This window comes from Erythrobacter sp., assembly GCF_023653175.1.
GTDB lineage: Bacteria > Pseudomonadota > Alphaproteobacteria > Sphingomonadales > Sphingomonadaceae > Erythrobacter.
On the sequence record NZ_JAMNXL010000003.1, the window covers coordinates 1 to 56,715 of the forward strand.

General features: G+C 66.5%; 52 protein-coding genes and 1 pseudogene (1 of these 53 only partly in view). 28 read left to right on the top strand and 25 right to left on the bottom strand.

Translation table 11 applies throughout. The features are described from left to right. From NBV68_RS00635 to NBV68_RS00645, 3 genes and pseudogenes are all read right to left on the bottom strand, one after another. A pseudogene (locus NBV68_RS00635) lies at positions 1-182 on the bottom strand (SAM-dependent methyltransferase); the annotation flags it as partial. After that, positions 182-1,396, bottom strand: coding sequence for a DUF3419 family protein (locus tag NBV68_RS00640; RefSeq protein WP_296306403.1), 1,215 nt, complete (start codon positions 1,394-1,396; stop codon positions 182-184). The pseudogene NBV68_RS00635 and the gene NBV68_RS00640, both read right to left, overlap by 1 nt. An 81-nt stretch (positions 1,397-1,477) precedes the next feature. After that, positions 1,478-2,452, bottom strand: coding sequence for a pyridoxal-phosphate dependent enzyme (locus NBV68_RS00645; RefSeq protein ID WP_296306404.1), 975 nt, complete (start codon positions 2,450-2,452; stop codon positions 1,478-1,480). A 123-nt stretch (positions 2,453-2,575) separates the two neighbouring features. Here NBV68_RS00645 and NBV68_RS00650 point away from each other — a divergent pair, with 123 nt between their 5' ends. The 5 genes from NBV68_RS00650 (at position 2,576) to NBV68_RS00670 (ending at position 7,140) form a co-directional block, all read left to right on the top strand. Continuing rightward, complete coding sequence (locus NBV68_RS00650) at positions 2,576-3,802, top strand: saccharopine dehydrogenase family protein (RefSeq protein WP_296306406.1); 1,227 nt, start codon at positions 2,576-2,578, stop codon at positions 3,800-3,802. Between the two features lie 31 nt (positions 3,803-3,833). Beyond that, a complete protein-coding gene (locus NBV68_RS00655) occupies positions 3,834-4,319 on the top strand; it encodes a hypothetical protein (RefSeq protein WP_296306408.1) in 486 nt (161 codons plus the stop codon). Between the two features lie 162 nt (positions 4,320-4,481). Further along, positions 4,482-5,408: a peptidyl-alpha-hydroxyglycine alpha-amidating lyase family protein gene (locus NBV68_RS00660; protein ID WP_296306409.1), complete on the top strand. Its 927-nt coding sequence runs from the start codon at positions 4,482-4,484 to the stop codon at positions 5,406-5,408. A 2-nt stretch (positions 5,409-5,410) separates the two neighbouring features. Next, a complete protein-coding gene (locus NBV68_RS00665; protein WP_296306410.1) occupies positions 5,411-6,604 on the top strand; it encodes a carboxynorspermidine decarboxylase in 1,194 nt (397 codons plus the stop codon). Positions 6,605-6,630: 26 nt separating this feature from the next. Continuing rightward, on the top strand, positions 6,631-7,140 hold the full coding sequence (locus NBV68_RS00670; RefSeq protein WP_296306412.1) for a hypothetical protein: 510 nt from the start codon (positions 6,631-6,633) through the stop codon (positions 7,138-7,140). A 99-nt stretch (positions 7,141-7,239) separates the two neighbouring features. Here the strand turns inward: NBV68_RS00670 and NBV68_RS00675 are convergent, their stop codons facing one another. Beyond that, on the bottom strand, positions 7,240-8,232 hold the full coding sequence (locus tag NBV68_RS00675) for a DUF3137 domain-containing protein (protein WP_296306415.1): 993 nt from the start codon (positions 8,230-8,232) through the stop codon (positions 7,240-7,242). Positions 8,233-8,305: 73 nt separating this feature from the next. Between NBV68_RS00675 and NBV68_RS00680 the strand changes: the two genes are divergently transcribed. The 3 genes from NBV68_RS00680 to NBV68_RS00690 all read left to right on the top strand — a co-directional run bounded on the left by NBV68_RS00680 (position 8,306) and on the right by NBV68_RS00690 (position 13,071). Further along, positions 8,306-8,878 (top strand): LemA family protein, encoded by a 573-nt coding sequence (locus NBV68_RS00680; RefSeq protein ID WP_296306416.1) that lies wholly within the window; start codon positions 8,306-8,308, stop codon positions 8,876-8,878. A 237-nt stretch (positions 8,879-9,115) separates the two neighbouring features. After that, positions 9,116-10,321 carry a type III PLP-dependent enzyme gene (locus NBV68_RS00685; protein WP_066531660.1) on the top strand — a complete coding sequence of 402 codons (1,206 nt, stop codon included), beginning with the start codon at positions 9,116-9,118 and terminating at the stop codon, positions 10,319-10,321. 176 nt (positions 10,322-10,497) lie between these two features. Continuing rightward, complete coding sequence (locus tag NBV68_RS00690) at positions 10,498-13,071, top strand: TonB-dependent receptor (protein WP_296306419.1); 2,574 nt, start codon at positions 10,498-10,500, stop codon at positions 13,069-13,071. Positions 13,072-13,122: 51 nt separating this feature from the next. On the opposite strand, the gene NBV68_RS00695 is transcribed toward NBV68_RS00690, so the two are convergent. From NBV68_RS00695 to NBV68_RS00720, 6 genes are all read right to left on the bottom strand, one after another. Further along, positions 13,123-13,641, bottom strand: coding sequence for a pyridoxamine 5'-phosphate oxidase family protein (locus NBV68_RS00695; RefSeq protein ID WP_296306421.1), 519 nt, complete (start codon positions 13,639-13,641; stop codon positions 13,123-13,125). A gap of 56 nt (positions 13,642-13,697) precedes the next feature. Then, positions 13,698-14,879: an acetyl-CoA C-acyltransferase gene (locus NBV68_RS00700; RefSeq protein WP_296306422.1), complete on the bottom strand. Its 1,182-nt coding sequence runs from the start codon at positions 14,877-14,879 to the stop codon at positions 13,698-13,700. A 26-nt stretch (positions 14,880-14,905) separates the two neighbouring features. Further along, positions 14,906-15,445: a carboxymuconolactone decarboxylase family protein gene (locus NBV68_RS00705; RefSeq protein ID WP_296306423.1), complete on the bottom strand. Its 540-nt coding sequence runs from the start codon at positions 15,443-15,445 to the stop codon at positions 14,906-14,908. 5 nt (positions 15,446-15,450) lie between these two features. Next, positions 15,451-15,900: a MaoC family dehydratase gene (locus tag NBV68_RS00710; RefSeq protein WP_296306425.1), complete on the bottom strand. Its 450-nt coding sequence runs from the start codon at positions 15,898-15,900 to the stop codon at positions 15,451-15,453. Between the two features lie 103 nt (positions 15,901-16,003). Then, on the bottom strand, positions 16,004-17,386 hold the full coding sequence (locus tag NBV68_RS00715; RefSeq protein WP_296306427.1) for a DUF5935 domain-containing protein: 1,383 nt from the start codon (positions 17,384-17,386) through the stop codon (positions 16,004-16,006). Continuing rightward, positions 17,383-17,598 (bottom strand): hypothetical protein, encoded by a 216-nt coding sequence (locus NBV68_RS00720; protein ID WP_296306428.1) that lies wholly within the window; start codon positions 17,596-17,598, stop codon positions 17,383-17,385. Before NBV68_RS00720 ends, NBV68_RS00715 begins: the two co-directional genes overlap by 4 nt. 91 nt (positions 17,599-17,689) lie before the next feature. Between NBV68_RS00720 and NBV68_RS00725 the strand changes: the two genes are divergently transcribed. From NBV68_RS00725 to NBV68_RS00740, 4 genes are all read left to right on the top strand, one after another. Next, positions 17,690-18,943, top strand: a complete 1,254-nt coding sequence (locus tag NBV68_RS00725) for a TIGR04063 family PEP-CTERM/XrtA system glycosyltransferase (protein ID WP_296306429.1) — start codon at positions 17,690-17,692, stop codon at positions 18,941-18,943. 7 nt (positions 18,944-18,950) lie between these two features. After that, on the top strand, positions 18,951-19,925 hold the full coding sequence (locus NBV68_RS00730) for a hypothetical protein (RefSeq protein ID WP_296306431.1): 975 nt from the start codon (positions 18,951-18,953) through the stop codon (positions 19,923-19,925). A 289-nt stretch (positions 19,926-20,214) separates the two neighbouring features. After that, the gene (gene gltB, locus NBV68_RS00735; RefSeq protein ID WP_296306433.1) at positions 20,215-24,855 is read left to right on the top strand and encodes a glutamate synthase large subunit; all 4,641 of its coding nucleotides are present in this window, start codon (positions 20,215-20,217) and stop codon (positions 24,853-24,855) included. A 22-nt stretch (positions 24,856-24,877) separates the two neighbouring features. Beyond that, the gene (locus tag NBV68_RS00740) at positions 24,878-26,314 is read left to right on the top strand and encodes a glutamate synthase subunit beta (RefSeq protein ID WP_296306435.1); all 1,437 of its coding nucleotides are present in this window, start codon (positions 24,878-24,880) and stop codon (positions 26,312-26,314) included. Between the two features lie 53 nt (positions 26,315-26,367). Here NBV68_RS00740 and NBV68_RS00745 read toward each other — a convergent pair whose 3' ends face one another. Together NBV68_RS00745 and NBV68_RS00750 are read right to left on the bottom strand one after the other, a co-directional pair. Next, positions 26,368-28,146, bottom strand: a complete 1,779-nt coding sequence (locus NBV68_RS00745; protein ID WP_296306436.1) for a DEAD/DEAH box helicase — start codon at positions 28,144-28,146, stop codon at positions 26,368-26,370. 230 nt (positions 28,147-28,376) lie between these two features. Then, positions 28,377-28,682 carry a hypothetical protein gene (locus NBV68_RS00750; protein ID WP_296306437.1) on the bottom strand — a complete coding sequence of 102 codons (306 nt, stop codon included), beginning with the start codon at positions 28,680-28,682 and terminating at the stop codon, positions 28,377-28,379. A 191-nt stretch (positions 28,683-28,873) separates the two neighbouring features. Between NBV68_RS00750 and NBV68_RS00755 the strand changes: the two genes are divergently transcribed. After that, positions 28,874-29,707 carry a DUF5694 domain-containing protein gene (locus NBV68_RS00755; protein ID WP_296306438.1) on the top strand — a complete coding sequence of 278 codons (834 nt, stop codon included), beginning with the start codon at positions 28,874-28,876 and terminating at the stop codon, positions 29,705-29,707. On the opposite strand, the gene NBV68_RS00760 is transcribed toward NBV68_RS00755, so the two are convergent. The 6 genes from NBV68_RS00760 to NBV68_RS00785 all read right to left on the bottom strand — a co-directional run bounded on the left by NBV68_RS00760 (position 29,704) and on the right by NBV68_RS00785 (position 35,268). Beyond that, positions 29,704-30,402, bottom strand: a complete 699-nt coding sequence (locus tag NBV68_RS00760) for a nitroreductase (protein WP_296306439.1) — start codon at positions 30,400-30,402, stop codon at positions 29,704-29,706. The genes NBV68_RS00755 and NBV68_RS00760 overlap by 4 nt on opposite strands. Positions 30,403-30,464: 62 nt before the next feature. After that, entirely contained in the window at positions 30,465-31,502 is a 1,038-nt protein-coding gene (locus tag NBV68_RS00765; RefSeq protein ID WP_296306440.1) for a hypothetical protein, read from the bottom strand. 310 nt (positions 31,503-31,812) lie between these two features. Further along, positions 31,813-32,262 (bottom strand): DUF695 domain-containing protein, encoded by a 450-nt coding sequence (locus NBV68_RS00770; RefSeq protein WP_296306441.1) that lies wholly within the window; start codon positions 32,260-32,262, stop codon positions 31,813-31,815. Beyond that, complete coding sequence (gene hemA / locus NBV68_RS00775; protein ID WP_296306442.1) at positions 32,259-33,479, bottom strand: 5-aminolevulinate synthase; 1,221 nt, start codon at positions 33,477-33,479, stop codon at positions 32,259-32,261. The genes NBV68_RS00770 and hemA overlap by 4 nt, the downstream gene beginning before the upstream one ends. A 180-nt stretch (positions 33,480-33,659) precedes the next feature. Beyond that, the gene (murI, locus tag NBV68_RS00780) at positions 33,660-34,472 is read right to left on the bottom strand and encodes a glutamate racemase (RefSeq protein WP_296306443.1); all 813 of its coding nucleotides are present in this window, start codon (positions 34,470-34,472) and stop codon (positions 33,660-33,662) included. A gap of 34 nt (positions 34,473-34,506) precedes the next feature. Further along, a complete protein-coding gene (locus NBV68_RS00785; RefSeq protein WP_296306444.1) occupies positions 34,507-35,268 on the bottom strand; it encodes a LuxR C-terminal-related transcriptional regulator in 762 nt (253 codons plus the stop codon). A gap of 121 nt (positions 35,269-35,389) precedes the next feature. Between NBV68_RS00785 and plsY the strand changes: the two genes are divergently transcribed. Genes plsY through NBV68_RS00800 form a run of 3 tightly spaced genes read left to right on the top strand, consistent with a single transcriptional unit; the run spans position 35,390 to position 37,345 of the window. Beyond that, a complete protein-coding gene (gene plsY / locus NBV68_RS00790; protein WP_296306445.1) occupies positions 35,390-35,980 on the top strand; it encodes a glycerol-3-phosphate 1-O-acyltransferase PlsY in 591 nt (196 codons plus the stop codon). A gap of 16 nt (positions 35,981-35,996) precedes the next feature. After that, positions 35,997-37,130 (top strand): DNA-processing protein DprA, encoded by a 1,134-nt coding sequence (gene dprA, locus NBV68_RS00795; RefSeq protein WP_296306448.1) that lies wholly within the window; start codon positions 35,997-35,999, stop codon positions 37,128-37,130. Then, the gene (locus NBV68_RS00800; RefSeq protein ID WP_296306450.1) at positions 37,127-37,345 is read left to right on the top strand and encodes a hypothetical protein; all 219 of its coding nucleotides are present in this window, start codon (positions 37,127-37,129) and stop codon (positions 37,343-37,345) included. The genes dprA and NBV68_RS00800 overlap by 4 nt, the downstream gene beginning before the upstream one ends. Before the next feature lie 70 nt (positions 37,346-37,415). Here NBV68_RS00800 and NBV68_RS00805 read toward each other — a convergent pair whose 3' ends face one another. Then, positions 37,416-37,976, bottom strand: a complete 561-nt coding sequence (locus tag NBV68_RS00805; RefSeq protein WP_296306451.1) for a superoxide dismutase family protein — start codon at positions 37,974-37,976, stop codon at positions 37,416-37,418. Positions 37,977-38,196: 220 nt separating this feature from the next. Between NBV68_RS00805 and topA the strand changes: the two genes are divergently transcribed. From topA to NBV68_RS19025, 3 genes are all read left to right on the top strand, one after another. Further along, positions 38,197-40,800, top strand: coding sequence for a type I DNA topoisomerase (gene topA / locus NBV68_RS00810; protein WP_296306452.1), 2,604 nt, complete (start codon positions 38,197-38,199; stop codon positions 40,798-40,800). Between the two features lie 97 nt (positions 40,801-40,897). After that, entirely contained in the window at positions 40,898-41,200 is a 303-nt protein-coding gene (locus NBV68_RS00815; protein ID WP_296306454.1) for a hypothetical protein, read from the top strand. A gap of 1 nt (position 41,201) precedes the next feature. Next, positions 41,202-41,906 (top strand): response regulator, encoded by a 705-nt coding sequence (locus NBV68_RS19025; RefSeq protein WP_366067210.1) that lies wholly within the window; start codon positions 41,202-41,204, stop codon positions 41,904-41,906. Positions 41,907-41,915: 9 nt separating this feature from the next. On the opposite strand, the gene NBV68_RS00825 is transcribed toward NBV68_RS19025, so the two are convergent. Then, positions 41,916-42,176 (bottom strand): GlsB/YeaQ/YmgE family stress response membrane protein, encoded by a 261-nt coding sequence (locus tag NBV68_RS00825; protein WP_296306456.1) that lies wholly within the window; start codon positions 42,174-42,176, stop codon positions 41,916-41,918. A 112-nt stretch (positions 42,177-42,288) separates the two neighbouring features. Continuing rightward, positions 42,289-43,014, bottom strand: coding sequence for a Crp/Fnr family transcriptional regulator (locus NBV68_RS00830; protein WP_296306457.1), 726 nt, complete (start codon positions 43,012-43,014; stop codon positions 42,289-42,291). Between the two features lie 160 nt (positions 43,015-43,174). Here NBV68_RS00830 and NBV68_RS00835 point away from each other — a divergent pair, with 160 nt between their 5' ends. Both NBV68_RS00835 and NBV68_RS00840 read left to right on the top strand, forming a co-directional pair. Beyond that, the gene (locus tag NBV68_RS00835) at positions 43,175-43,447 is read left to right on the top strand and encodes a hypothetical protein (RefSeq protein WP_296306459.1); all 273 of its coding nucleotides are present in this window, start codon (positions 43,175-43,177) and stop codon (positions 43,445-43,447) included. 145 nt (positions 43,448-43,592) lie between these two features. Continuing rightward, positions 43,593-44,336, top strand: coding sequence for a Crp/Fnr family transcriptional regulator (locus tag NBV68_RS00840; protein ID WP_296306460.1), 744 nt, complete (start codon positions 43,593-43,595; stop codon positions 44,334-44,336). Positions 44,337-44,344: 8 nt separating this feature from the next. On the opposite strand, the gene era is transcribed toward NBV68_RS00840, so the two are convergent. The 3 genes from era to lepB all read right to left on the bottom strand — a co-directional run bounded on the left by era (position 44,345) and on the right by lepB (position 46,978). After that, positions 44,345-45,280 carry a GTPase Era gene (era, locus tag NBV68_RS00845; protein ID WP_296306461.1) on the bottom strand — a complete coding sequence of 312 codons (936 nt, stop codon included), beginning with the start codon at positions 45,278-45,280 and terminating at the stop codon, positions 44,345-44,347. A gap of 166 nt (positions 45,281-45,446) precedes the next feature. Then, positions 45,447-46,142, bottom strand: a complete 696-nt coding sequence (rnc, locus tag NBV68_RS00850) for a ribonuclease III (RefSeq protein ID WP_296306462.1) — start codon at positions 46,140-46,142, stop codon at positions 45,447-45,449. Further along, the gene (gene lepB / locus NBV68_RS00855; RefSeq protein WP_296306463.1) at positions 46,139-46,978 is read right to left on the bottom strand and encodes a signal peptidase I; all 840 of its coding nucleotides are present in this window, start codon (positions 46,976-46,978) and stop codon (positions 46,139-46,141) included. The genes rnc and lepB overlap by 4 nt, the downstream gene beginning before the upstream one ends. Positions 46,979-47,027: 49 nt before the next feature. Between lepB and pgi the strand changes: the two genes are divergently transcribed. From pgi to NBV68_RS00875, 4 genes are all read left to right on the top strand, one after another. After that, on the top strand, positions 47,028-48,581 hold the full coding sequence (gene pgi / locus NBV68_RS00860; RefSeq protein WP_296306464.1) for a glucose-6-phosphate isomerase: 1,554 nt from the start codon (positions 47,028-47,030) through the stop codon (positions 48,579-48,581). Between the two features lie 246 nt (positions 48,582-48,827). Next, complete coding sequence (locus NBV68_RS00865; RefSeq protein WP_296306465.1) at positions 48,828-50,435, top strand: DEAD/DEAH box helicase; 1,608 nt, start codon at positions 48,828-48,830, stop codon at positions 50,433-50,435. Positions 50,436-50,544: 109 nt separating this feature from the next. Then, positions 50,545-51,897 carry a glutathione-disulfide reductase gene (gene gorA / locus NBV68_RS00870; RefSeq protein ID WP_296306466.1) on the top strand — a complete coding sequence of 451 codons (1,353 nt, stop codon included), beginning with the start codon at positions 50,545-50,547 and terminating at the stop codon, positions 51,895-51,897. A 24-nt stretch (positions 51,898-51,921) separates the two neighbouring features. Then, positions 51,922-52,644: an SDR family NAD(P)-dependent oxidoreductase gene (locus NBV68_RS00875; protein ID WP_296306467.1), complete on the top strand. Its 723-nt coding sequence runs from the start codon at positions 51,922-51,924 to the stop codon at positions 52,642-52,644. On the opposite strand, the gene NBV68_RS00880 is transcribed toward NBV68_RS00875, so the two are convergent. Then, entirely contained in the window at positions 52,641-53,744 is a 1,104-nt protein-coding gene (locus tag NBV68_RS00880) for an FAD-dependent oxidoreductase (RefSeq protein ID WP_296306468.1), read from the bottom strand. The genes NBV68_RS00875 and NBV68_RS00880 overlap by 4 nt on opposite strands. Positions 53,745-53,837: 93 nt before the next feature. Here NBV68_RS00880 and NBV68_RS00885 point away from each other — a divergent pair, with 93 nt between their 5' ends. From NBV68_RS00885 to NBV68_RS00895, 3 genes are all read left to right on the top strand, one after another. Beyond that, positions 53,838-55,370, top strand: a complete 1,533-nt coding sequence (locus tag NBV68_RS00885) for an acyl-CoA carboxylase subunit beta (protein ID WP_296306469.1) — start codon at positions 53,838-53,840, stop codon at positions 55,368-55,370. A 253-nt stretch (positions 55,371-55,623) separates the two neighbouring features. Then, the gene (mce, locus tag NBV68_RS00890; RefSeq protein WP_296306471.1) at positions 55,624-56,076 is read left to right on the top strand and encodes a methylmalonyl-CoA epimerase; all 453 of its coding nucleotides are present in this window, start codon (positions 55,624-55,626) and stop codon (positions 56,074-56,076) included. A gap of 115 nt (positions 56,077-56,191) precedes the next feature. Then, positions 56,192-56,715, top strand: partial view of an enoyl-CoA hydratase-related protein gene (locus tag NBV68_RS00895; RefSeq protein ID WP_296306472.1) — the 5' portion only. It continues 262 nt past the right edge of the window; the window shows 524 of its 786 coding nt (coding positions 1-524); its start codon is at positions 56,192-56,194; the stop codon falls past the right edge of the window.

The window sequence follows — 56,715 nt, forward strand, 5'->3', positions numbered from 1 at the left end:
AGGTTGCGCCCGGTGCCGCAGGCGACCTCGAGCACCCGCATTCCGGGCCGCGCCGCCAGCCCCGCGATCAGCGTGTCGCGCCCGAACAGGTAATACTTGCGCGTGAAGTCATAGATGTGGCGCTGGCCGCGATAGACCTCGTCCATCAGCGCGGCGTGCGAGGGGCGGGGAGCGGAAGCCATCACGCCAGCTCGTAGACATGGACGCCGCCATAGATCGACGAACGATCGCGGCGGGTGAGGTCGGCGGAGACCTCTTCAAGGTAGCGCCACTGCGACAGGATCGCATCGTCCAGGCGGCCGGGCAGCAGGCTCGGCTCGGCAGCGGTGCGGAACAGCACCCGCGCGCCGGGGCGGCTGGCGCGGGTGATGCGGCTCCACAGGCCATCGAGCTGCTGGTTGTTCATCCAGTCCTGCGCATCGAGCAGCACGAAGCGGTCCATGCTCGCCTCCTCGCGAGCCTCGATCCAGCCCACCATGTTGGCGCGGGTCACGTCGAGCCGCCCGATCCGCTCGCGCATCGCCTCCCAGTTGGCGCGCTGGAGATAGGGCGGCAGGGCGGCGCTTTCCGAACGGTTGTAGCCGCGCCCGAAGGCCTGCCAGGCGAAGTAGTTGTCCTTGACCTCGAAATCGCAGGCGAGCTTTTCGAGCCGGCGGCGCAACACTTCTGCCATGCGCTCGTCGCCCGCAAGGTGCTCGAACTGCGCAGGGGGGATGCCGAGGCCAAACAGCGAGGCGGGCTGATCGGTCAGCCAGCGGATGAACTTCTTCTCGAACACGGGCGCCAGCTCCTGCTCGAACACCGCGCGCTGTTCCTCGAGCGTCTGGGCCTCGAGCAGCTTGCCGAGATCGATCTTGTAGAGCTTGGCAAAGACGTGGGCCAGGCCGATGAAATTGCCGAGCAATCCCTGCCGGTAGATGCCGCGCGTGAAGTAGCTGATGCGCTTGCGCCCGCGGATGTCGCGCTTTTCCCAATAGGCGCGGCTTTCCTCGTCGAGATGGGGCGCGATCATGGTCTTGTAGACCGCCGCGTTCTCCTTGTGGTCGGCGTGCGCGAAGAAGCGGTGGAAGCGCTCGTAATTGGGCAGGTGGCGGATAGCCGCGATCTTGAGACGCCCGAGCGCCACATGCGCATGGTTCAAGTCGACCGCGGTCACGCTCTCCGGGTTCGCAGTGAGGTAGGACAGCGCGTTGCAGCTCCCGCTGGCGATGCACATGACGCGGCTGTCGGGCTGGATGTCGAGGCCCTCCATGTCGACCACCGGGTCTTCCCAGATCTGGGCATAGACCAGCCCCTTGAAGGCGAGCGCAAACGCCTTGTCGAGCAGCTTGTCGCCGACCTTTGCATCCTTGCGGATCACCGCGTCTTCGATGATCCGCTTTGCCTGAGTAGCCATAGGGGGAGGGGGTCCTTGCCGTTACGTCAAGCGGTTGTCGTATTCGCGATGCGTTTCGTCAATGTGACGGTTTCCACAGGCTTATGCGCCAGAAGCGATGGGCCCCGCAATCGTCGCCGCATAGGCCGCCGGATCGGCATTGCCGCCGGTGAGCATGATGACGGTGTCCGCGTCGACCGGCACCTTGCCCGCGAGAGCCGCCGCCAGCGCCGCCGCGCCGCCCGGTTCGACCACCAGCCGCAGCTCGGCAAAGGCAAAGCGCTGCGCCGCGCGCACCTCGTCGTCGGTGACGGTGACGCCGGGTTCGGCGCGGCCGCGCAGCAGGCCGAGGTTCAATGGCTTGGTGACGTTGGGCTGGAGCGCGTCGCAGATCGTCTTGGGCGCATCCGGCGCGGCATGGACCAGCTCGCCCTTCGCGATCGCCTGCCCGACCATGTCCCAGCCGACCGGCTCCACCGGATGCACCGCGCTGCCGGGCGCGCCGAGCGCCAGCCCGGCGGTCAGCCCCCCGCCGCCGCAGCACGCCACGATCCGCGACGGCGCATGACCGAGCTGCGCGGCGATCTCGATCGCGGCCGAGCCTTGCCCCTCGATCACCCATGGATCGCCGAAGGCATGGACCAGCGAGCCGCCGCGCTCTTCGATCAGCCGCGCGGCCACCGCATCGCGGTCCTCGCCGGGGCGCTGGTAGAGCACCACCTCGGCGCCCAGCGCCTTGGTGTTGGCGAGCTTCACTTGCGGCGCATCATGCGGCATGACGATGGCCGCGCGGATGCCAAGCCGCCGCGCTGACCACGCAACGCCCTGCGCATGATTGCCCGACGACACGGCGACGACCCCCGCACGACGTTCCTCCTCCGTGAGGTTGGAAAGCCGCCACCACGCACCCCTGATCTTGAACGAACCGATCGGTTGCAGCGTCTCGGCCTTCACCCAGGCGCGCACGCCCCTGATCTTGACCGGCAGCAGCGGGGTGGGTGGGAGGATCGCTGCAACCGATGCGGCGGCGGCGATCACGCCTTCCTGGGTTGGCATTCTGACATCGGCTTGGATCATTTGTCCCCTCGGCTGCGTTGGACTAACTGGTTGCCGCATTGCTTCTGTCCGAAAACCGGTTCCCACTTTTCGGAGCAATGCTTTAAGGCGCGCGCAAGATTCGCATCACGAAAGGTTCCTATCATGTCGGCAGCTAAGTCCAGCACTGTTCTCGTCATCGGTGCGGGCGGGGTGAGTTCGGTCTGCGTCCACAAGATGGCGTTCAACCCCGAGATATTCCCCGAGATCCACCTCGCCAGCCGCACCAAGTCCAAGTGCGACGCGATCGCCGCGAGCGTCAAGGAGCGCTGCGGGCGCGATATCGCCACCTACGAGATCGACGCGGAGGAAGTCCCGGCGATGGTGCGCCTGATCCGCGAGACCGGCGCAGGGCTGGTGGTGAACCTCGCGCTGCCCTATCAGGATCTGCCGATCATGGACGCCTGCCTCGAAGCGGGAGTCGATTACCTCGACACCGCCAATTACGAGCCCAAGGACGAGGCCAAGTTCGAATATCACTGGCAGTGGGCCTATCAGGAGCGGTTCAAGGACGCGGGGCTGATGGCGCTGCTGGGGTCGGGCTTCGATCCGGGCGTCACCAGCGTGTTCACCATGTGGCTCAAGAAGCACAAGCTCAAGACCATCCGCCAACTCGACATCCTGGATTGCAACGGCGGTGATCACGGCCAGCATTTCGCGACCAACTTCAACCCGGAAATCAACATCCGCGAAGTGACCGCTCCGGCGCGCCACTGGGAGAACGGCGAGTGGGTCGAGACCCCGGCCATGTCCACCAAGGTCGGCTTCGATTTCGAGGCGGTCGGCCCCAAGAACATGTACCTGATGTATCACGAGGAGCTGGAAAGCCTCGCGAAGTTCGTCCCCGAACTCGAGCGCGCGCGCTTCTGGATGACCTTCGGCGATCAGTACATCACCCACCTCACCGTGCTCCAGAACGTCGGCATGACCAGCATCGAGCCGGTGCGCTATCAGGGCAAGGACATCATCCCGCTGCAATTCCTCGCCGCGGTGCTGCCCAAGCCCGAAACGCTGGGCGAGACCACCAAGGGCAACACCAATATCGGCGTGATCGCGACCGGCGAGGCGCTCGACGGTTCGGGCGAGAAGACGTTCTACATCAAGAACATCTGCTCGCACGAGGCGGCCTATGAGGAGACCGGCAATCAGGCGGTCAGCTACACCACCGGCGTACCGGCGATGATCGGCGCGGCCATGATGGTGCGCGGGGATTGGCGCGGGGAGGGCGTGTTCAACATCGAACAGCTCGATCCCGATCCCTTCATGGACATGCTCAACGCTCACGGGCTGCCGTGGACGGTCGAGGAGATGGACGGGCCGGTCGGGTTCTAGTATCGTCGGCCCTCTGATCGGGGGGCATCGGATGGCAGTCGGGTGGCGCGATAATGCCTTTCAGCCGGGCAAGGCGCTTGCCGGGGCGATTGCCGACAGGTGGTCCTGGCTGACCAAGCGCGGCGACCTTGAGCCGTTCCTGTGCTCGATGCTTGGCGATGTCTTCGCCGCCGACGGGGACGGGCAGGTGCACTGGCTGTGCTGCTCGGCCGCCGATGTGCGGCAGGTCGCCGCAAGCCGCGCCGCGTTCGATGCGATTTGCGCGCGAGGCGGCGACGAGGTGGATGAGTGGTTTGGCCCAAAGCTCATCGCGCGGTTGCACGCGGCGGGCAAGGTCGCCGGGCCCGGTGAGGCCTATATGTTCCTCACGCTGCCGATTTTCGCCGAATGCAGCTTCGAGCCCGAGAATTTCAAGGTCATGTCGGTCAACGACGTTTTCATCGGGCTGGCAGAGATACATCAGCTCTATCTCGGGATTCCCGACGGCACCAAGGTGCGACACTGGATTGTCGACTAGCAGGAGGCGCGCTGCGCGACTATGGGCGCTGCCATGCAAACCAAAGCCGGTGATCCGGGCGCCCCTGCCCATTTCGACCTGTCGCGTGTCGATGGAACCGCCTTTGGGTTCAACGTGGTGTCGCTTTTCCGATCGCCAAGGCTGTCGGCGGGATTGGCTTTCTTGTCCATCGCCGCCTGCAGCGCGCCTCCTCCGCCGCGCGAAGAGTTGCCGACGCTCGCCGTCGACACCGGCTGGCCGACCATTCCCGCAGGCACCAAGTTCGGCGAGGTCAGCGGGGTTGATGTCGATGCGCAGGGCAATGTCTGGGTGCTCCACCGCGCCGGGCGCAAGTGGGAGGAACCCTTCCCGAAGGAGCCGATCCCCGAACCCACCGTCTTCAAGTTCTCGCCCGATGGCACGCTGCTCGCCCAGTGGGGCGCGGGTGTGTTCGTCATGCCGCATGGCATCTCGATCGACGCCGAGGGCAAGGTCTGGATCACCGATGTGGCCCGCGAGCAGGTGTTCCGCTTCAGCGCAGAGGGCCGCCAAGAGCTGACCCTCGGCGAGCAGGGCGTCACCGCGCAGGACGCCGCCCATTTCGGACGCCCGGCGGACGTCGCCTTCCTGCTGGGCCGCGTCCTCATCGCCGATGGCTACGTGAACACCCGCGTCGCGGAAGTCTCGCCCGAGGGGGCGTTCATCCGCGACTGGGGCGACTTCAAGGTCGCCCACGCGGTCGCTGTCGACGAGACCCGCATCTATGTCGCCGACCGCGAGAATGCGCGCATTCAGATCTATGACCACGGCGGCAAACTGGTCGCCAGCTGGGCCTCGCCCGCCGGCAATCACACCTACGCCCTCAAGCCTTTGGGCGACGGGCGCGTGCTGGCGTTGGAGGGCCGCGACGGCGCCGACCGCAATGGCGCAGTGCTGCGCATCTATGCCGCGGGCGGCACCGCCGAGGCCGCTTACGACATCGGCCTGCCGGGCGACGACGCGAGCCTCGGGCATGATCTTGCGATCGGCCCGGACGGACATATCTACGCCACCGACGTCAATGGCGGACGTGTCGTGCGCCTTTCTCTTCCCTCCCGATCGGACAAATAGCCATGCAGACCAAGGCCGGTGATCCCGGGGCCTTCGCCCAATTCGATCTGTCGCGTGTCGACAGCCCCGCCTTCGTGGTCGACGCCGCGCGGCTGCGCGCCAATTGCCGCGTTCTGGCGGGCGTGCGCGATGCCGCCGCCGCAGACGGCGCGGACATCAAGGTCTTCGCCGCATTGAAGGCGTTCTCGATGTGGTCGGCAGCGCCGATCATCGGCGAATATCTCGACGGGGTCTCGACCTCGGGCCTGTGGGAAGCGCGCCTCGCGTCGGAGTTCTACGACGGCGAGATCGCGACCTACTCCGCCGCCTTCAAGCCCGAGGAGCTGGAGGAGATCTGCCGGCTGTCCGACCACGTGATCTTCAACTCGCCCTTCCAGCACCAACGGGCGCGCCTGATCCTCGACAACGCCGCAGCCAACGGCGCGCCGGTCAGCGTCGGCCTCAGGATCAACCCGCAGGTAGCAACCGGCGAGGTCGCCAAGTATGACCCCAGCGCCCCCGGATCGCGATTGGGCTTCCCGCTCGATCAGCTTACCGAGGAGCACATGGAGGGCGTCGAGGGCATCCACTTCCACAACCTGTGCGAACAGGATTTCGAGCCCTTGAAGGCCACGTGGGACCGGGTGTTCGACGTGATCGAGCCCTTCTTCGAGCAGCTCAAATGGATCAACATGGGCGGTGGCCACCACATCACCCGCGCCGATTACCAGCGCGAGGAGCTGGTGGAGTTCTTGCGTGACGCAGCCGCCGACACCGGCTGCCAGATCATCCTCGAACCCGGCGAGGCGGTCGCGCTCGACGCGGGCATTCTGGTCGGCACGCTGCTCGACACCCATTTCAACGAGATGCCGGTGGGGATCACCGACATCTCGGCGACCTGCCACATGCCCGACGTGCTCGAAGCGCCCTATCGGCCAGCGATGCTCGGCGAGATCGTCGATGAGGGGCTTATCCCGATCCGTCTCGGCGGCCCCTCATGCCTCGCGGGCGACGTGATCGGCGACTACCGCCTGCCGGTCCCCGCCGAGCCCGGCGCGCGTTTCGCCTTCCTCGACCAGGCGCATTATTCGATGGTGAAGACCAACACCTTCAACGGGGTCGCGCTGCCGAGCATCTGGATGTGGGACAGCGAAACCGACGCGCTCGACTGCATCAAACGCTTCGACTACGCCGATTTCCGCGACCGGCTGAGCTGAGCTGGCGGGCGAGGGGGGACAGATAGATGACCAGACTTCGGGCATTCGCGGCGGCGCTCGCCGTCGCCGGGGCAGCCGCGCCCGCGGCGGCGCAGGATTACGATGCGAAGCGCATCGTCATGTCGGTCACCCAGGCCGATCTGGCTGCGACGGTCACCGCGCTCGGGCACAAGGTGAGGGAGACCGGCAAGCCCGGCGAGACCTATCTTGCCGCCGAAAGCGAGGACGGGATCGTCTACCTCCTGTTCGGCACCGCCTGCGACGTGAGCGGTGTGCCCGGCTGCCAGGGGGTGATGATCCAGGCGCGCTTCGACCTTCCCGAGGGCACCAGTTTCGAGACCCTCGCCAAGGCCAACGACGCCCAGGCCGCGATCAGCGTCACCGCCGATTTCGAGGAGAAGTCGCTGGTCTTCACCCGCTATCACGTTCTCGATCAGGGGGTGACGATGGCCAATATCCGCGAGAACATCAACGTGCTGCTGAGCATCATCGGCGATGCCTATCCGGTGGCAGCGGGCGAGGATGCGGGCGGCTAGAGCGTTTTCGAGCCGGGTGAAATCACCCGGCGGCTCGAAAAACGCGGTAAAACAATAGCCTAGAGCGGCCGGTCCGATGCAATCGGATCGGAAACCGCCCTAGAGCTCGCCCGAGCCTGCCGGGTTCTGCTCCAGCACCCGTCCGCGCTCGTTCTGGTTGATCGCCAGCGCCAGCCCCGCCAGCGCCCCGAACTGGCGGGCGGCGCGCGCGGCGTTCTCGTGGTCCTTTGCGGCGTCCATCCCGCCGCTTTCGAACAGATTGCCCGCCTCGATGGCGATGATCACCTCGCCGCGGGCGAACAACGCGCGAAGCTCGCGCGCCTCGAAGGCGCTTTCGAGCCGCAGCAGATGCTCGACATAGCTCGGATGCACCAGCACCCGCGCCTCGACCTGATCGTCGGAATAGAGCGCGAAGGTCTCGCCGAAAGCGGGGTGGACCTGGTCGACGCGGTCGAGGCGGTGCCCCTCGAAGCGGACATGATCGCTCGCGCCGCCGAGGCCCAGCCACTTGCGGTGCTTGCCCGCGCGTTCGAGCAGCGTCGTCGAATGGAACCGGCGGCCGAAGCTCATGCGGATGATCGGCCCCCTGAACACCGTCACCCAGCGCCGGTTCTTGCCCGAACCGCGCTGCTCTTCGAGATGACATTCGTAGAGGTCGAAATCATGCCCCTCGAGCGTGCCATGCCAGCGATCCTCGAAGCTGGAGCGGTCGAAGCCGGGCAAGAGGCCATAGTTGCGCGCCGCCTCGAATTCGGGGCCGGGCTCGACCTCGGCGGCATAGGACAGGCCATGGCTGGCCGCGATTGCGCTGTTGATACCGGTCTTGATCGCCAGCTTTGCCGCGGCAATCGGGCGGTATCCCCACCAGGCCGCACCCGCGACGCCGGCGAAAGTTAGGATGCCTGACAGCTGCGTCGGCAGGGGGCTGAACCAGATGAAGGCGATCACCGGCATGAGGATCACCGCGCCCCACACCCAGCGGTTCGTCGCCTGCTTCTTCGCGCTTTCGCGCATGCCGTTCTGCCCGGCAAGCCAATCCGCCAGGCCGCCCTGCATCAGGGCGTTGATATCCGATCCCACTGGTCCCGCCATTATTTGCCGGTTAGCACCTCTCCCTTAACGAATATGCGCTAAGGAACGCGCAGAATTCAAGGAGGGCTTGCGCGTGATCGAGATTTTCGGCTGGCTGTGGACTTCGGCCATTCTGGTGATGGTGGTAGCGCTCGTCCTGCTCGCGATTGCCGCCTACAACAATCTCGTCGGCCTCAGGCAGAGCGTGCGGCAGGGGGTGGCCGATATCGATGCCCAGCTGCGCCAGCGGCATGATCTTATCCCCAATCTTGTCGAGACCGTGAAGGGCTATGCCGGGCACGAGGTGGCGACGCTCGAAGCGGTGATCGCGGCGCGCAATGCCGCCGCCAGCGGCGCACCGTCCTCGGGGGGCGAGCAGCAGCTGAAGAGCGCGCTCGGCAATCTACTGGCGCTGGGCGAGGCCTATCCCGACCTCAAGGCTTCCGCGAATTTCCAGTCGCTCCAGGGCGAGCTCGCCGATGTCGAGGACAAGCTGGCTGCCGCCCGCCGCGCCCTCAACGCCGCGACCGCGCGCTTCAACGCCGCGCGCGAATCCTTCCCGGCGGTGCTGTTTGCCGGAATGTTCGGATTCGCCGAGGCGGACTTCCACCGCCTCGACGCGAGCGAGCAGGGGACGGTCGACCAGGTGCCGCGGATCAGCTTCTGATTCGGCTCCAGAACGGGGCCAAACAGCGGATTTCCGGTCACATTCCGGTCGCGTTCGGGCTGTGGGCCGGATGATGTCTTCAAAAAGTAACATTTCCTCCCGGCGGGGTGCATTTTTCATTTGCATTTCCCCCCCCAGGCCCTAGATGCGCCCTTCCGCTGCCCCAAGGGGACTTCCAAACCGCAAGGCAGCTTGTCGTTTTATGGTTTTCACAAACCGTTTTGGGGGTCCCTTGAGTTGCACATCTATCCTGACGCACTGGCTGTAGTCCGCGACCTCCGTCCGGACGAACCCGTCATCCTCAATCGCCCGCACGCCGCGCGGCGCGCCGCCCGTTTCTTCGTCGAGAAGTTTCCGGGCAAGGTGCTCTATGCGGTCAAGGCCAACCCGGCGCCCGATCTGATCGAGGTGCTGTGGAGCGCCGGTGTCACCCACTATGACGTCGCCTCGATCACCGAGGTGCGGCTGGTGCGCGGCATCCTGCCTGACGCGGTGCTGTGCTTCATGCACCCGGTGAAGACCCCGGCGGCAATCCGCGAGGCCTATTTCGAGCACGGCGTGCGTACCTTCAGCCTCGACACATACGAGGAGCTGGAGAAGATCGTGGCCGCCTGCACCGATCCCGCGACCGGCGAGGCGCCGCGCGACCTGCGTCTGTGCGTGCGGCTGCGCGTATCTTCGGAATATTCCGAGCTCAGCCTCGCGTCGAAGTTCGGCTGCGACCTCATCGAAGCGCCCCAGCTGCTCCAGCAGGCCCGCCAGCATTGCGACTGGCTGGGCGTGTGCTTCCATGTCGGCAGCCAGGCGATGACGCCCTTCGCTTTCGTGCAGGCATTGGACCGCACCCGTGCGGCGATTGCCGAGGCGTCGGTCGTGATCGACATGATCGATGTCGGCGGGGGCTTCCCGAGCGCCTATCCGGGGCTCGAACCGCCGCCGATGGAAGATTACTTCGCGATCATCGCCAAGCACTTCGAAAGCCTGCCGATCGCCTACAACGCCGAGCTGTGGTGCGAACCCGGCCGCGCGCTGTCGGCCGAGTATTCGTCGATGATCGTGCAGGTGAACAAGCGCCGTGACGAGGAGCTTTACATCAACGACGGTGCCTATGGCGCCCTTTACGATGCCGCTCACGTTGCCTGGCGCTTCCCGGTGCGAGCGCTCGAGGACGACCTGATCGAGGAAGACGAGGATTTCGCCTTCTACGGCCCGACCTGCGACGATGCCGACTACATGAAGGGCCCGTTCAAGCTGCCCGCCGACATCCAGGCGGGCGACTATATCGAAATCGGGATGCTCGGCGCTTACGGCGCGGCGATGAAGACCGGTTTCAACGGCTATGGCAATGCCCAGGTCGTGACCGTGCAGGACGAGCCGATGATGAGCCTGTTCAACGGCACCCGCGTGCGCGAGGCGACCGACAACGTGGTGAGCCTGCGCTGACCCTTTCCGCCGCTCCGCCCGTTGAGGGCGGGGCGGCGGCGTTTACGCACATTTGTCACATAAATACCACAGGAATGACAAGAAGCCCGCTTGGCGGCGCAATTTTGTTAGGCTTTGAGCCGCTTGCCGATAACTTTCCGGTCCAAACGATCATTCTGGCACCGAGGAAGCATATCATGGCAATTCGCACCTCCTTCACCACCGGCAGCGCGCTTGTGGCCCTTGCGCTGGGCTGCGCGGCGCAGCCCGCCTTCGCGCAGGACGAGGCCGCCGGCGCCGAAACCGATCCCGCGGCCGTGGGTGACCCCATCATCGTCACCGGCACCCGCCGCACCGACCGCACGGTTTCCGAAAGCGCGGTGCCGATCGACGTGATCGGTTCCGATGCGCTGCTCAACCAGGGCACCACAGAGACCAACCGGCTGCTCAACAATCTCGTCCCCTCGTTCAATTTCCCGCAGCCCTCGCTGACCGACGGCACCGATTCGCTGCGCCCGGCGACCTTGCGCGGCCTTGCGCCCGATCAGGTGCTGGTGCTGGTCAACGGCAAGCGCCGGCATTCTTCGGCGCTGCTCAACCTCAACGGTTCGATCGGGCGCGGCTCCACCGGCGTCGACATGAACACCATCCCGCCGCTCGCGATCGATCGCATCGAAGTGCTGCGCGATGGCGCGGCCTCGCAATATGGTTCGGACGCGATCGCGGGGGTGATCAACATCCAGCTCAGGAAGGGCCAGGGCGGGCGCGCGCAGGTCACCTACGGCAAGTACATTACCACCATGGAGGACGTCGCCCAGGTCCAGAGCGTCGCGCCCACCACTGGGGCGAGCAACGATCCGGTGATCACCTATACCGGCGAGGACCGCAAGCGCCGCGATGGCGACACCGTCACCTTCGCCGCCAATTACGGTTTGCCGCTGGGCGACACCGGCTTCGTCAACATCACCGCCGAATACAAGGACCGCGATCCCACCAACCGCTCGGGCCCGGACATCCGCCGGCAATATTCCGGCGTGGGTGACGTCCGCGAGACCACCATCAATCGCTACAACCACCGGTTCGGTGACGGCAAGTCGGAGGACGTGAACCTGTTCGTCAACGCCGGCATCGATGTCGGGACAAGCTTCGAGCTCTATGCCTTCGGCAGCTATGGCAACCGCCAGGCCAACGGCGCGGGCTTCTACCGCCGCTCGCTCGACGCGCGCAACCGCGACTTCGCCAATGGCGGCGCGCCCTTCTATCCCGACGGGTTCCTGCCGCAGATCGATGCCGATATCGAGGATATCGCAGGGGTGATCGGGATCCGCGGCGAGACCGGCGGCTGGAACCTCGACCTGTCGGTCAACTACGGCAGCAACCGCCTCGATTACGGCGTTTCGAACAGCTGGAACGCCTCGCTCGGCGGGATCGCGAGCCCGACCGAATTCGACGCGGGCGGGCTGCGGTCGGGGCAGACCTCGGTCAATGTCGATGCCCAGCGCGACATCGACCTCGGCATCGGCGACAGCTCGATCGCCTTCGGGGGCGAGTGGCGCAACGAGAACTACAAGATCATCCCGGGCGAAGAGGCGAGCTACATCGCTGGGCCCTTCACCTTCTCGAACGGCGCAGCGCCCGGCGCGCAGGTGTTCCCGGGCTTCCAGCCCTCCACTGCGGTTGACGCCTCGCGTGACAGCTTTGCCGCCTATGTCGAACTCGACACCGATCTGTCGGACATGTTCAACGTGCAGGTCGCAGGGCGCTACGAGCACTTCTCGGACTTCGGCGACACGCTCAACGGCAAGATCGCCGCGCGCTTCGAGCCTGTCGAAGGGATCGCCATCCGCGGTTCGGCCTCGACCGGCTTCCGCGCGCCGGGGATGGCGCAGCAGTTCTTCTCGACCACCTCTACCAACAATGTCGCGGGCGTCGGGTTGATCGAGATCGGCACCTTCCCGGTCAATTCGCCGATCGCAGTGGCGCTGGGCGCACAGCCGCTCGAGCCCGAGGAATCGGTCAACCTCGGCGGGGGGGTGGTGTTCACCATGGTCGAGGGCCTCAGCCTCACGGTCGATTACTACAACATCAAGATCACCGACCGCATCGTGCTGACCGAGAACCTGCAGGGCGCCGACGTGGTCGCGCTGCTGCAGGCGGCGGGCGTGGTCGGCACTTCGGCGCGGTTCTTCATCAACGGCATCGACACCCGCACCGAGGGTCTCGATATCGTTGCGAGCTACCGCGTGCCCGATTTCGGCGCGGGCCGCTTCACGCTGACCGCGGGCTTCAACGTCAACGACACCGCGATCACCGACCGCAGGACATTCTCGGGCTTCGCCGCCCAGCGCCTGTTCGCGCGTCCGGAGAGCTTCCGCCTGACCGACGGGCAGCCGTCGAACAAGCTCAATATCGGGCTCGACTGGGACATGGCGCCGTTCGGCGCGAGCCTGCGGGCCAACCGCTTCGGTTCGGTGTTCCTGCCGATCGGTTCGAACAATGATCTCACCATCGCCAAGGGCGCGGCCCCGGGCGATGTGACGCTGTCGCCCAAGTGGGTGGTCGATCTGGAAGCGCGCTACACGCTGATGGAGCGCGTCCAGCTGGCGGTGGGGGCGAACAACCTGCTCGACGAATACCCCGACCGTTTGCCCTTCGGCGTCGTCGGCGGATTCAATTTCGGCCAGAATCAAGCATTTCTGCCCTATTCCTCGCAATCGCCCTTCGGTTTCAGCGGGCGGTTCCTGTACGGGCGCGTCAGCGTCGAGTTCTGATTGGCGGGCCGGAGCAGCGGGGCGAGGGCGCCTCGCTGCCTCGGCCAGCCCTTACAGCCGCACCTCGGCGACCTTGTCCTTGTAGTCCTGCTTGGGGTCGATCCCGATCAGCATCTTGATCCCCGCCACCAGCGAGGAGGCGTCGACCCAGATCTCGGCTTCCTCGGCATCGAGGCGGATCAGCGCGATCTTGGGGTCGTCCTTGCCTTCGTACCAGGCCGCGACGAAGCGGTTCCAGAGCCGGTCGATGGTCGCGCGGTCGCGGGTGGTGGACAGCTGGCCGTGGACCGTCGCCCACACGTCATGCCCCTTGGAGGCGAAGTGCGCCATCGCGCGCGGGCTTCCGCCGTCGAGCTCGGCCTGCTGGATCATGCGGTAGAGGTTGTTGTCGGTGGCGGTGAAGAACCACAGCGGGCCGTGGTAGTCGCCGTCAACATCCAGCTCGTCATCGAGCTGCGCTGTCATGGGACGGGCGTGGCCGTCCTCGCCCTCGGCCAGGCCGAGGAACATCGTCATGTCGCTGTTGAGCGCCTTCCAGAACTTGCGTCGGATCTCCGCGTCGGTCGCCATGCCTGTCTCCTTCGTTGGGGACAGGCGCTAGCGCCGACGCGGAGGAAAAGTTCCGCTCAGAAGACCTCGAAGAGACCGGCCGCGCCCATGCCGCCGCCAATGCACATGGTGACGACCACATACTTGGCGCCGCGGCGCTTGCCTTCGATCAGGGCGTGGCCGGTGCAGCGCGCGCCGGTCATGCCGTAGGGGTGGCCGATCGAGATCGAGCCGCCGCTGACGTTGAGGATGTCGTTGGGGATGCCGAGCGTGTCGCGGCAGTAGAGCACCTGCACCGCGAAGGCCTCGTTCAGTTCCCACAGCCCGATGTCGTCCATCTTGAGGCCGGTTGCCTTGAGCAGCTTCGGGATAGCGAAGACCGGGCCGATGCCCATCTCGTCGGGCTCGGTGCCCGCGACCGCCATGCCGACATAGCGGCCGAGCGGCTGGAGACCGCGTTGTTCGGCAATCTTGGCTTCCATCAGCACGCTCGCCGAGGAACCATCCGACAGCTGCGAGGCATTGCCCGCAGTGATGCACATGCCCGGGCCCATCACCGGCTGGAGGCTCTGGAGGCCTTCGAGGGTGGTCTCGGGACGGTTGCCCTCGTCCTTGGAGAGGGTGATCTCCTTCTGCGAGACTTCCTTGGTCTCCTTGTCGACCACGTTCATGGTGACGGTGACGGGGACGATCTCGGCGTCAAGGCGCCCTTCGGCCTGCGCGGCGGCGGTGCGCATCTGCGACTGGTAGGCGTATTCGTCCTGCGCTTCGCGGCTGATGTTGTAGCGCTTGGCGACGGTCTCGGCCGTGCCGAGCATCGGCATGTAGACGTCCTTGTGCATCGCGATCAGCGAGCGGTCGGGCGAGACGCGCATCTCAGGGGTCTGGACGAGGCTGATCGAATCCTGCCCGCCGCCGACAACGATATCCATGTTGTCGACGATGATCTGCTTGGCGGCGGTCGAAATCGCCATCAGGCCCGAGGAGCACTGGCGGTCGATGGTCTGGCCGCTGACAGTGACCGGGCAGCCGGCACGCAGTGCGACCTGGCGGGCGATGTTGCCGGCCTGAGTCCCTTGCGTGAGGACGGTGCCCCACACCACATCGTCGATCTGGCCGGCCTCGATCCCGGCGCGCTCGATGGCCGGCGCGAGGCTGAGGGCGCCGAGCGTCGGCCCGGGCGTGGCATTGAAGGCGCCCTTGTAGGCGCGGCCGATGGGGGTGCGGGCGGTGGAAACGATAACAGCGTCACGTGCCATGATAGGGGGTATCCTTGTTCTGAGGTTCAGTCGGGGAACCGTACCGCCCCGTCTTCGAGCGGCAGGTCGAGCGCGCCGCAGATCAGCGACACGCCGTGATAGAAGGCGGTGAGCTGGACGATTTCGAGCACTTCTTCTTCCGAGAAGTGCGCCCGAAGGTCAGCCCAATGCGCGTCGGAGAGACGCTTTTCGTCGAGCAGGGCATCGACGCCGGCGATCAGTGCGGCCTCGCGCGCGGCCCACACCGGATCAGCGGCCGAGCCGTGCACCAGAGCGCGCTGCTGCGCCTCGTCGATGCCGGCTTTTTCCGCAAAGCCGCGGATGTGGACGCCGTATTCGTACTCGCAGCCGCAGCGCGCCGTGGTGCGGTCGATCACCAGCTCGCGTTCGCGCAAGGCCAGCGGGCCGCGGTCGAGCATCGAGCCGGCGGTGAACTTGCCCCATGCGCGCTCGTGCTTGGCGAGCGTGGTGAACAGCTTCAGCGGCGGCGCACCGCGCATCAGCACGGCCATCGCCCGGGCGAAAGGCTCGGGGTAGGGCTCTGCGAGAGGTTCGATGCGCGCCATCGGGCTCACACGAAGTATTGTGTGATCCACTCGGCCATCAGCGCGGGCTTTTCCTCGCCCTCGATCTCGATGGTGATTTCGCAGGTTTGCTGCCACTGGCCGGGGCGCTTCTCGACCATTTCGGTGAGCTTCCAGTGCCCGCGGATGCGCTTGCCGGCGCGGACCGGGGCGATGAAGCGGGTCTTGTTGCCGCCGTAGTTGACGCCCATCTTCACGCCGTCGATGCGCGGAGCGCCGCCCTGGGCGCCGAGATAGGGGATCATCGACAGCGTCAGGAAGCCGTGGGCGATCGTGCCGCCGAACGGCGTCATCTTCGCCATCTCTTCATTGACGTGGATGAACTGGTGATCACCGGTCGCCTCGGCGAACTGGTTGATGCGTTCCTGGCTCATCTCGGCCCATTCGCTGGTGCCGATCACTTCGCCGACCTTGGCGGCCAAATCCTGCGGGTTCATCAGGGCTCCTCCTTGTGTCCGCGAAGCCGCCCGATCCGTGGCCGACTTCGCTGTTTGCGCCGGGCTACATGGCGCAACACAAGGGGGAGCGCAACGTCCAGCGCTATGCCGCTACGGCACCGCGCATCTGGCCCGCGACCGCAGCCTTCCTTGCCGCGCTTCGCTCGAGCAGGCCGCGCGCCGAATCGATGCGCAGGCAATAGGTGTTGAGGCCGATCTGGAGACCCACCAGCATCAGCATCACCGGCTGATAGGCGATCCCCTGGAACAGCGCCCCGACAAGGTAGATCAGCGCCCCCATCTGCAACGCGGCGGCGAGCGGCGCGATCCAGCGGGTCGTCTCGTCCTCGGCCTTTTTCCAGCGGCGCTGGATACGCTCCATCTGCCACAGGCCCGTCAGGTGCAGCAGCAGCCACATGCCGAGCCCCGGCCAGCCCTGTTCGCCCAGCATTTCGAATACTGAGGAGTGGTAGGCCCGCGCCTTGTCCTCGACCTCGGTGTATTCGATTGTGGTGGTGTTCCCGTCGGTCTTCTTGACCGGCATGGTGTAGGTGAACTTGTTCGCGCGATAGGCATCGAACCCGCCGCCAAGGGGCTTGGTCTGGACATAGTCGAGCGTCCAGTTCCACACCGCCACGCGGGTCGAGGCGCTCTCGTCACCGCCGGGTTCGGCGATGGTCGCCATGCGGTCGTAATAGGATTGCGGCAGGAAGGGCAGGGCGGTGAGCCCCAGCACGCCGGCCCCGGCGATGAACAGGATGCGCTGCTTCGAGTAGCGCAGCAGCAGCACCGCCAGCGCGGCAATGCAGAGCAGCCCCGTGCGCGCCTCGGTGCCGATCGGCACCAGCAGCGCGGAAAAGGTCAGTGCGGCGGCAAAGGCCGTCACCGTCCAGTGCTTGGGGAAGATCGTGCCGTGCTTGACGAACCACCACAGCAAGGGGATCAGCCCGATCGCCACGGTCGCCAATGTCGAGCTTTCGTAGATGCCAGAGTTGTCGTCGACGAAGAAATTGAGCTCGCCATAGCCGCCCCCGCCGGTCACCACCTTGAGGCCGGTGGCGATCACGATCATCGCCACGCTCAAGACCAGCGATAGCGCCAGGCCCTCGATCCGCGCGCGGGTGGTGAGGGTGAGGGGCAGGAAGATCGCGAAGAGCAGCGCCTTCCACACCCAGTCCCACTTGGTCTGCGCATCGAGCGGGAAATCGGCATTGGACGTGGTCCACCAGCAATAGAAGAGCAGGCCCAGCATCAGGCCCTGCCGCAAGGTGAAGCGCGCGCCCTCCTTGCGGTCCAAGGCCAGCCACCCGCCGAAGGCCGCGGCAAAGGCGATCAGCGACAAGGGCAGGGTGGTGATGATCGAATAGCCGATCCGCTGCGGCGCGAGGATGTCGATATAGACATAGAGCAGCACCCACAAAAACGGGCGCCGGAGGCCGAGCAGCATGGCATAGGCGATGAAGACGAGGAAGAAGAGGTCCTTCACTGCGCCCTCTCGTCTGAATTTGCCCCGTGCTCGCCGCGCGCACGGCGGGCTTCGTTGCGGCCCAGGGCGCTGGCAGCCTTGCGGTTGCCGGCGGTCTCGGACTTGATGTCATCCAGCAGCGGGTCGACATCGAGCCCGTCGCGCAGCACCAGCCGCATCATCGCGACCGCGAGCAGGCCATGGCCGAGGGCAAGGGCGAAGGTGTCGATCATGGGTCAGGCGGGTTCCGCAAGCGTCATGGGTGAGCCTTACTCCCAGCCAGTTGACGCGGCGTTAAGCACGCCTGCGATAGAGAACACGGCCATGACCCGCGTCCTCCACGTCCTCGACCATTCGCTGCCGCTCCACAGCGGCTACACCTTCCGCACGCGCGCCATTCTGAAAGCGCAGGAGGGCCATGGGCTGGAGGTGCGCGGGATCACCGGGCAGCGGCACAATCTCGAGGCGGCCGTGACAGGCCGGTGCGAGGAAGCCGATGGGCTCATCTTCCACCGCACCCCCGGCACGCCCTCCGGCCCGGCACCCTTGCGCGAACTGGGCGAGATCGAGGCGCTGACCGCCGCGATTATCGGCCTCGCCGACGAATGGCGCCCCGACATCATCCACGCCCATTCGCCTGCCTTGTGCGGCGCGGCCGCGATGCGTGCCGCGCGGGCGCTGGGCGTGCCTTTCGTCTACGAGATCCGCGCCTTCTGGGAGGATGCCGCGGTCGGCAACCTGTCGGGCACCGAGGGCAACCTCAAATACCGGCTGACCCGTGCGCTCGAGACCAGCGTGGCGCGCGCGGCGGACGCGCTGTTCACCATCTGCCACGGATTGAAGGACGATCTGGCGTCGCGCGGCATTCCGGAGGCGCGCATCAATGTCATGCCCAACGGGGTCGACCTCGGCCTGTTCGGCGATCCGCTCCCGCGTGACGAGGCGCTGGCGGGCGAACTCGGCATCGCGCCGCAAGCGCCGGTGATCGGTTATATCGGCAGCTTCTATGCCTATGAGGGAGTCGACGATCTGATCGCCGCCATGCCGCTGCTCCGCCAATCGCACCCGGATGCGCGCCTGCTGCTGGTGGGGGCAGGGCCGATGGACGCAAGCTGGCGCGCCGCCGCCGCCGCGCTGCCCGAGCCTGCGGCCGTGATCTTCACCGGCCGCGTGCCGCACACCGCGGTGGAGCGCTACTATTCGCTGGTCGACGTGCTCGCCTATCCGAGGAAAGCGCAGCGCCTCACCGATCTGGTCACGCCCTTGAAGCCCCTGGAAGCCATGGCCCAGCGCCGCTTGGTCGCGGCATCAAGCGTCGGCGGGCACCGCGAGCTGATCGAGGACGGGGTGACGGGCACGCTCTTTGCTCCCGACGATCCCGCCACCTGCGCCGCCGCGCTCGCCCGCCTGCTCGACAATCGCGGCGAATGGGAGGCGATGAAGGCGCGCGCGGTCGATCACGTGCGCACCCGCCACGACTGGGCCGGGAACGCGCGGCATTATCTCTCTGTTTACCATCTCTTGCTAGCCCATGGTGATACTGACGGCGCGCCGCGCGCTGTCGCACGCATGGGGTAGTTGTCGCATGGCAAAGGGGCGCAAGGGCAAGTCGGAGCAGGGCAAGCGCAAGACGAGCTTGCCGCGTCCGGCCCGCATGCCGCTCGCCGCGCACCGGGCCTTCGCGCCGCTGCTGGGCCTGTGGGGCCTGCTGCTCGGCGCGGGCATGGTCCTGGTGCTGCCGACCGCGATGGTCGAGCAGATGCTCCGCGGCACGCTGATCGGTACCTGGCCCGCCGCGCAGTCGGCGCTCGCCTGGATTGTCGGCGGTCTGCTCGGAGGGCTGTTGTTCGCCTTCGCCGCCTATCACCATGTCGGCGCGCGCCGCGGCGTGCGCAGTCCCTCGGTGGCCGAAATGGCCGCGCGCCGGGTGACCCCGATCAATCCCGCGCGCGACTTGGGCTCGCTGCGGCTCGACGATCCGGTCGAGACCATGCCCTTCACCACGCCCGCATGGCGCGATGCCGAAATCGGCGATCCGCTGCCAGCGCCTGAGCCCGCTCCTGCGCCCGAGCCGCGCGAGCTCGATCTGGCCGATTTTGCCGAACTGTCCGGCCGCAACGCGGTGTGGGTCGAGGAGGCGGCGCCTGCCGCGCCCGCCGTGTCCCGACCCGCGCCCGCGCCGGTCGACCCCGCGCCCGCTGATCCGGTCGCAGCTATCGGCGCCCGAACCGCGCGCGCGGCCACGGCTGGCTTGCCCGTCCCGGGCACCGCCGCGCTTGCTCGCCTGCGCGCCGTGCCGGCCAGCGAATTGAGCCTCGCCGAGATGGTCGAACGCTTTGCCGCCGCGCTCCACGAGGTGCGCGAGACCGCGCCCGGCCGTAGTCTCGGGCCCGGCGATCTGGCCGCGCGCGAGGCGGCGCTGGGCGAGGCCCTCAAGGCGCTCGAGGCACTGAGCGGCAAGGGCCGTCCCGCGCCGCGCCTGCCGCGCCGCGACGAACCGCTCCACGCTGCGCGCGCCCGCTTCCAGTCGCACTACGAGCGCGCCCGCGGGGCGGCCTGAGGTCGGGCCCGGGATGGGCTACATCGGCGCAAAAGCTGCAACCGACTGGGCCGGAACCTGCATGCCGCGCAATCAACCTAAAGTCTGAATAGGTCTGCGAGAAATATTACTTCGCGCGACACCCTTGCCAAACCCGCTTCCTGTCGGCATGAGAGCCCCGAAAACGGGCAATGGCCACCCCGGGCGGGGGGCTGCGCCCGATAGACCTGCCAGAGGCGTGTTCCTTTGCATGAGCGATCATGCGAGTGAGGTTCGCGCCTCTCGGCATCTGACAGATCGGATTTGACGCATGGGTTACCCTAACGCCCAGGGTCTCTATGACCCCGCCAACGAACATGACGCCTGCGGCGTCGGCATGGTTGCGCATATCAAGGGCGAGAAAAGCCATGCGATCATCGCGCAGGCGCTCGAGATTCTCGAGAAGCTTGACCACCGCGGTGCGGTCGGCGCGGATCCTTTGCTGGGCGACGGCGCGGGGATTCTGATCCAGATTCCCGATCCGCTGATTCGCGCCTGGGCGGCGGCGAACGGCCATGATCTGCCCGCCGCCGGCGAGTATGGCGTGGGGATGTGCTTCCTGCCGCAGGACGCGGCTGCGCGCGACTTCGTCAAGGCGCGGATGGAAGCATTCACCGCCAAGGAAGGCCAGCGCTTCATCGGCTGGCGGCAGGTGCCGGCGACGCCCGCCGGCCTCGGCGCGGCGGTGATCGCTTCGATGCCGGTGATCGAGATGGCAGTGATCGCGCGCGGGTCCAACTGCTCCGATCAGGACGCCTTCGAAAGGAAGCTGCTGACGATCCGCAAGCAGGTGCAGAACCCGCTTGCCATGCTGGCCGAAAAGCACGGCCTGCCCGGTGTCACCCAGACCTATATCCCGTCCTTCTCGACCCGCACCGTGGTCTACAAGGGGCTGCTGCTGGCGACGCAGGTCGGCTCTTTCTATGATGACCTGCGCGATCCTGCCTGCGTTTCGGCGCTGGGCCTGGTTCACCAGCGCTTTTCGACCAACACCTTCCCCTCGTGGCGCCTCGCCCACCCGTTCCGCTTCATCGCCCACAATGGCGAGATCAACACCGTGCGCGGCAACGTCAACTGGATGAACGCCCGCCGCCGCACCATGGAAAGCGAGCTGCTGGGGCCCGATCTCGACAAGATGTGGCCGATCATCCCGCACGGGCAATCGGACACGGCCTGCCTCGACAATGCCTTGGAACTGCTGATCGCCGGCGGCTACAGCCTCGCCCATGCGATGATGATGCTGATCCCGGAAGCCTGGGCCGGCAATGCGCTGATGAGCCCCGAGCGGCGCGCCTTCTACGAATATCACGCCGCGCTGATGGAGCCGTGGGACGGCCCCGCATCGGTGTGCTTCACTGACGGCCGCCAAATCGGCGCGACGCTCGACCGCAACGGCCTGCGCCCTGCGCGCTTCTGCGTGACGAAGGACGACATCGTCTGCCTCGCCTCGGAAAGCGGTGTGCTGCCGTTTGCGGAAAGCGACATCGTGCGCAAATGGCGGCTCCAGCCCGGCAAGATGCTGCTGATCGACCTCGAACAGGGCCGCATCATCGAGGATGACGAGCTCAAGGCCGATCTCGCCAAGGCCGAGCCCTATGCCGAGTGGCTGCATCAGGCGCAGTACAAGCTCGAGGACATCACCGAGGTGGTGCCCGAACTCGCCGCGATCCCGGCGGAGGACAGCACGCTGCTCGTGCGCCAACAGGCGTTTGGCTACACGCAGGAGGATATCTCCCGCTTCCTCGAACCGATGGCGGTGGATGCGGATGATCCGATCGGCTCGATGGGCACCGACACGCCGATCGCGGTGCTGAGCGACCGCGCGCGGCTGCTCTACGATTACTTCAAGCAGAACTTCGCGCAGGTCACCAACCCGCCGATCGATCCGATCCGCGAAGAACTGGTGATGAGCCTCACCAGCATGATCGGCCCGCGCCCGAATCTGCTGGGCCGCGATGCGGGGACGCACAAGCGGCTCGAGGTCGACCAGCCGATCCTCACCAACGAGGATCTCGCCAAGATCCGCTCGGTGGAAGAGGCATTGGATGGCGCGTTCCGCTGCGCGACTATTGACATCACGTGGGATGCCAAGAGCGGGGCTGAAGGCCTTGAAATGGCTTTGAAGGAAATGTGCTGGGCCGCGACCGAGGCGGTGCTGCAGGATCACAACATCCTTGTGCTGTCCGACCGTGGGCAGAGCGAAACCCGCGTCCCCATGCCCGCGCTGCTCGCCACCGCCGCCGTCCACCACCATCTGGTGCGGCAGGGTCTGCGCATGCAGACCGGCCTCGTGGTCGAGACCGGCGAGGCGCGCGAGGTGCACCACTTCTGCGTGCTCGCGGGCTACGGGGCGGAAGGCATCAACCCCTATCTCGCCTTCGAGACGCTTGAAGCGCTGCGGGTGAAGCGGCACTCGGATCTGCCTGCGACCAAGGTGCAGCAGAACTTCATCAAGGCCATCGGCAAGGGCATCCGCAAGGTCATGTCCAAGATGGGCATCTCGACCTACCAGTCCTATTGCGGCGCGCAGATCTTCGATGCGGTGGGGCTTTCGACCGCCTTCGTGGAGAAATACTTCACCGGCACCGCGACCACCATCGAAGGCATCGGCCTTGCCGAAGTCGCCGAGGAAGCGCTGCGCCGCCACGGTCAGGCCTACGGCGACAACCCGCTCTATGACGGGATGCTCGATGTCGGCGGCATCTACCAGTACCGCCTGCGCGGCGAGGAACATGCATGGACCCCGCAGAATGTCGCCCAGCTTCAGCACGCGGTGCGCGGCAATGATCCGAAGAACTATGCCGAGTTTGCCGCCAGCATCAACGAGCAATCGGAACGGCTGCTGACGATCCGGGGCCTGCTCGAATTCAAGAAGGCCGCGCAGCCGATCCCGCTCGAGGAAGTCGAACCGGCGAGCGAGATCGTGAAGCGCTTCTCGACCGGCGCGATGAGCCTGGGCTCGATCAGCCACGAAGCGCATTCGACCATGGCGATCGCGATGAACCGCATCGGCGGGCGTTCGAACACGGGTGAGGGCGGGGAGGAGCCGTTCCGCTTCAAGCCGCTCGCCAACGGCGATTCGATGCGCAGCCGCATCAAGCAGGTTGCCAGCGGCCGCTTCGGCGTGACCACGGAATATCTCGTCAATTCGGACGATATCCAGATCAAGATGGCGCAGGGTGCCAAGCCCGGCGAGGGCGGGCAGCTGCCCGGGCACAAGGTCGACAAGCGGATCGGCGCGGTTCGCCACTCGACGCCCGGCGTGGGCCTGATCTCGCCGCCGCCGCACCATGACATCTATTCGATCGAGGATCTGGCGCAGCTGATCCACGATCTCAAGAACGTGAACCCGGTCGCGCGGATCTCGGTGAAGCTGGTGTCCGAAGTGGGCGTCGGCACGGTGGCGGCGGGGGTCTCCAAGGCGCGCGCGGATCACGTGACGATTGCGGGCTATGACGGGGGCACGGGTGCTTCGCCGCTGACCTCGTTGACGCACGCGGGCTCGCCGTGGGAGATCGGTCTGGCCGAGACGCAGCAGACACTGCTGCTCAATGACCTTCGCGAGCGGATCGCAGTGCAGGTCGATGGCGGGCTGAGGACTGGCCGCGACGTCGCCATCGGCGCGCTGCTGGGCGCGGACGAGTTCGGCTTTGCCACCGCGCCGCTGATCGCCGCCGGGTGCATCATGATGCGCAAGTGCCACCTCAACACCTGCCCCGTCGGCGTCGCCACGCAGGACCCGGTGCTGCGCGCGCGCTTCACCGGTCAGCCCGAGCACGTGGTCAACTACATGTTCTTCGTCGCGGAAGAACTGCGGCAGATCATGGCCCAGATGGGCATCCGTACTGTCGCCGAGATGGTCGGCCGGGTCGACCTGCTCGACACCCGCCGCATGGAGCGGCACTGGAAGGCGCGCGGGATCGATCTGGGCCGCATCCTGCATCAGGTGCCGCTCAAGGAAGGGGCCTCGCTGCGCCAGATCGGCATTCAGGATCACGGGCTCGGCGGCGCGCTCGACAACCGGCTGATCGCCGATTGCCGCACCGCCATCGACACCAAGACGCCGGTGCAGCTCGAATACGAGGTGCGCAACGTCAACCGCACGGTCGGCGCGATGCTCTCGGGCGAGATCGCCAAGGCGCACGGGCACGAGGGCCTGCCGACCGACACGATCCGCATCAACCTCACTGGTGTTGCGGGCCAGAGCTTCGGCGCCTGGCTTGCCCACGGGGTTACGCTCGATCTGGTCGGGGATGCCAACGACTATGTCGGCAAGGGGCTCTCGGGCGGGCGCATCATCGTGCGCCAGCCTGCCGAGGCTCCGCGCGAAAGCCAAGACAACATCATCGTCGGCAACACGGTGATGTACGGCGCCATTGCGGGCGAGGCCTATTTCAACGGCGTCGCGGGCGAGCGCTTCGCGGTGCGCAATTCGGGCGCCATCGCGGTGGTCGAAGGCACCGGGGACCATGGCTGCGAATACATGACCGGTGGTGTGGTGGTGGTGCTCGGCAAGACCGGGCGTAACTTCGCGGCCGGGATGAGCGGCGGGGTCGCCTATGTCTATGACCCCGATGGCACCTTCACGAACCTCGTCAACCACGCGCAGGTCGATCTGCTGCCGGTTTCGGCCGGGCCGGATGCGGAAGAGGGGACGGGCCGCCCGGCCCAGCGCCCGCGCTCGGTTCACGATTTTGGAATGGGCGACATGCTGCGCCACGATGCCGAGCGGCTGCGTATTCTGGTCGAGCGCCACCAGCTCCACACCGGCAGCAAGCTGGCGGGCGAGTTGCTGGCCAATTGGGACGCGGCGCTCGGGCGCTTCGTCAAGGTAATGCCGCGCGATTATGCCGCTGCGTTGAAGCGCCTCGAGGCCGAACGCCACGAAGCCGCCAGCGTCGCTGCCGAATAGTTTTCAGGAACGAGACAATACAATGGGCAAGGAAACCGGATTTCTCGAGCTGGACCGCCGCGAGCGGGATTATCTAGATCCCCAGGAACGGCTGAAGAACTACCGCGAATTCGTCATCCAGCCGGATGATGCCACGCTGACGGGGCAGGCCTCGCGCTGCATGAATTGCGGCATTCCCTATTGCCACAACGGCTGTCCGGTGAACAACATGATCCCGGACTGGAACCACCTCGTCTACGAGGCGGACTGGAAGCGTGCGCTCGACAACCTCCATTCCACCAACAATTTCCCCGAGTTTACCGGCCGCATCTGCCCAGCGCCCTGCGAGGCGGCGTGCACGCTCAACATCATCGACCAGCCGGTGACCATCAAGTCGATCGAATGCGCGATCGTCGACCGCGGGTGGAAGGAAGGCTGGGTCAAGCCGCAGATCCCCGCCCAGAAGACTGGCAAGTCGGTCGCGGTCGTCGGTTCGGGCCCGGCGGGCCTTGCCTGCGCGCAGCAGCTCGCGCGTGCCGGGCACAGCGTCACGGTGTTCGAGAAGTCGGACCGCGTCGGCGGCCTGCTCCGCTACGGCATTCCCGACTTCAAGATGGAAAAGCACCTCATCAACCGCCGCGCCCAGCAAATGGAAGCCGAAGGGGTGACGTTCAAAACCTCCAAGGAGGTCGGCGTCGACATCTCGTTCGCCAGCCTGAAGGAGAATTTCGACGCGGTGGTGCTGGCGGGCGGCGCGGAAGATGCGCGCGCGCTGGCGATCCCCGGCGCGGAAATGCCCGGCGTGCGGCTCGCGATGGAATTCCTCACCCAGCAGAACAAGCGCGTCGCGGGCGACGATGAATTGCGCGCTGCCCCGCGCGGCAGCCTGACTGCGACCGGCAAGCACGTGGTCGTGCTAGGCGGCGGGGACACCGGGAGCGACTGTGTCGGCACCTCGAACCGGCAGGGCGCTTTGAGTGTCACCCAGCTCGAGATCATGCCCAAGCCGCCGGAAAAGGAAGACAAGGCGCTGACCTGGCCCGATTGGCCGATGAAGCTGCGCACCTCCTCCAGCCACCAGGAGGGCGTCGAGCGCGACTGGGCGGTGCTTGCCAAGCGCGTGATCGGTGACGGCGAGAAGGTCACCGGGCTCGAATGCGTGCGCGTCGAGTGGGTAGACCGGCAGATGCAGGAAATCGCCGGCAGCGAATTCACCATCCCGGCCGACCTGATCCTGTTGGCGATGGGCTTCGTCGGCCCGCGCAAGGCCGGACTGCTCGAACAGGCGGGCGTCACGCTCGACCCGCGCGGCAATGTCGCGGCAGACACGAACAGCTATGCGACCAGCGAGCCCAATGTGTTCGCCTGCGGCGACATGCGGCGCGGGCAGAGCCTGGTCGTCTGGGCGATCCGCGAGGGCCGTCAGGCCGCACGCGCGGTCGACGAGGCGCTGATGGGGGTCTCCGAACTCCCGCGCTGAGGCAGGCAGGCGCGCCTGATCCGCCGCGCGCCCGCCCCCCGCCGCGCGCGCGGTCAGGAGGGCTTGAACTTCTGCTTGTGCCCGGGCTTCTTGGCGTAGGCGGGCTTGCCCGGATTGGGGCCGCTGCCCGGCTTGACGAACCCGCGCTGCGGCGGCTTGGCCTTGACGAAGGCATTGTCGGCGCCGCTGCGCGAGGGGCGGCGCTGGCGGTTGCTGCGCGCCGCTTCGCGCGGGCCGGCGTCCGAGCGTTCGATCCGCACCGACTCCTCGTCGCCCTCGCCCTCGCCGGTGCGCGCGGCTGTGGCGGCATACTTGTCGGCGAGTGCACGCGGAATCTGGAAATAGGTCTCGGCCTGCCCGATGCGGATTGCGCCGATCTCCCCGCGCGTCACGTGCCCGCGGCGGCAGATCAGCGGCAGCAGCCAGCGCGGGTCGGCGCCGTCGCTGCGGCCGATCTCCATCCGGAACCACACCGTGTCCTCGAAACCGGGACGATGGCGCTCCTTCTGCGCCTCGCGGCTGTTGGCGACGATCTCCTCGGGCTCGGGCATCCGCGCGCGGTGGGCGTGGACAAGCATCGCGGCGATGTCTTCGGGCGAGCGCTCGGCGAGCAGGCGCTGGGCGAGCTCGCGGTCGGCCTCGTCGAACTCGGTGGGCGCGAGGAGCTTGCCGAGCAGGCGCTCGCGGTCGCGCTGCGCGATCATCTCGCGGTCGGGCACGTCCTGCCACTCGGCATTGATACCGGCGCGGCCGAGCATCGCCTCGACCCGGCGGCGGGCGGAGAAGGGCACGATCAGCACCGCCACCCCCTTGCGCCCGGCACGCCCTGTGCGGCCCGAACGGTGCTGGAGCGTTTCGGCGTCGCGCGGCAGCTCGACATGGACGACGAGGCTCAGCCCCGGCAGGTCGATCCCGCGCGCGGCAACATCGGTCGCCACGCAAACGCGGGCGCGGCCATCGCGCAGCGCCTGCAGCGCCTGATTGCGCTCGCCCTGCGAATGCTCGCCCGACAGCGCCACGACTGCAAAGCCGCGCTCCTGCAAGGTCGCGTGGAGGTGGCGCACCTTTTCACGCGTGGCGCAGAACAGGATCGCGGTTTCCGCCTCGTGGAAGCGCAGCAGGTTGACCACCGCGTTCTCGACCTCGGGCGGGGAGACGGTGACCGCCTGATAGGCGATGTCGCCATGCCCGCGGCCGCCTTCGCTGATCGTGGCGATGCGCAGCGCGTCGGTCTGGTAGCGCCGCGCGAGCGCCTCGATTGGGCGCGGCATGGTGGCCGAGAACAGCAGGGTGCGGCGGGTGTCCGGGGTGCCGTCGAGGATCGCTTCCAGTTCTTCGCGAAAGCCCATGTCGAGCATCTCGTCGGCTTCATCGAGCACCGCGACGGCGAGGCCGGAGAGGTTCAATGCCCCGCGCTCGAAATGGTCGCGCAGGCGGCCGGGCGTGCCAACCACGATCGCCGGGCCCGAGTTCAGCACCTTGCGTTCGGCCGAGGGGTTCATGCCGCCCACGCAAGTGGCCACGCGCGCGCCGGTGCGCTGGTAGAGCCATTCGAGCTCGCGGCTGACCTGCAGTGCCAGCTCGCGGGTCGGGGTGATGACCAGCGCCAGCGGGGCTTGGACAAAGCCGATCCGCTCCTCGCCGCCCAGCAGCTCGGGCGCCATCGCGAGACCGAAGGCGACCGTCTTGCCCGAGCCGGTCTGCGCCGAGACGACAAGGTCGCGCCCCGCCGCTTCAGGCTCGAGCACAGCGGCCTGCACGCTGGTTGCGGCCTCGTAGCCGCGTTCTTGCAGCGCGGCGGCGAGGGAGGCGGGAAGGGTGGGGAATGTCATGGGGAGGGGGCTTTTCTTGGAAGCGGAACGCCCTCCGCACGGGGGCGCGGGATCGGGCGGATTGCCGGGGGGTGAGGGGCCATTGCGGACGTCACCCCGCAGGAACAAGCGCGCCCATAGCGACAAAAGCGGCTCTTGGCCTGTCAAAAGTGATGCGCGCCGGAAATGAATGCGCACACGGGGGGCGGGCCGAGCGCGAGGGGGAGGGAGGATTGCCGCCGCGCGGCGCGCTAGCCGAGGCGGTTCGGCGTCGGATCGCCGCGCTCGATGATCAGCTGTTTGCGCGCCTCGGTCAGGCAGCCTGCATAGATCGCTTCGATCTCGCCCCGCGCGCGCCCGGTTCGCCCGGCGAGGAGGGTGATCAGGCCATCTGCATCACGCAGCGCAACCTCCTCCACCAGCGCGGCCTCGTCGATCCCGAGGGCGCGGGCCAGCAGGCGGGTTGCCCGCACCCGCTGCCGGAAATCGAAGTCCATGAGCCGCGCGGACTCGAACTCCTCCTTCTTGCGCATCGCCTTGCCGAGGTCGAACACCATGCAGCGCAATATAGGGGGTGCCCGCGCAGGCTCAATTGTGCGGAGCGCAGTGCGAGCGAAAAAGTGACGCGCCCGCGCCAGGCCTTGCCCCGTCTCCACTACTGTATTAATGCAGTAACGCACCAAGAGGGGGAACAGGCATGAGACTTCTGAAGGCACTCGCCGGGATCGCAGCGCTGCTTGCGGCGCCCGTGCTGGCCGATGACGCATCGGGGGCGCAAGGCCCGTCCGATCGCGCATCCGAGCCTGTGCAGGTCATGATCCTGGGGACGTATCATTTCGCCAATCCCGGGCGTGATGTGGCCAACATGGAAGTCGACGATGTCCTCGCGCCCAGGCGGCAGGCGGAGATTGCTGCATTGGTTGTCAGTCTTGCCGAATGGGCGCCCACCAGGATCTTGGTCGAGGACGAGGCTGAGCCGCCGACGCTCGCCTTGCCCGCCTTTGCTCAGGCGGACGCGCTGCTGGCGACATCGCGCAGCGAGAGCGTGCAGATCGGCTTTCGCCTCGCGCGGCAGCTCGGCCATCAGGCTGTCTATGGCTTTGACGAGCGAGGGGGGCAGGGCGAGCCCGATTACTTCCCGATCGGCAAGGTGCAAGCCTTCGCCGAGGCAAACGGGATGACGGATGATCTTGGGGCGATATTCGCCGAGGTCCAGGCCCTGTCGGCCGAGCAGCAGGAGCAACTGGCAAGGCAGTCGATCGCCGAATCGCTCTTCGTTCACAATGACGGCGCGGGTTTGGCACGGATGCACGACCGCGCCTATTACGCGATGCTCCGCTTCGGCAACGGCAAGGCGCAACCCGGCGCGGAGCTCAACGCTTACTGGTACATGCGCAACGCGAAGATGTTCGCCAAGATCGCCATGCTTGCGCAGCCGGGGGACCGGGTGCTCGTGATTGCGGGCAGCGGTCATGCCACGTGGCTGAGGCATTTCGCCGAGCACATGCCGGGCTTCGCGCTTGTCGAAGCGATGCCCTATCTCGAGCGTGCGGCGACACGTCTGCGCGCCGCTGCGCCCTAGCCCTCGTCAAACCCCACGAACCGCGCAGCCTCGTCGACGCGTCTGCGCAAGCTCACCACCGCGTTCGCCGGGAAGTCGGGATCGGGCCAGCCCAGCGCGACCGCTTTCATGATCACCTGATCCTCGGGGACGCCGGCGTGTTCGCGCACCACCGGGCTTTGCATGATGCCTTGCGAGTTGATCACGCAGCCCAGCCCCTTCGACCATGCGGCATTGACCAGCGCGGTCGTCACGGCGCCGCAATCGAAGGCGGTGTCGTCGCTGCCCGAAAGCTCGCGGTCATAGGTGACGATCACGCAGACGGGCGCGTCGAACTGGCGGAAGCCGCGCAGCACCCAGTCCTGCCGGGCGTCCTTGTCGTCGCGGGCGATGCCCATTGCGCCGAACAGCTGCTTGGCGACTTCGACCTGCCGTTCGCGGTGGACGCCGGCGAAGGCCTCGCCGCGGCGGAATTCGCGGCTGTCGGGCTCGCCTGCGAGGATGCGTTCGGTGTTGCCGCGCCGGATGCGGTCCAATGGCTCGCCGGTGATGACGTGGAAGTGCCAGGGCTGGGTGTTCATCGAGGTCGGCGAGCGCATCGCCATCGCCAGAATATCCTCGATCAGCGCGCGCGGGACGGGCTTGTCGAGGTAGCCGCGAATGCTGCGCCGCCCGAGCACCACCTCGGCGTAAGTCTGGTCAGGCGTGCCGCCCATTTTCGCTCTCTCCCTTGCGTGTTGCCGCAGCGGCTAGCGCAAGGGAGAGGGCTTGCAAAGGGTCAGCGGCGTGCGACGACGACGCCGGCGATTTCGAAAGTCTCGCCGTTCGCGTTCTGTTGCGACCTTGCGTAGAACGTGAAGCCTGCTTCGCGGCCCTGTGGCCCGAAAAAGGCCCCGGAAAATTTCGAGACGATGTCCTGGATGCCGCCCGTAACGAAATTGCCCTCGAACAACTTGATCGCAGGCGTGCCCGCATTGGCGATCGTTCCGGTGCCGGCGGTGAGCGCGGGGAGCGCGGTGGTGGTCGCCGCGAGCGAGCCATCGGGGAGGATTTCGCGGCCCACCAGCTGGATCGACATGCTCACAGTGCCTGCCTGGCCGTTGACGGCAAGGGTCGCGGTACTGTCGGTCAGCGCGAAGGTTCCGAGGCGCTGGCCGAAACCAACCCGCGTGGCGGTGCCGAGGACGTTGAGCGAGGTGTAGGGCGTGGAAGCCGCGGGCAGGGTGTCGGCGGCAACCGTCGGCACGCCGTAGACGCACAGCCGGTCGGCGCGGTCCGAATCCGCGACGCCGACCGCCGCGATATCGGTCTGGAGGAGGGTGCGCAGGTATTCGGTGGCAAAGCCCGTCTGCTGCCCGTTCCGCAGCGCCAGTTCGAGCGAGCGGCCCGCCGTCACGCGGCGATAGAGCGTGGTGTTGGCAGGCGGGCTGGCGGCGAGATCGGCCGGCCCGAAGGTGAAGATGGTCTGCTGGGACGGGTTGGTCAGCTCTCCCTCGACAAAAGACCACGTGCTCGCCGCCGCGTCGAACCGCAATTGGGTGCGTTCGCCGAAGGGGATTTCGGAATCTGCCCTGAAGTTCGGGCTGAACTGGCGGCTGAAGCTGTAGAAGGCGCAGCCCGCCTCGAACTGCTGGTTGCCGGTCAGCTGCGCGATGGTGCTGTAGGTCGGTGTCGGGCTGGGTGAGGGTGTCGGAGTCCCGCCGCCGCCGCCACCACCGCCGCCGGTCGGAGGCGCAGATCCGCCGCTGTCGCCGCCGCCACATGAGGCAAGCAGGGCACAGCCGATGACGAAGGCAAGACGACGCGACCAAAGCATGAAAAATCCCCTTCTGATTCGCCGCCAAGTCCAGCCGCGGCGCGGCCACATCTTATGCGACAGCCGCCCGGGCGCAACGGTTCCGCTCTGAAATCAGGGGGATTTCTGATTGCATGACACCGCCATGCGGTGCCGCGCTAAGGGCCGAAAACCGCGCCTTGCCGGCCCGTGCCAAGGCATCCTGTGAGGTTACGGGCAGGTGCGAGAAAGCGGGGCACCGTTGCCCTTGCGACGCACCGCCTAAAGGCTGCGTCGCCCAGGCTGCGTCAGGGCCGATCCCGGTCAGCATGCGCGGCGCGGGTCATGGCGATCATGCAGGCTTGGTCATCGCGCGGATCTCGGAAAAACCGTTCCAGTCGGGATCGTCGAAGGCCTGCAACTCCAGCGGATATGGCCCCAATCCGCGCAGAGCCGCGCTGAACTCTTGCACGAATGAATCGACGTCCGGCGTGTAGAACCGCCATTCGCGGGTTCCGTCTCGCGTGACGATCGCAACGCCGCTGCCCCACCACTTGTCGGCATCGCTCGCTTCGAGGATGCGATCCTCGAATTCGTCCATCGCCGCCATCGCCGCATTGGTCGGCAGACCCGAGCCTTCGCGCGCCTCGAACGACCAGCGGACCAGCACCAGCTTGTTGAACAACGCGCGATCGGCATCGGAGGGCTGTCCGGACCGGAACCGCGCGATGATCAAGCCGTTTTCTGTCTCACCGCTGGCCAAAGCCCATTGGTCGGACGGGAAGATGCCCGACCCGCTCACGCCGCTTCCGCCAGCTCCAGCTCCAGCCGGTCCCAGATCTCGACCAGCGCGCTCGTAAGCTCGTCCATCATCGGTTCGGTGTGGTGCGGGCCCGGGGTGAAGCGCAGCCGCTCGGTGCCGCGCGGCACGGTGGGGAAGTTGATCGGCTGCACATAGACGCCGTATTCGGCGAGCAGTATATCGCTGATCTTCTTCGCGCGTACCGGATCGCCGACCATCAGCGGCACGATGTGGGTGACCGAATCCATCACCGGCAGGCCCGCTTCGGCGAACTTCAGCTTGAGCAGTGCGGCGGCGCGCTGCTGGGCGTTGCGCTCGACAGCACTTTCCTTGAGGTGCCGCACCGAAGCGAGCACGCCTGCGACCAGCACGGGCGAGAGCGAGGTGGTGAAGATGAAGCCCGGCGCATAGGAGCGGATGCAATCCACCACCTTGGAAGACGCAGCGATATAGCCGCCCATCACCCCGAAAGCCTTGCCGAGCGTTCCTTCGATGATGTCGATCCGGTGCGCCGCACCGTCACGCTCCGAAATCCCGCCGCCGCGCGCGCCGTACATGCCGACCGCGTGGACCTCGTCGATATAGGTGAGCGCGTTGTATTTTTCGGCCAGGTCGCAGATCGCGTGGATCGGGGCGACGTCGCCGTCCATCGAATAGACGCTTTCGAAGGCGATCAGCTTGGGCGTGTCGATGTCGACGCTGGCGAGCAGTTCTTCGAGATGGGCCACGTCATTGTGGCGGAACACCATCTTCTCGCAGCCCGAATTGCGGATGCCGGCGATCATGCTGGCGTGGTTCAATTCGTCGGAGAAGATCACGCAGCCCGGCAGCAGCTTGGCGAGCGTGGAGAGCGTCGCATCGTTCGAGACGTAGCCCGACGTGAACAGCAATGCTGCGTCCTTGCCGTGGAGGTCGGCAAGCTCTGTCTCGAGTTCGACATGGAAGTGGGTGTTGCCGCCAATATTGCGGGTGCCGCCCGAGCCTGCGCCGACATCGTGCAGCGCGGCTTCCATCGCGCCGATCACCTTGTCGTGCTGGCCCATGCACAGATAGTCGTTCGAGCACCACACGGTGATCGGCTTGGGGCCGTTGTGGCCGTGGAAGCAGCGCGCGTTGGGATAGGCGCCCTTATTGCGCATGATGTCGATGAAGACGCGGTAGCGGCCCTCTTCGTGCAGCCGGTCGATCGCGGAATCGAAAATCTGGTCGTAGTTCACTCGCGTCTCGCTGCTCTCGCGGCCGCCTTGCGGTTGGGGGCGGTCGCTACGTTCCTGCCTGGGATCTTTTGTCCCGCCATAACGCCCGAGAGGGCGGTTGGTTTCGCCGGTATTTAAGGGGCGGGCGTCGCTTTTGCTATCATGATCTTTGCGAGTGTTTCGCAAGCGATGGTGCGCGGATCAGAACGCTTCCGCCGCCCCGAAGCCGCGCTGCGCGAGGGCCCCCTCGAGGCCCGCCGCCCCGGCGAGCGGCCCGGTGACGACGAACCGGTCGGGGCCGGGGGAGGGCGCGAAGCTCTGCCCTTCGAGCAGATGCGCAATGCGCCGCGCAATGCCGTCCGCGCCATCGACCTGGCGCACGCCGGTGCCGAAGGCCGCCGCCAGCTCCTCGGCGAGCAGCGGGAAGTGTGTGCAGGCGAGCACCAGCGTGTCGATGCTACCGTCGCCCGCTCCCGAACCCGCCATCGCGGTGAGGCGGTCATGCACGTCCGCGATCAGTGCCGGATCGACCGGCTTCCCGCGCAGCTTGGCCTCGGCGGCCTGCACCAGGCCGGGGGCGGCGACCCGCAGCAGGCGCTTGCCTTGAGCGAATTGTGTCTCGAGATCATCGACATAGGCCTGGCGGATCGTCGCCTCGGTGCCGACCAGCCCGATCGTGCCGGTCTCGGTCAGTGCCGCGGCGGGCTTGATCGCGGGGACTGTGCCGACCACCGGGATCTCGAGCACATCGCGCACCATGCCCAGCGCGATGGTGGAGGCGGTGTTGCAGGCGATGCAGGCGAGGCGCGGCTGCCAGCGCTCCGCCAAACGCCCGAGCAACCCCGCCACCCGCGCGGCGATCTGCGCCTCGGTCTTGGTGCCATAGGGCAGGCCCGCAAGGTCTGCCGCGTAGATCACCGGGGCATCCGGCAGCACCTTGCGCAGCGCGTCATAGACGGTCAGCCCGCCGACGCCGGAATCGAACAGGAGAACGGGGGCGGAGGGTTCGGCCATCGACTTGGGGCGATGGCCGAGGTGGTGCGTGCGGTCAACTCTGCGGCGAGGGAATGACCTTCAAGATCGACTTGATCTCGATGCCCATCTCAGCCCAGTGGGCTTCGCTCCACTTGGCGTATTCGGCGAGCGAGATGCGGCCATCCTTGTCCGCGTCAGCATCGGCGTAGAATTCTGCGACCTGTTTGGGGTCGGTGCCGTCGCCGATGACGGCTGAGCCTTCGACCCGCTCGGTGCCCGACCCTTCCGCGAATTCGACCGTGACGAAAGGCGATTCCGGGTCTTCCAGGAAGCCGCTCTTGTCCGCATCGACATACGCGAACACGCGGTCGATGCGACCGTCGATTTCGATTTCGATCTCGATTTCGGTGGGGGTGGCAGCGGCAGAGGCAGCAGCGGTGACAGCGGCGAGGTCTTCATCGGCGGCGGAGGGCTGCACCCCGGATGTAAAAGCGAGGGCAAGAACAAGGGCAAGCGACATGGCGACAGCTCCAAATACGATGGGTCGATGACGCCATGTTGGGCGCAGGAGTGCGGGTGGGGCTAGGTCCGGCGCGGTGGTTACGGCCTGACCGTACCCCTCGGCAGCGCCGTCGGCCTCTGCCAGCATCCGCGCCGCCTCCAGCGAGCTTCTCGCCCCGAGCTTGGTGCGCGCCATCTTGAGCCGCTTTTCCACCGCGTGATGCGTGATGCCGAGATCGAGCGCGATCTCCTTGGCCGACTTGTGGTCGAGCCACGCGCGCAGCGCCTCCTTTTCGCGTTCGGTCAGCCGCGTAATCGGGTTATTTGCCTCCATGCGCGCAAACCTAGCGGCTGGGACGAGGGCGCGAAAGTATGGTCGGACCGTAATCGCTTCCGCCCGGGCCGTTGCGGCACATTGGCTTAGACGAATCGAGCGGGGAAGCTATGAGAGCGCCATGGAACTGATATTCGCCGCGGTCCTGGGCTTTGCCATGGGCTCGATCCCCTTCGGCCTGATCCTCACCCGCGCCGCCGGGCTTGGCGATGTGCGCAAGATCGGCAGCGGCAGCATCGGCGCGACCAATGTGCTGCGCACCGGCAACAAGGGGCTGGCGGCGGCGACCGTGCTGCTCGATGCGGCCAAGGCGGTTATCCCGGTGCTGGTCGCCAAGGCGATCTGGCCCGGCACCGAAGGTATTGCGGCCGTCGCGGCGGTGGCGGGGCATTGCTTCACGCCTTGGCTCGCCTTCAAGGGCGGCAAGGGCTTTGCAAGCGCGGCTGGAGCGCTCGGGGCGCTGGCGTGGCCGGCGATGCTCGCCTGTGCCGCGATCTGGGGCATGACGCTGTTCCTCAGCCGGATTTCATCGGTGTCCTCGCTGGTCAGCGTGGTGGCCGCGCCGCTGGTGGCGTGGGCGCTGGGCTATCCGCAGGTGATCGCGCCGCTCCTCGCCATTTCCGCCATCGTGATCTTCCAGCACCGCGCCAATATCGGCCGGCTGATGCGGGGGGAGGAGCCCCGTGTGGGTTCTTCCTCGGCCAAGCCGTGATGCGGGGCCGCCTCTGATGGAGAGCACGGGGTCGCAGCCAACGCTCTCACAGCAAGAAGCCTTCGCGCGCATTCGCCTGCTGCGCTCGCCCAATATCGGCCCCGTCAGCTACCGGCAGCTCATCGCCCGCTTCGGCACGGCGGGAGCCGCTCTGGACGCGCTCCCCGATCTCGCCAGCCGGGGGAGGGGGCCATACCGCCCCGCCAGCGCGACAAGCATCGAGCGCGAAGTGCTCAGCCTTCGCAAGGCGGGCGGGCGCTACCTGTTCCACGATCAGCCCGATTACCCCGCGCTGCTGGCAGAACTGGACTCTGCCCCGCCGATCCTCACCTGCCGCGGCAATCTGGCGCTGGCGTCCGCGCCCTGCGTCGCGCTGGTCGGTGCGCGCAACGCCAGCGCCGCCGCCGTCAAGCTCGCCCGCGATTTCGCCGCCGCGCTCGCCGAGGCGGGGTTCACCGTGGTCTCGGGCCTTGCGCGCGGGATCGACGGCGCGGCGCATGAGGGCGCCTTCCCGCACACCATCGGCGTGATCGCCAGCGGGATCGACATCGCATACCCCCCGCAGCACACCGAACTTCAGGAGCGCATCGCTTGCCACGCCCTGCTGATCGCCGAGCAGCCCCCCGGCACCGAGCCGCGCGGACGGCATTTCCCGTCGCGCAACCGCATCATCGCCGGGCTCGCCTCGGGCACGCTGGTGATCGAGGCCGCACCGCAATCGGGCAGCCTCATCACCGCGCGGCTGGCGGGCGAGGCGGGGCGCGAGGTGATGGCGATCCCCGGCTCCCCGCTCGATGCCCGCAGCCTCGGGTGCAACCAGCTGATCCGCGACGGCGCGGTGCTGGTGCAGACGCCCGACGAGGTGGTCGAGCTGCTCGAGAGTTTCACCGGCGCGCCGCGCTCGCGCTTCCGCGTCGCCGACAGCCCGTCGGACTTCGACTATGCCGAACTCGCCAAGCTCGACTGGGGCGAGGCGCGGGCCGATTTCAGCCACGATATCGCCCACCTGCTGACCAACGCCCCGGTGGAGATCGACGAACTCATCCGCCAGACGCAGGCCACCGCTGCCGAGGTGCACATGGCGCTGCTCGAACTGGAACTGGCAGGCGAGCTGGTGCGCGAGGCGGACGGGACGGTGCGGCGACAATGACCCCGTCACGCCGCGCCGCCATCATCCTCGTTGTGTCAGCGGTCTGGTTCCGCGGCTTCCTGTTTGTGATCGATTGGGCAAAGGCCCTGATCGGCCTGGTGTGGGCTTACGATGCGATCGGCTGGATGGTCAAAGTGGTCTATCCCGTCGTAGCAATAATGGGGCTGCTGGTCGGACTCGTTCAGGCACAGCCGCCCAGATGGATCGACTGGTAGGTGGTTCTGTGCGGCGCCGCTTTGGCGGCCGCCATCTTCTACATTCCGATCTGACCGCGCTCGTTCCGCCTCACCCCTTCGCTACGATCACCCCGCAGGCCTGCCGCCCGCCGCTCGAGGCCATGGTCTTGTAGTCGTCGGTCGCGGCGTGGATCATGATCGATGCGCCGTCTTCATCGTGGAGCGTGTAGGGCAGGGCCTCGCTCACCGGGCCGTGGATGGTGAGATCGGGGACGAAGAATTCGGCCATCGCGGTGCCGTCGGCGGCGACATCGAGGTTGGGCAGATCGCCCGCGTGATAGCCGCCGGGCGCGTGGAAGCCGTGCTCGGTGGAGGCCGGGTTGAAGTGGCCGCCGGCGGCCATGAAGTCGGGGGCGCAGGCGCCGGTCTGGTGAATGTGCAAGCCGTGCTTGCCGGCCGGGATCCCCTTGACGGCGACGGCCACCACCACGCCGTGCTCGGTCTGGGTGAAGCTGATCGTCCCCACGTCGGTGCCATCGGCGAGGCGCATCGTGGCAACGGTCGCAGCTTCAACCTTGCCTTCGTGATGATCCGCCAGCAGCGGCGCGGAAAGCGCGGTTGCAGCCACAAGGGCGAGGGCAGGGCGGGCGAGGCGGGGAAGAAGTTTCATGTTCGGGTCTCCATTATCCTGACACGTCCGATCCGGTTCGATCGTTGACGCAGCGGCACATCATCACCCGACCCAGAGCGGCGGCGCACTTGCTTCGATCAGTCTTCTGCGCCACCGGCAGGCGCGATGCAATCGCGTTAACGGGCGGCTTGACGGCACGCTCCGGCGCGCCCCACCATCGCGCGTACGTACACGTAAGGGATATCCAAAGCTCACCATCATGCAGCTTGTCATCGTAGAATCGCCGGCCAAGGCCAAGACCATCGAGAAGTATCTGGGCAAGGACTTCAAGGTTCTCGCCTCCTACGGCCATGTCCGCGATCTGCCGCCCAAGGATGGCAGCGTCGATCCCGAAGCGGATTTCGCGATGGAGTGGGAACTCTACCGCGACAAGCAGAGCCGCTTCAAGGAAATCGCCGATGCGGCCAAGGGCGCGACCCGCCTAGTCCTCGCCACCGACCCCGACCGCGAGGGCGAGGCGATCAGCTGGCACGTGCAGGAGCTGCTCGCCAAGCGCAAGGCGCTCCCCAAGCTGGTCGAGCGCGTCACATTCAACGCGATCACCAAGCAGGCCGTGACCGAGGCGATGGCGCGCCCGCGCGAGCTCGATCAGCCTCTGATCGACGCCTATCTGGCGCGGCGCGCGCTCGACTACCTGTTCGGCTTCACCCTCTCGCCGGTGCTGTGGAGGAAGCTCCCCGGCGCGAAATCGGCAGGCCGCGTGCAATCGGTCGCGCTGCGCCTGATCGTCGAGCGCGAGCGCGAGATCGAGGCCTTCCGGGCGGAGGAATACTGGAGCGTGCTTGCCAAGTTGCAGCACGACGGCACCGAGTTCGACGCTCGGCTCGTCAAGTTCAAGGGCGTGAAGCTGGAGCGCCTGAGCCTCGGCAATGCCGGGATCGCCATGGAGGCCAAGGCGGCGGTGGAAGCCGGGCGCTTCACGGTCGAGGGTGTCGAGACCAAGCCGGTCAAGCGCAACCCCGCGCCGCCCTTCACCACCTCGACCTTGCAGCAGGAGGCCGCGCGCAAGCTCGGCTTCTCGGCGCAGCACACGATGCGGCTCGCGCAGAGCCTCTATGAGGCGGGCGCGATCACATACATGCGTACCGACGGGGTGCAGATGGACATGAGCGCGATTCTGGCCGCGCGCGATGCCATCGCGGCGCGCTTTTCCGAGGATTACCGTCCCGAAAAGCCGCGCATGTACAGCACCAAGGCCAAGAACGCGCAGGAGGCGCACGAGGCGATCCGCCCCACCGATTTCACCCGCGAACGTGCAGGCGCTGGCGACGAGGGCAAGCTCTACGACCTCATCTTCAAGCGCGCGATGGCGAGCCAGATGGCGACCGCGCTGCTCGAACGCACCACGATCACCTTGCGCGATGCGACCGGCCAACACGAGCTGCGCGCGACTGGCCAGGTGATCCGCTTCCCGGGCTTCCTCGCGGTCTATCAGGAAGGCCTCGACGACAGCGAGGACGAGGATGGCGGTCTGCTGCCGCAGATGAAGGCGGGTGACATGCCCGCCAAGCGCGCCGTCGAAGCCACCCAGCACTTCACCCAGCCGCCGCCGCGCTTTTCCGAAGCCAGCCTCGTCAAGCGTCTGGAAGAGCTGGGCATCGGGCGGCCTTCCACCTACGCCTCGACCATCCAGACCCTGCGCGACCGCGCCTATGTGCGGATGGAGAAGAACCGCTTCTTCGCCGAGGAAAGCGGCCGCCTGCTGACCGCCTTCCTCGAACGCTTCTTCCCCACCTATGTCGCCTATGATTTCACGGCGGGGATGGAGGACGAGCTCGACGTCGTTTCCGACGGGCGCGAGGATTACAAGCTGCTGCTCGCCCGCTTCTGGAAGGATTTCAAGCCCAAGGCCGACGAGGTGATGGAGAAGCTGCCCTCGGAAGTGACCGAGGCGCTGGACGAATATCTCGCCGACTTCCTGTTCCCCCCGCGCGAGGACGGCCACGACCCGCGCGCTTGCCCGCTGTGCGCCAGCGAGGGCCGCGCCTATGGCCGGCTGAGCTTGCGCGGCGGCAAGTTCGGCGCTTTCGTCGCCTGCGCCAATTACCCGGAATGCAAATTCACCCGCCGCTTCGCCCAGCCGGGCGGCGAGGGTGAGGACGGCGCGGAGGACGGCATCCTCGGCCAGCACCCCGAGACCGGCGAGAACATCCTGCGCAAGACCGGGCGCTTCGGCCCCTATGTCGAGATGGGCGAGGGCAAGGAAGCCAAACGCGCGAGCATCCCCAAGGACCTTGATGATTTCGGGCTCGACTGGGCGGTGAAGCTGCTCGATCTGCCGCGCATCATCGGTGCGCATCCCGACACCGGGCTCGACATCGAAGCCAATATCGGGCGTTACGGGCCGTACCTCAGGCATGACGGCAAGTATGGCAAGCTGACCAATACCCGCGAGGTGTTCGAGGTCGGGATGAACCGGGCGGTCGATATCCTTGCCCAGGCCGCCAATCGCGGCGCGGCGGGCGCAGGGCGCGGCAAGGCCGAACCCATCGCGGCGCTCGGCCCCCACCCCACCAGCGGCGGCGAGATCAAGGTCATGCCCGGACGCTATGGCCCCTATGTCACCGACGGCACCACCAACGCCACCATCCCGCGCGACACCAAGCCCGAGGACGTAACGCTGGAAGCCGCGATCGAACTGATCGATGCGCGTGCGGCCAAGGCGCCTGCGGCCAAGAAGGGCAAGAAGAAGGCCGCGCCCAAAAAGGCTGCTCCGAAGAAGGCTGCTGCCAAGAAAGCGCCCGCGAAAAAGCCCCCCGCCAAGGCGAAGGCAAAGACGGGGGCTGCGGCTGCGGCGAAGTGAGGGCGCGAGCGGCCCGAAACGCCGCTCCGCCCGCGCGGGCGTTGATAAAACATAAAGCATTTGCCCCCTAGAGTCGCGGACAGACGAGGGCTGCGCCGTGATCGAAATCGAAGTCCAGAACGAAACCCATCAGACCCAGAGCCGGATCCGCTTTGCCGCGGTGCCGCGCATCGGCGAAGGCTTGCGCCTGCGCGAGCCGGACGGCATGTGGGCGAGCTATGACGTGATCGACGTGTGGTACCAGAAGGCCGAATTCGGCGATGTCTGGATGCCCTATCTCCACGTCCGCGTGACGCCCGGCGAGATGGTCGGCACGCTCGAGGCGGACGATCCCTATTCGGACGACTACGCCGCGCGCGGCTATGAACAAGGTTACGCATCGATGGGCGGGGGTCATTGACATGCAGAATCTGATCAAGCGCAATACCGGCCCGCACCGCCACGCTCCCGGCGATGGCAAGACGCTGGCCGAAAAGCTCGCGCAGAACGAGGCGATGCTGGCCGCCGCCGCCGAGGAAAGCGCCGCGCGCGTCGCGGCCGCCACCGCTGCTCCGGCGCCCGAGGCCCCGGCTGATGCGTATGCTGCCCCGCAGCCGCCCAAGCCCGCCGCCCCGGCTGCCGCCGCTCCGGCCGCCGCCGCTCCCGGCGCGGTCGACCCCGACGACACCGCCGCGATCGTCGCTGCCGCCAAGGCGATGCGCGATCGCTACTCCGGCCGGCCCGCCCCTGCCGCCGCAGTCGCCAAGACCTGCCTGATCGTCGACGACAGCCGCGTGATCCGCAAGGTTTCCAGCAAGATCGCGATCAGCCTCGGCTACGTGCCCGTAGAGGCCGAGAACGGCGAGGAAGCGCTCGCCCGCTGCAAGAAGTCGATGCCCGATCTGGTGCTGACCGACTGGAACATGCCCGAAATGGACGGCATCGAGTTCGTCACCAAGCTGCGCAGCATCCCCACGCCCAAGGAGCCAGTGGTGGTGTTCTGCACCTCGAACGGCGAGGCCAAGGACATCCACGACGGCATCGCCGCGGGCGCGGATGACTACATCGTCAAGCCCTTCGACGAGGCGGCGCTCAAGGCCAAGCTGGAGAAGCTGGGGCGGGGTTGAGGCGGCAGGTCAGACCCTGCGGCCGCGGACCAGATTGAGCACCAGCAGCAGCAGGACCGAGCCGAGCAAAGAGACCGCGATCGCGCTCAGGCTGAGATCGCCGCTCATGATGTTGCCGCCGCCGATATAGGGATTGAGCAGAAAGCCGGCTACCAGCGCGCCGACAATCCCGACGACGACATTCATCACGATACCGCCGCCGCCGCCGACAAGCATGCTGGCAACCCAGCCGATCAGGCCGCCCACGATCAAAAGAATTATCAGGTTCACAGCTTTTCTCCCTGCGTTGCCCCTTCATACCGCAGGAAGGTCAGCCTTGTTCCGTGCCAGTGCGAACAACGCCCGGGGGAGCGCTTTGACGGGCCGCAGCAATCGCGGCGCATCAACCGTAAGGCCGGATCCGTTCGTGGAGATAATTTCCGTCGAAGCCGGCAATCTCGGCGAGCTTGCTGGAATTGATGATCTTGAGCGACCCCTGGCTCAGTTCCATGACCTCGGCCCTCTTGAGCTCTCGCAGCACCCGGTTCACATGCACCGGGGTCAGCCCGAGCGCATCGGCCAGCACAAGCTGGGTCAGCGGCATCTTGCATTCGTCATCGGACGCCAGCCCGATGTTGCGCATGCGGATATAGAGTTCGCACATCAGATGCGCCACGCGTTCCACGCTTTTGCGCCGCCCCATGCTGGCAATCCACGATCGCAAGATGCTCTGATCGACGAGTTGCGACCACCAGAATGCCTGCGTCAGGTTCGGCATTGCCTGAATCAGGACCTCCATTTCGGCCCGTGGCAAGGACGCGACGCTCGCCTTCGTCAACGTCATGATGCTGTGATCGATCGCCTGAAGGATGGCGATGTGGATGTCGCAGAAATCACCGGGAAGCAGGAACGAGATGATCTGCCGTCCGCCGTCAGGCAAGATCTTGTAGCCGCAGGCCCAGCCGTCAAGGATCACGAACACCGGATCGGGGTCATCGCCTTCACGGATGAGGTGATGTCCAGCGGGAAACTCGCGCACGTTTTTGCATGCCGCAGCAAGCAACGTCGTTTCGGCGTTACCTAAATCGCTGTATCCACTAAGGTGCCTGATGAGCGCGTTCGACGTCATTGTTGTCCGCCTGTCTATCAGGATGAATCGGCGATCAGGTTGATCCAAATTGTGCTCAACCGGAAAATTGCGCCCATAATCGCTGCCAGAGTTACAAAAATTCTGCAAACGCGCGCCACCATCTGATCCGCCCAAATCTATATTTGTTAGGCCCCACGGCATGAGCCCGATTATTTATGACGACGAAGACATCGCTGACCGGTCAGAGCCCGATGCGCACGGGCAGGCGGCGCTATTGCTGGCGGAAAGCATTCTGCACGCCCTGGTGGAAACGCAGGCGCTTTCCCCGGCTGAGGCGATTTCGGTCATCGACACAACCTGCAACGTCAAGGTCGAGGTGGCTGAGCGGGCCGGGGAGTCGAGCAAGAGGATGAACGAGTCCCTGTCTTTGCTCCGCCGCATTTCCAATAGCTTCAAGGCGGACCTAGATTGAGGGGTAAGGTGAAAATAATTGTTGTAAACTACCTTGATATGCCTCGTCCAAAACGGAAGCGATTTTATCGCTGATCATAATCCAAATCAATCATCAATGAATTTAATTTGCGATCATAAGCTTCCGAATCAGGGGGAGCATGCAAATGCCCAATGCATTTCTAAGCCGCTTGCAGAGTCGAGCACATTTACAGGAAAGTGACACGAAGATCATCGAGGATCTTTGTCACAAGACCCGCAAGATACCGTCCAAGCAATACCTCTCCCGTGGTGGTCAGGGCGCGCTGAGTTTCTCGGTCCTCCTGAGCGGCTGGGCTGCGCGCTTTCAGGTCGTGAGAAATGGCGGTCGACAAATCACGCAGTTGCTTCTTCCGGGCGACGCGTTCGATTATGACCCGCATTCGAGTGATGAGGCTGTCGACGAAATCGTCACGCTCCATGATTGTGCGGTCGTGAATATCAATTACACGGAGATTTATCGTGCGATTGAAGGTTCACCAGCCATTCGCAGCGCCATGTTGAATTATGGATGCATGGAGAATGCAATCTTCGCCTCATGGGTGGTCAATATCGGCCGCCGTGATGCCTATGAGCGGATGGCCCATCTCATCTGCGAACTGCAACACCGCCTGACAATTGACGATGCCGGCGAGGTCGAGAATGAATTCCTGTTCCCGCTGACACAGGAGGATCTGGCGGACGTGCTCGGGCTTACCCCGGTTCACATCAACCGCAAGCTGCAGATGCTGCGAGAAAACGACATGATCAGGCTGCGTTCGAAGCGGATGACGATCCTGAACCTTCCCGGGCTCAAGAAAATCGCCGGCTTCAATCCCTCCTACCTGACGTCGCGGAATTCTGTCCAAGACCGGTGGGCGGTGCATGCCTGACAAGCGCTCTAGCGCACCCAATCGAGCCCGATCTCCTCGAACAATTCCTTGTCCTCGGCCCAGTTCTCCAGCACCTTGACGTGCAGGAACAGGTGCACCTTCACGCCCAGCACCTCCATCAGCTCCGCCCGCGCCGCCGCGCCGATTGCCTTGATCTTCGAGCCCCCCTTCCCGAGCACGATTGCGCGCTGGTTGTCGCGGGTGACGACGATCTGCTGGTGGATCTCGACAGAGCCATCGGGACGCACCTCGTAACGTTCGGGGCGCACGGCGCTGTCGTAGGGCAGTTCCTCGTGGAGCTGCTGGTAGAGCTGTTCGCGGGTGATCTCGGCGGCGAGCAGGCGTTCGGAGGCGTCGGAAACCTGGTCCTCGGGGTACATCCAGTCGCCGGCCGGCATCAGCGCGGCGAGCGCGTCCTTCAGTTCGGGCACGCCGTCGCCGGTGAGCGCCGAGATGAAGTAGATCTCGGCAAAGTCGACCTTGGCCGAGAGATCCTGCGCGAGCGCCAGCAGCGGCTCCTTCTTGGCGCGGTCGACCTTGTTGAGGACGAGGATCTTGCGCTCGGGGCGGGCGGCGAGCGTCTCCAGCAGCGGCTCGAGTTCATGGCGGCGCTGCTTGATCGGATCGACCATTAGCAGCACCGCATCGGCGGCTTCCGCGCCCTCCCAAGCCGCGCTCACCATCGCGCGGTCGAGGCGGCGCTTGGGGGCGAAGATGCCTGGGGTGTCAACAAGGATCATCTGCGTGGGCGCGCCGTCCAACTCGTGCAGGGCGATGCCGAGCATTCGCGCGCGGGTCGTCTGCGCCTTGGCGCTGGTGATCGCGACCTTCTGGCCGACGAGGGCGTTGACGAGGGTCGACTTGCCGGCATTGGGCGCGCCGAGCACGGCAATCACGCCGCAGCGGGTGGGGGCGGAGGATTGGGGAGGGGGGGTGTCGCTCATGCCGCGCCCATATCCGTTTGCACGCTGCTTGTCGAAGGGCACTATGTCGGTGGTTGTCGGTTCGTGGCCATGCAGTAGCCCTGCCGTTAGGGGCGCCGTGTGGCGAGGCACCAGTGTTTCTGCTTTGCAGAGCTTCGCTTCCACGTGAAGCATTACGTGAACAAACTCACCCGAACTGTTCGAGGAAGGCCTTGGCGGCGAGCCTTTCGGCCTCGCCCTTGCTGGTCGCGGTCGCCTCAGCGCTGCCCACGTTCTTGACCGTGACGCGGACGGTGAAGCGCGCCGCGTGATCGGGGCCGGCGCGGTCGGTGACCTCGTAGAGCGGGGCCATGCGGCGGTTGCCTGCGGCCCATTCCTGCAGCGCGCTCTTGGGATGCTTGGCCTTGCCGACATCGCCTTCCAGCTCGTCGGTCCACAGGCGGTAGATGAGGGCCTGGGCGGCGTCGAAGCCGTGGGCGATGAAGCAGGCGCCGATCAGCGCCTCCATCACGTCGCCGAGGATCTTGTCGCTGTCCGCCCCGCCATCGTCGCGCGCCTGCTTGCCGAGGCGGATGTGAACGGGCAGCCCGATGGCGCGTGCGATCCGCGCGCAGGTCGCCCCGCTGACCAGCGCATTGAGGCGCTGCGAGAGGCGGCCCTCGGGCGCGTCGCCGGCGCGGAACAGCCACGCAGCGACCGACAGGCCGAGGACGCGGTCTCCAAGAAATTCAAGGCGTTGGTAATCGGTTGCCTCGGCGCCCGAGCCGTTGAAGCTGCCATGGGTCAGCGCCTCGAGCCACGGGGCGTCGGAACCGGGTGCGGGTGCGAAGCCCTGTGCTTCGAGCCAGGCGCGGGTTTCGGCGGCAAGGGCGCGCGCGGTCACAGCATGTTCCCGATCCGGTCCCAGCGCGCGGCCGAGAACCATGACACGGGGTTGAGCCAGTCGGCGCTGCCGTCGGTCGACCACACGATCACCGCAGCGCGGCCGACCAGCAGGTCCTGCGAGACGAACCCCACGCCCTCGCCCGCCAAGGCGGGGAAGCGGCTGTCCATCGAGCTGTCGCGGTTGTCGCCCATCACGAACAGGGTGCCGGGGGGCACGACCCTTTCGGCAAAAGCGTCGGCCTGCCACGGGCCGAAATCGAGCACGGTGTAGGCGCGCCCGCCCGGCAGGGTCTCGCGGAACGCCTTGTAGCGGCACACTTGCCCGGCGCCCACGGCAGCAGGTTCGGCCTCGCCGCCCCAGGCGCAGTCGGTGTTGGGCGAGAGCGGGACGAGCACGTCGGGAGCGGGCACGCGCGGCACCCGCGTGCCGTTCAGCACCACCTCGCCGCCCACCACCGCCACCCGGTCGCCCGGCAGGCCGATCACGCGCTTGATGTAGTCGCGCTGGTCGATGGGATGCTTGAAAATCGCGATGTCCCCGCGCTCCGGCGTGCCCGGCAGCAGCCGCCCGCCGGGCAGCGCAAGGTCGAATGGCAGCGAGTGGCGCGAGATGCCGTAGGGCCACTTGGCGGCGAGCAGATAGTCGCCGTTCATCAGCCGCGGCAGCATGGACTCCGAGGGAATGGAGAAGGGCGAGAAGATGAAGGTGCGGAACACCAGCACCAGCGCCAGCAGCTTGACGAGGAACCATGCGAAGCTGCCCCAGCCGTCGCTCGCGCGGGCATCTGATGCGGCGGGCGGCGATCCCCTGAGCGATTGGGTCTTAACATCCATCGTCCCAGCCCTTACTCGCAGCCGCACACTTGCGCAAAGGGGAACACGTATGGGCGGTATGGCAGGCGGAGACGCGGTGGCGGCGGCATGGGCGGCGTTGCGCGGATTGCCTCACCCGAAGCTTGCCGCGCTGTTCGCCGCCGATCCGGCGCGGCACGAGACGCTGACCCGCCAGATCGCATGGCCGGTCGCGCCTGGCAGCGAGGCCGAGGCGGGGATGCTGATCGATTTCTCCAAAACCCACCTGTCGGACGAGGCGCTGGTCGCCTTTGAAGCGCTCGCCGGGGCCGCGGGCTTCGGGGCCGCGCGGGAAAAACTGTTCGGCGGCGGGATCGTCAACCCCACCGAAGGCCGCGCCGCCACCCACGGCGCGCTGCGCGGCAGCGGCACGCCCGCGCAGGTGGAAGAGGCCGAGGCGCTGCTCGCGCGCATGGGCATGCTGGTGGAAGCCATTCACGAGGGCGCTTTGGGTGAGGTCAAGCACTGCATCGCGATCGGCATCGGCGGTTCGGCGCTGGGCCCGGCGCTCGCCATCGACGCGCTGACCCGCGATCTGGCGCTGGTCGATGTCCACGTGGTCTCGAATATCGACGGCCTTGCATTGGAACAGGCCTTTGCCGCCTGCGACCCCGAGACTACGCTGATCGCGGTCGCCTCCAAGACCTTCACCACCATCGAGACCATGACCAACGCCGCGAGCGCGCTGAAGTGGCTTGCCGACAATGGCGTCGAGGATCCGGGCGGGCGCGTGGTCGCGCTCACCGCCGCGCCTGAAAAGGCGGTCGCATGGGGCGTGGACGAGACCCGCGTGCTCCCCTTCCCCGAGAGCGTCGGCGGGCGCTATTCGCTGTTCTCGAGCATCGGCTTCCCCATCGCGCTCGCGACCGGCATGGACGAGTTCCGGGCGATGCTGGCGGGGGCCAAGGCGGTCGACGATCATTTCCGCGAGACCGAGGGCCGCGCCAACGCGCCGCTGCTCGCCGCCTTCTGCGACCAGTATTACACGCGCCTGCGCGGCTGCCAGACCCGCGCGGTCTTCGCCTATGACGAGCGGCTCGCGCTCCTGCCCGACTATCTCCAGCAGCTCGAGATGGAATCCAACGGCAAGAGCGTGACTGCCGAGGGCGTGGCCGTAGACGGGGCGACCGCGGCGGTGACCTGGGGCGGGGTGGGGACCGATGGGCAGCACGCGGTGTTCCAGCTGCTCCATCAGGGCACGCACCTCATCCCGGTCGATTTTCTGGTGAGCATCGCGCCGGGCGACGATCTCGACCCGGCGCATCACCGCATCCTGCTGATGAACTGCCTCGCGCAAGGCGCGGCGCTGATGGCGGGCAAGACCTCGGACGACCCCGCGCGCGCCTATGCTGGCGACCGGCCCTCGACCACCTTCCTCCTCGACGATTGCGACGCGGCGACGCTGGGCGCGCTGATCGCCTTCCACGAACAGCGCACCTTTGCGAACGCGGTGCTGATGGGGATCAACCCCTTCGACCAGTTCGGGGTGGAGCTGGGCAAGGCAATCGCCAAGCAGATCGAGAGCGGGGAAGGCAGCTTTGACCCAAGCACCCGCGCGCTAATGGCGGCGGCGGGGTTGGGGTAAGCGCGTATTCGATTGACTTTCGGCCCGCCTGCGCCCACACGGCCCCCATCGAAGCGCGCTAGCCATGCGTGAAGCGGCGGACCTCTCCAAAAAATGTCCGCCCCGGCCGCGCCTCGGTTCTACCCCAAGACTTCCCTTTTCACGCGGGCGGTTTCAACCCCCGCGCCGCGCGTGGCGTGCCTTCGTGGACGATTGAGTCCGGGGCAGCCCAGCGCGCGTCGCAGATTATTTGCGAGTTACATCAACATGACCACTTTTGCTGACCTCGGGCTGTCGCAGCCCGTGCTTCAGGCCCTCGACATGAAGGGCTACACCATTCCCACCCCGATCCAGGCGCAGGCGATCCCAGCCGTGCTCAAGGGCCGCGACCTTCTCGGGATCGCGCAGACCGGCACCGGCAAGACTGCCGCTTTCATGCTCCCCAGCATCGACCGGCTGCGTGAGGCGGACAAGCCGATCCCGTTCAAGTCCTGCCGCATGCTGGTGCTCGCCCCGACCCGCGAGCTTGCCGTGCAGATCGCCGACAGCGCCAAGGATTATGGCGCGCTGGCGGGCCTCAAGGTCCAGTGCATCGTCGGTGGCACCTCAGTGGGCAAGGATCGCAACAAGCTCCATCGCGGCACCGACATTCTGGTCGCGACCCCGGGCCGCCTGCTCGACCTGATCGACCAGAAGGCGCTAAATCTGGCGGGCATCGAAATTCTGGTGCTCGACGAGGCTGACCAGATGCTCGACCTCGGCTTCATCCACGCGCTGCGCAAGATCCGCGAGCTCGCCCCCAAGGATCGCCAGACGCTGTTCTTCAGCGCGACCATGCCCAAGGCGATCAAGGAGCTGGTGAGCGGGTTCTGCAACAACCCCGTGCAGGTCTCGGTCACGCCGGAAAGCACCACCGCCGAACGCATCGACCAGTACCTCTTCATGGTGCAGCAGGACGAAAAGCTCAGCTTGCTCGAAATGATCCTCAAGGGCCGCCACACGGTGCCGGGCACCGTCGAACGCGTGTTGATCTTCACCCGTACCAAGCACGGCGCGGACCGGGTGGTGAAAAAGCTCGAACAGGCGGGCATTCCGGCCAACGCGATCCACGGCAACAAGTCGCAGCCCCAGCGCCAGCGCGCGCTCGAGGATTTCCGCAAGGCCCGCGTGCCGGTGCTGATCGCGACCGACGTTGCCGCGCGCGGGATCGACATTCCGGGCGTCAGCCACGTGATCAATTACGAGCTGCCCAACGTGCCCGAACAATATGTCCACCGCATCGGGCGGACCGCGCGTGCGGGCAAGAGCGGGATCGCGATCGCCTTCTGTGCCGAGGATGAACGTGCCTATCTCAAGGACATCCGCAAGACGACCGGCGCCGAGCTTGAGCGTCTGCCGCTGCCCGACAACTTCCGCGCGGTGGTGGAAGGCGAGGGGCCGGAAAAGCCTGCTCCCCGCCAGCCGGTCAAGCGCGTGCAGGCCCGTCCGCTCGGGCAGCGCGGGGCCGCCAAAGGTGACCGCCGCCCCGAACAACGCGGCGAGCGTCGTCCGCAGCAGGGCGAACCGCGCCGCGCAGAAGGCGACCGCCGTCCGCAGGGCGGGGAGCGTCGTGCGGAAGGCGAACGTCGCCCGCCGCAGAGTGATCGCAAGCCGCAGGGCGAACGTCGGCCTGCCGATGCACCTGGCGGTGATCGCCGTGCCTTTGGCGGTGCCAAGCCCGGCGGTAACGGCGGCAATGGCGGCGGCCAGCGTCACCCCGGCGGCGGGCGTCCGGCCGGTAGCGGCGGTGGCAACGGCGGCGGAGGCAACCGCGGTCGCGGTCGTCCCGGTGGTGGTGGTGGTGGCGGGGGTCGTCCCCGCGCCGCGCAGGGCTGATCCGCGCGGCATTGCGACTTTAGTCTGAAATACTGGATTTCGGGCCCCGATGGTTGCCGCCATCGGGGCCTTCGCCCATATGCGCTTGCGACTAATCGGGAGCGGCGCAATGGCTGACGAATACGACTATGATCTCTTCACCATCGGCGCAGGCTCGGGCGGGGTGCGCGCCAGTCGCATTGCCGCCGCCCACGGCGCGCGTGTCGCGGTCGCCGAGGAGTACCGCGTCGGCGGCACTTGCGTCATCCGCGGCTGCGTGCCCAAGAAGATGCTCGTCTACGGCGCGCACTTCGCCGAGGACCTCGTCGACGCCCAGCATTTCGGCTGGACCATCGGCGAGAAGAGCTTCGACTGGGCGGCCTTGCGCGATCATGTGCAGAAGGACGTTAGCCGGCTCGAGGGGCTCTATGGGCAGACCCTCGGCAACCACAATGTCACCATCTATGCCGAGCGCGCGACGATCACCGGGACGCACGAGATCACGCTGGCGAGCGGCAAGGTGGTTACTGCCAAGTACATCCTCGTTGCCACCGGCGCGCGCCCGCTGGTGCCGAGCTTCCCCGGCAGTGAGCATGTCATCACCTCGAACGAGGCGTTCCACCTGGGACAGCTCCCGCGCCGCATCCTGATCGCCGGCGGGGGCTATATCGCCAATGAATTCGCCGGGATCTTCAACGAATTCGGCTGCAAGGTGACGATCGCCAACCGCTCGGACACGATCCTGCGGAGCTACGACGCTTCCCTACGCGACCGGCTACTCCAGATCTCGATGGTCAAGGGCATCCACTTCCTCTTCAACACCGAGTTCGAGAGTATCGAAAAGCAAGCTGATGGCACGCTGCTGGTCAAGCTGACCGGGCAGGAGCCGGAAGAATATGACGCGGTGATGGTCGCCACTGGGCGCGTGCCCAACACCGAAGGGCTCGGGCTCGAGGCAGTCGGCGTCGAACTCGGCAAGAAGGGCGAGATCGTGGTCGATGCCTTCAGCAAGACCAACATCGACCACATCTATGCCGTGGGCGACGTGACCGACCGAGTGCAGCTCACCCCCGTGGCGATCCGCGAGGGCCAGGCCTTTGCCGACAGCGTGTTCGGCGAGGGCGAACCCTATGCGGTCGACCATTCCTGCGTGCCCAGTGCCGTCTTCAGCCACCCGCCCATCGCCGCTGTCGGCCTGACCGAAAGCGAGGCGCGCAACACGCTCGGCAATATCAAGGTTTACCAGTCGGACTTTCGCCCGATGAAGAACGTGGTCGCCGGGCGCAACGAGCGCAGCCTCTACAAGATGATCGTCGATGCCGCGAATGACCGGATCGTCGGCATCCACATGATCGGCCCCGAAGCGCCCGAAATCATGCAGGCCGCCGCGATCGCGGTGAAGGCGAAGCTCACCAAGGCCGATTTCGACGCGACGGTGGCGATCCACCCGACTATGGCCGAGGAACTGGTGCTGTTCAAATAGGGGCGCGCCAGAGGGGGATCGGCGATGAACGTAAATGGCAAGGCGGTGCTGCTGACCGGCGGCAGCGCAGGCATCGGGCGCGAGATCGCGCGGCAATTGCAGGCCAAGGGCGCAGCTGTGCTGCTCACCGGGCGCGATCCTGCGCGGCTGGCGGCGATGGCGGCGGAAGGGTTCGAGACCCTCGCCGCCGATCTGTCGAGCGCGGCGGGCGTCGATGCGCTGGTCGCAGGCCTGGGCGAGCGGCCGGTTGATATTCTCATCAACAATGCCGGCCTCGGCGTGGCGCATGATGTGCGCAATGCCTTGCCCGATCCCGATGCGGCGGACGGGTGTCTTTATGCCAACCTATCAGCGCCGATCCGCCTGATCTCCGCGCTGCTCCCGCGCCTGCGGGCCCGGCCGGAAGCGGCGATCATCAACGTCACCAGCGGCCTTGCGATCGCGCCCAACACCGCCAGTTCGGTCTATTGCGCCAGCAAGGCGGGCCTGCGCTCCTACACCATGGCCCTGCGCGCGCAGCTGGCGGGCGAGCCGATCCACGTGATCGAGGCGCTGCCGCCGGTGGTCGACACCCAGATGACCGCCGATCGCGACATGTCCAAGATGCCGCCGCAGGAATGCGCCCGCCAGATCATCGCAGCGCTGGAGAACAATCGGCCCGAGGCCAATGTCGGCATGGTGAAGCTGCTGCGCGCGGTCTATTCGCTCTCGCCCGCACTGGCGCGCAGTGTGATGCGGCGGTTCTAGGCGCCGAGGCGGGCGGGCGAGAAGGTCTTGAACGTCAGCCCCGCCTCCGCCGCGTCCTCGGGGAAGGGCAGTCCCAGCGCCGCCGCCGCCGCGACCCGCGAGAGGGCAGGGGCAGTCTGGAACCCCGCGCCGCCTTGCCCGGCACACCATATGAACCCCGCCGCGCCCGCCGCCGCGCCGATCACCGGCAGCTCGTCCGGGGCAAAGCTCCTGAGCCCCGCCCAGCTGTGGCTGATCCGGCGGATGGTTAGAGTAGTGGCCTGCTCCACCCGGTCCGCGGCGATTGCCTTGTCGAGCTCCTCGGCGGCCGCATCGCAGGGGTCGGACGGGGTCTGGTCCATGTGCGACGCCAGCAACTGCCCCCGGCCTTCGGGGAGCAGGTAGAAGCCTTCGCCCACCGTCTTGGTGAAGGGCCAGCGGCTGACATCCTCGTCTTGCGGAGCGGCGAAGCTGATGACCGTGCGACGGCGCGGTTCGATGCCCACCGGCGTCACGCCCGCCATCCGCGCGATCCCGTCCGCCCAGGCTCCGGCGGCGTTGACGAGGATCGGGGCGGAAAAGTCCCCCGCCGGGGTCGTGAGCCGCCACACATCGCCCTCGTGCGCGATTGCGCTCACCCGCGCCCCTGTCACCAGCGCACCGCCCGCCGCCTTGAGCGCCGCCGCGTGGGATTGGAGCATCGCGTGAGTATCGAGCTTCAGCGATCCATGGTCGATCAGCGCCGCGGCACAGGCCTCCGCCCGCAACACCGGCATCAGCCCGCGCGCTGCATCGGGGCCGACGCGGGTGTAGTTACAACCGAACTGGTGGTGCACCTCTTCCAGCGCATCAAGCGCGGCGATCTCGCCTTCCGCAGCAATATGCAGCGCCGGGTGGAGGCCGCCATGCTCCGCCAGCGCGCCCATGCTCAGCGCGGTGAGCGTGCGCACCACCGTCTCGCCCAGCCCGTAATGCGCAAAGGCCACCGAGCGACCCGAGGCGTGGTAGCCGGGCGCGCTCTCGGCCTCGAGCACCGTTACCGCAGCATGGGGCGCGATCCGAGCGGCTACCGACAGCCCCGCGATCCCGCCGCCGATCACCAGCACATCACTCCGCTTCACTCGCTACCTCCCGCCACTTTTGCCACGTTGACGCCCCGCGCGCGCTAAGGCAACGCGTGTCGACAAGAGACCGCCCAAGAGAGGATCGCCGCCGTGTCCGCCAACATCGCCGAAATGGAACGCCGCCGCGAAGCTGCCCGGATGGGCGGGGGGGCCAAGCGCATCGAAGCCCAGCACGCCAAGGGCAAGCTGACCGCGCGCGAGCGGCTCGATGTGCTGCTCGACGAAGGCAGCTTCGAAGAGATCGACACCTATGTCGAGCATGACTGCATCGACTTCGGCATGGAGACCCAGCGCATCCCCGGTGACGGGGTAGTGACCGGCAGCGGCACCATTAATGGCCGGCTGGTCTATGTCTTCTCGCAGGATTTCACCGTCTTCGGCGGCTCGCTGTCCAAGCGCCACGCGGAGAAGATCTGCAAGGTGATGGATACCGCGATGAAGGTCGGCGCGCCGGTGATCGGCCTCAACGATTCGGGCGGGGCGCGGATTCAGGAAGGCGTTGCTTCGCTGGGCGGCTATGCCGAGGTTTTCCAGAGGAACGTGCTGGCAAGCGGCGTCATTCCCCAGATCAGCCTCATCATGGGGCCGTGCGCGGGCGGGGCGGTCTACAGCCCGGCGATGACCGACTTCATCTTCATGGTGAAGGATTCGAGCTACATGTTCGTCACCGGCCCGGACGTAGTGAAGACCGTCACCAACGAGGTCGTGACGCAGGAGGAACTGGGCGGGGCGATCACCCACACCACCAAGACCTCGGTTGCCGATCTCGCCTACGAGAACGATATCGAGGCGCTGCTCGCCACCCGGCGCTTCGTCGATTTCCTGCCGCTCTCCAACCGCGAGGCGGTGCCCGAACTGCCCACCAGCGACCCGTGGGACCGGCTGGAGATGAGCCTCGACACGCTCATCCCCGACAACGCCAACCAGCCCTACGACATGCACGAGGTCATCACCAAGGTGCTGGACGAAGGCGATTTCTTCGAGATCCAGCCAGCGCACGCGGGCAACATCATCTGCGGCTTCGGCCGGGTGGAGGGGCGCACCGTCGGCGTGGTGGCCAACCAGCCGATGGTGCTGGCAGGCGTGCTCGACATCAATTCCTCGAAGAAAGCCGCGCGCTTCGTGCGCTTCTGCGACGCCTTCGAGATCCCGATCCTGACGTTTGTGGACGTCCCCGGCTTCCTTCCGGGCACCGCGCAGGAGCTGGGCGGGATCATCAAGCACGGGGCCAAGCTGCTCTTCGCCTATGCCGAGGCGACCGTGCCCAAGATCACCGTCATCACCCGCAAGGCTTACGGCGGGGCCTATGACGTGATGGCGAGCAAGCACCTGCGGGGCGATTTGAACTACGCATGGCCCACGGCGGAAATCGCGGTGATGGGCGCGAAGGGCGCGGTGGAGATCATCTTCCGCTCCGAAAAGGACGACCCCGCCAAAATCGCCGAGCGGACCAAGGAATACGAAGACCGCTTCGCCAACCCCTTCGTGGCGGCATCGCGCGGCTATATCGACGAGGTGATCCACCCGCACTCGACCCGCCGCCGGATCGCGCTGGGGCTAAGGAAGCTGCGGACGAAGCAGTTGGAGAACCCGTGGAAGAAGCATGACAATATTCCGCTATGAGTGACTTTTATCTCATACTTGGGGCTGGATCGCTCTGCCTACTTGCCGTCTCCTTGCTCTCATGGCGGAAGGCATCCGAGGCTAATGCGTCCGGCGAGTTGATTGTCAGAACCGCCGGGCTAATGCCGGAACTCGTTATCAGGCGCGTTGATAATCCAAAACGCTTCGCAGCCGAATTGATGTTCCTGCGCCTCGTTCCAGGGACAGCATTTGTTGCTAGCTGTATTGGAATTTTGATGATGGGAATCTTGTGATGAAACTCGGCCGCTTGAACCACATCGGGGTCGCCACGCCCTCCATCGCGGACTCGATTGTGTTCTACCGCGACGTGATGGGCGCGACCAAGATTCACACGCCGTTCGACCTGCCCGAACAGGGCGTGAAGGTTTGCTTCGTCGACACCCCCGGCGCGGACGGGGCGATGAATGGCACGCAGATCGAGCTGATCGAGCCGCTGGGGGAGAACTCCACGCTGGCAGGCTTCATCGCCAAGAACCCCTTGGGCGGGCAGCATCACCTGTGCTTTGAGGTGCCCGACATCGCCGAGGCCCGCAGCGAGTTCGAGGCGCTCGGCAAGCGCATCCTCGGCCCCACGCGGATCGGCGCGCACGGCACCCCTATCTTTTTCGTCCATCCCAAGGACATGGGCGGCATGCTTACCGAGATCATGGAGACCCCGCGCGAGGATGCGCACTGGTCGAATTGAGAACAAACCCCCGCCCCGGACTTGATCCGGGGCCCAGCTTCTTTTGACACCGGTGCAGAAGAAAGCGGGGCCCCGGCTCGGTGGCCGGGGCGGGGAAATAAAGAGGTTGAAAAGAATGTCCTACGAAACCATCCGCGCTGAACGCGAAGGCCCGCTGCTCACCATCACCCTCAACCGCCCGGAGCGGCTCAATGCCATGCCGCCGAAGATGGCGGACGAGTTGGGGCAGGCGTTCTACGACCTCGGTGACGCGCGCGCAGTGCTGATCACCGGCGAGGGCAAGGGTTTTTGCTCGGGCGCGGACCTCTCCGCACGCGGCGACGGCAGCGCGCTGAGCGGCAAGGGCGGTAGCCATGAGGCGCTGATCAATCACTACAACCCCGCGATCAGCCAATTGCTGCGCGCGAGTGTGCCGGTGATCTGCGCGGTCAACGGCCCGGCGGCAGGTGTGGGGTGCAGCCTCGCGCTGGCGGCGGATTTCACCATTGCCGCCAAGAGCGCCTACTTCCTGCAAGCCTTCGTCAACATCGGCCTCGTGCCCGATGGCGGCTCGACCTGGCTGCTGACCCGCGCCATCGGCCGCGCGCGCGCCACGCGGATGATGATGCTGGGCGAGAAGATTTCCGGCCAGCAGGCCGA

What these genes read in the sequence shown, in the direction of transcription:
- NBV68_RS00740 (WP_296306435.1), top strand. Translation starts at nt 24,878, where the DNA reads ATGGGCAAGGAAACCGGATTTCTCGAGCTGGACCGCCGCGAGCGGGAT.
- NBV68_RS00725 (WP_296306429.1), top strand. Translation starts at nt 17,690, where the DNA reads ATGACCCGCGTCCTCCACGTCCTCGACCATTCGCTGCCGCTCCACAGC.
- NBV68_RS00760 (WP_296306439.1), bottom strand. Translation starts at nt 30,402, where the DNA reads ATGGGCGGCACGCCTGACCAGACTTACGCCGAGGTGGTGCTCGGGCGG.
- NBV68_RS00710 (WP_296306425.1), bottom strand. Translation starts at nt 15,900, where the DNA reads ATGAACCCGCAGGATTTGGCCGCCAAGGTCGGCGAAGTGATCGGCACC.
- gltB (WP_296306433.1), top strand. Translation starts at nt 20,215, where the DNA reads ATGGGTTACCCTAACGCCCAGGGTCTCTATGACCCCGCCAACGAACAT.
- NBV68_RS00665 (WP_296306410.1), top strand. Translation starts at nt 5,411, where the DNA reads ATGCAGACCAAGGCCGGTGATCCCGGGGCCTTCGCCCAATTCGATCTG.
- NBV68_RS00865 (WP_296306465.1), top strand. Translation starts at nt 48,828, where the DNA reads ATGACCACTTTTGCTGACCTCGGGCTGTCGCAGCCCGTGCTTCAGGCC.
- murI (WP_296306443.1), bottom strand. Translation starts at nt 34,472, where the DNA reads ATGGCCGAACCCTCCGCCCCCGTTCTCCTGTTCGATTCCGGCGTCGGC.
- NBV68_RS00655 (WP_296306408.1), top strand. Translation starts at nt 3,834, where the DNA reads ATGGCAGTCGGGTGGCGCGATAATGCCTTTCAGCCGGGCAAGGCGCTT.
- NBV68_RS00745 (WP_296306436.1), bottom strand. Translation starts at nt 28,146, where the DNA reads ATGACATTCCCCACCCTTCCCGCCTCCCTCGCCGCCGCGCTGCAAGAA.
- topA (WP_296306452.1), top strand. Translation starts at nt 38,197, where the DNA reads ATGCAGCTTGTCATCGTAGAATCGCCGGCCAAGGCCAAGACCATCGAG.
- NBV68_RS00640 (WP_296306403.1), bottom strand. Translation starts at nt 1,396, where the DNA reads ATGGCTACTCAGGCAAAGCGGATCATCGAAGACGCGGTGATCCGCAAG.
- NBV68_RS00670 (WP_296306412.1), top strand. Translation starts at nt 6,631, where the DNA reads ATGACCAGACTTCGGGCATTCGCGGCGGCGCTCGCCGTCGCCGGGGCA.
- NBV68_RS00750 (WP_296306437.1), bottom strand. Translation starts at nt 28,682, where the DNA reads ATGGTGTTCGACCTCGGCAAGGCGATGCGCAAGAAGGAGGAGTTCGAG.
- plsY (WP_296306445.1), top strand. Translation starts at nt 35,390, where the DNA reads ATGGAACTGATATTCGCCGCGGTCCTGGGCTTTGCCATGGGCTCGATC.
- NBV68_RS00800 (WP_296306450.1), top strand. Translation starts at nt 37,127, where the DNA reads ATGACCCCGTCACGCCGCGCCGCCATCATCCTCGTTGTGTCAGCGGTC.
- lepB (WP_296306463.1), bottom strand. Translation starts at nt 46,978, where the DNA reads ATGGATGTTAAGACCCAATCGCTCAGGGGATCGCCGCCCGCCGCATCA.
- NBV68_RS00650 (WP_296306406.1), top strand. Translation starts at nt 2,576, where the DNA reads ATGTCGGCAGCTAAGTCCAGCACTGTTCTCGTCATCGGTGCGGGCGGG.
- NBV68_RS00700 (WP_296306422.1), bottom strand. Translation starts at nt 14,879, where the DNA reads ATGGCACGTGACGCTGTTATCGTTTCCACCGCCCGCACCCCCATCGGC.
- NBV68_RS00730 (WP_296306431.1), top strand. Translation starts at nt 18,951, where the DNA reads ATGGCAAAGGGGCGCAAGGGCAAGTCGGAGCAGGGCAAGCGCAAGACG.
- NBV68_RS00875 (WP_296306467.1), top strand. Translation starts at nt 51,922, where the DNA reads ATGAACGTAAATGGCAAGGCGGTGCTGCTGACCGGCGGCAGCGCAGGC.
- era (WP_296306461.1), bottom strand. Translation starts at nt 45,280, where the DNA reads ATGAGCGACACCCCCCCTCCCCAATCCTCCGCCCCCACCCGCTGCGGC.
- NBV68_RS00805 (WP_296306451.1), bottom strand. Translation starts at nt 37,976, where the DNA reads ATGAAACTTCTTCCCCGCCTCGCCCGCCCTGCCCTCGCCCTTGTGGCT.
- NBV68_RS00830 (WP_296306457.1), bottom strand. Translation starts at nt 43,014, where the DNA reads ATGACGTCGAACGCGCTCATCAGGCACCTTAGTGGATACAGCGATTTA.
- NBV68_RS00645 (WP_296306404.1), bottom strand. Translation starts at nt 2,452, where the DNA reads ATGATCCAAGCCGATGTCAGAATGCCAACCCAGGAAGGCGTGATCGCC.
- dprA (WP_296306448.1), top strand. Translation starts at nt 35,997, where the DNA reads ATGGAGAGCACGGGGTCGCAGCCAACGCTCTCACAGCAAGAAGCCTTC.
- NBV68_RS00720 (WP_296306428.1), bottom strand. Translation starts at nt 17,598, where the DNA reads ATGATCGACACCTTCGCCCTTGCCCTCGGCCATGGCCTGCTCGCGGTC.
- NBV68_RS00705 (WP_296306423.1), bottom strand. Translation starts at nt 15,445, where the DNA reads ATGGCGCGCATCGAACCTCTCGCAGAGCCCTACCCCGAGCCTTTCGCC.
- NBV68_RS00765 (WP_296306440.1), bottom strand. Translation starts at nt 31,502, where the DNA reads ATGCTTTGGTCGCGTCGTCTTGCCTTCGTCATCGGCTGTGCCCTGCTT.
- NBV68_RS19025 (WP_366067210.1), top strand. Translation starts at nt 41,202, where the DNA reads ATGCAGAATCTGATCAAGCGCAATACCGGCCCGCACCGCCACGCTCCC.
- NBV68_RS00695 (WP_296306421.1), bottom strand. Translation starts at nt 13,641, where the DNA reads ATGGCGACCGACGCGGAGATCCGACGCAAGTTCTGGAAGGCGCTCAAC.
- gorA (WP_296306466.1), top strand. Translation starts at nt 50,545, where the DNA reads ATGGCTGACGAATACGACTATGATCTCTTCACCATCGGCGCAGGCTCG.
- pgi (WP_296306464.1), top strand. Translation starts at nt 47,028, where the DNA reads ATGGGCGGTATGGCAGGCGGAGACGCGGTGGCGGCGGCATGGGCGGCG.
- mce (WP_296306471.1), top strand. Translation starts at nt 55,624, where the DNA reads ATGAAACTCGGCCGCTTGAACCACATCGGGGTCGCCACGCCCTCCATC.
- NBV68_RS00785 (WP_296306444.1), bottom strand. Translation starts at nt 35,268, where the DNA reads ATGGAGGCAAATAACCCGATTACGCGGCTGACCGAACGCGAAAAGGAG.
- NBV68_RS00690 (WP_296306419.1), top strand. Translation starts at nt 10,498, where the DNA reads ATGGCAATTCGCACCTCCTTCACCACCGGCAGCGCGCTTGTGGCCCTT.
- NBV68_RS00840 (WP_296306460.1), top strand. Translation starts at nt 43,593, where the DNA reads ATGCCCAATGCATTTCTAAGCCGCTTGCAGAGTCGAGCACATTTACAG.
- NBV68_RS00675 (WP_296306415.1), bottom strand. Translation starts at nt 8,232, where the DNA reads ATGGCGGGACCAGTGGGATCGGATATCAACGCCCTGATGCAGGGCGGC.
- NBV68_RS00835 (WP_296306459.1), top strand. Translation starts at nt 43,175, where the DNA reads ATGAGCCCGATTATTTATGACGACGAAGACATCGCTGACCGGTCAGAG.